Origin of the sequence: Solibacillus merdavium, from assembly GCF_014836935.1 — a bacterium.
In the GTDB taxonomy this organism is placed as follows: Bacteria; Bacillota; Bacilli; order Bacillales_A; family Planococcaceae; genus Solibacillus; species Solibacillus ferritrahens.
Genome location: NZ_JACSPW010000014.1, coordinates 1 through 57671, shown reverse-complemented (window position 1 = coordinate 57671; position 57671 = coordinate 1). Strand labels below are relative to the sequence as shown.

Sequence of the window (57671 nt, the reverse complement as noted above, 5' to 3'; positions counted from 1 at the left end):
GGTTCAGGAATGGGCTTAACGGCAGAAAAGCTGGCTGAACAGTACACAATTTCTCGCGAGGAGCAAGATGCATACGCCCTTCTTTCAAATGAACGTGCCGCAAAAGCACGTAAGGACGGCACTTTTGCAAAAGAGATCGTGCCGGTTGCTGTAGCTACGAGAAAAGGCGAAATTTTAATAGATCAGGATGAACATATTAAAGAAGGCGGAACACGGGAGAGCTTGGCAAAGTTACGTCCTGCTTTTAAAAAGGATGGGTCAGTAACAGCAGCGAATGCATCGGGCATTAATGATGGGGCAGCTTCTGTCGTTGTCGCAAGTGAAGATTTTGTAAATGGACAAGGACTAAAGCCGTTAGCCCGCATTGTATCATGGGGAATAGCGGGTGTTGATCCGTCGATTATGGGAATCGGTCCGGCTCCGGCAATTCGTCAAGCATTGGAGCGTGCGAATCTAACAATCGAAGACATGGATTTAGTTGAAATTAATGAAGCATTTGCAGCCCAATATATCGCAGTAGAAAAGGAACTTGGACTGAACCGTGAGAAAACGAATGTAAATGGTGGTGCAATCGCACTCGGTCACCCAGTAGGTGCAAGTGGTACAAGAATCATCTTATCCGCTGCATATGAACTGCAACGACGAAATGGGAAGTATGCGGTTGCCAGCCTTTGTATCGGTGGCGGACAAGGAATTGCTTTAATTATCGAAAGAGTATAGAAACTTGGCATGCTAGGAGAAAGTTTCCGGCATGCTTTTTTGTTGTATGTTTTTATTAGAACAATAATGCGGGATATTAGAAAAAGTCGGGCCGGTATTAGAAAAGTGAAAGGGGATTTTAGAACAAAGCGAACCTTTATTAGCACAACGAAAGGACATATTAGAAAATCGCAATTTTATTAGAACAAATAAAAATATATTAGACGATTTCAGATTATATTAGAAATCCTTGCAACTTTTTCACCCCAAGTTTCTAAAGATGAGACACAAAGGGTAGCATACCGAAATAGATTCTTTCATTTGAACTTTATTACGAAAAATTCAAACCGATTTTAATTTGACACAAACCTTACTTTTTTTGCTGTAAACAACCAAATCACATTCCGCCAAATTTTACGCATTAATTGCGGAATATGTTACACTAAAGCCAACGAATAAAAGGTGGTAAAACAATATGTCAGCAATCAGTTTATTAAACGAAACACTTCAAAATAAATGGTCGTTTGAAACGACAATGAAAATTCAGGACGAAATGATTCCAGCGATGGTTGAAGGGAAAGATATCGTAGCAGAATCCCCAACAGGCTCAGGAAAAACATTAGCCTACACATTACCTATTTTAAATAAAGTTGACGGAAAAAAGAAACAAACCCAAGCGTTGATCGTAGCACCATCACAAGAGCTTGCAATGCAAATTGTTGAAGTTATCCGTGATTGGACAGTTGGAACAGATATTACTGTCCAACAGTTGATCGGTGGGGCAAACTCAGCTCGTCAAATTGAAAAATTAAAGAAAAAGCCAACGATTGTTGTCGGGACACCAGGTCGCTTAAATGAATTGGCTCGCCAAGGTAAATTAAAGCTTAGAGAAATAGAAACAATTGTTTTAGATGAATGCGATCAGCTATTAAGTCGTGAATACCGCGTTGTCGTAAAATCATTTATAGAAAATGCGGCATTCGGTCGTCAAGTCGTTGTAGTATCTGCAACGATTACAGAAGAAATAAAGCTTGTAGCAGAACGCTTAATGTTCGAGCCAGTCAGCATAGAAATTAAGCCTGAAGATATGGTGAAGTTCGGTAAAGTAGTTCACTCCTTTGTAAAAGTAGAGGAACGAGACAAAACAGAGATGCTTCGCCGTCTTGCTAATATTGAAGGATTACGCGGGTTGGCATTCGTCAATAATATTGACCAAGTATTAATGAAACAAAACAAGTTGGAATATCGCGATGCACCAATTGTAGCACTTCATTCAGATATGAAAAAAGACGAACGTAAAAAAGCGTTGGATGCTTTCAGAAAAGGGGAAGCACGCATTTTAATCGCAACAGATATTGCGGCACGAGGTTTAGATATTTCAGGATTAACACATGTTATTCATGTCGACGTTCCACGTATAATTGAGCAGTATACACATCGTTCGGGCCGTACAGGTCGTGCAGGAGCAGATGGAGAAGTATTAACATTATTATCTTATAAAGATGAAAAGACTTTCAAAAAATGGTTGCGTGATCTTTCATTAAAAGGTGTTCAAAAAGTATGGACTCAAGGGCAGCTTGTGGAGGGAAATGCAAAAACAGTTTCATCAAAAGCGGCTCCCGAAGTAAAGAAAGCAACAGAGAAAAAGTCTTATCAGCCAAAGACAAATAAAAAAGGTATGACTTTCAGTAAGAAAAAGGAGAAATAATTCATGACATTCCAAGAGAAGTTAGAGCAATATGCAGATTTAGCTGTTCGTATCGGAGTAAATGTTCAAAGAGGACAATACTTATTAATTAATACATCAACAGATACATTGGATTTCACACGAATTGTTGTGAAAAAAGCATATGAGGCAGGCGCAAGTCGTGTCCATGTAAATTTAACAGATGCAAGCTTTGAACGTGCCTATTTTGAAAATGTTACTGTTGAAGAGACAGCTAATTTTCCTAAATGGGTCGTTGCACAACGCGAGGAATTAATCGAACGTAAAGGCGCACTTCTTTGGATTGATGCAGAAAATCCCGATTTACTGGCGGGTATAGAATCGGAGAAAATCGGTGCTCAGCAGAAGGCAGCAGGTACAGCGCTTGTCAACTATCGTAAAGCAGTTATGAATGATGATATCGCATGGTCAATTATTGCAGTCCCTTCTCCAAAATGGGCGGCTAAAGTCTTCCCTGATTTAGCTGAGCAAGAACAAGTACCGGCATTATGGGATGCCATTTTTAAAACTGTGCGTATTGGTGATGGTAATGCGGTTGAAAACTGGAAAAATCATATTGAAACTTTACATGCACGTGCAGCACAGCTAAATGCTAAGAAATATGCTAAATTACACTACTTGGCACCAGGTACAGATTTAACAATTGAATTACCCGAAAAGCATTTATGGAAAAGTGGTAGTAGTGAATCTCCGGACGGTACAACATTTATTGCGAATATGCCGACAGAAGAAGTATTTACACTACCTGCAAAATATGGGGTAAATGGATACGTATCAAATACAAAACCGCTTGTTTATAAAGGAAATATTATTGATGAATTTAAGCTTACTTTTGAAAAAGGAAAAATTGTGAGTGCTGAGGCAAAAGTGGGTCAGAAATTACTGCAGCAGCTTATCGCTTCAGATGAAGGTTCTACTTATTTAGGGGAAGTGGCATTAGTACCACATGAATCACCAATTTCAGCATCAAATATTTTATATTACAACACATTATTTGATGAGAATGCATCTAATCATTTAGCGATTGGTGAAGCATATCCAACTTGTTATGAAGGTGGCAAGGAGCTAGAAAAAGGCCAGCTAGAATCGTTAGGTATTAATACATCGATTACACATGAAGATTTTATGATCGGAAGCGCTGAAATGGATATAGACGGTATTTTAGCGGATGGCTCAAAAGAACCGATTTTCAGAAAAGGAAACTGGGCATTCTAAATATAGAAGTGGGGTGAGTAAATGCGGAAAATAATACTTAGCATTATTTTTTGTGTCGTCTTATTTCCAACTGCAACATTGGCCGATGAACGGGATGTGTATATAGCGCTTGGAGATTCATTAGCAGCAGGACAAACGCCATACAGTGAAATCGATGCGGGCTATACGGATTTTATTGCTTTACAGCTCATGCGCAACGGAAAACTTGCTCATTTTTCAAAAGAGCTTACTTTTCCGGGTTATCGTGTTGAAAATGTCATTGAAACAGTTCAATCTGATAAAGCAGAACAGTTACTAAATGAGGCGACATTGATTACTATTTCTGCGGGGGCCAATAATTTACTCCCTCTTATAGCGCATAATCCGGAGCAAGGTACTATTGCCTTTTCCCAGCTAAGTGCGGACTTTGCATTAAATGAAGTGCGGATTCAAATGAAAGAACTCCTTTCGTTAACAAAAGAAAAAGCACCTAACGCTGAAATTTATGTGCTTGGTTATTATTTTCCTTATGTGAGCCTTCATGAGGAGCAAAAACAAGGTGCAGAAAAGGCAGTAAAGTTATTAAATGGAATTTTAAAGCAGGAGACAGAGCAAGCCGGATATGTATTTGTTGATGTTTTTGAAGCTTTTAATTCAGGGCAAGCGGATTATTTACCTAGCATTCAAGATATTCATCCGAATCAGCTTGGCTACCGTATAATGGCTAATGAAATGCTAAAGAAATATAGCGGAAATGATTTTCTTTCGTTACCTATAGACGCAATGCCTGCACCAAATCCGAAAACATTTGAAGAAATGTTGCAGATGCAGCAAAATGAATTAGCTGTTGAGGAATCGCAATTTATGGCCCTGCATTATCCTGATAAACCAACACCTATATATGTATAAATAAAAAGCATTCCGACAAGAAATTCTTGAAGGAATGCTTTTTTACTGTTCAATTACTCGCTGATTTTAACGTCACGTAATTGGTAAATGCTGTCAGTTCCTACGTTGAAGCCAGAAACTTTATCAGATACACCTGTTAATGTATATGGGTGTAATACGAATGCCATTGGCGACTCGTCAGAAATTAATTGTAATGCTTCTTTGTAGATTGCTTCACGAGCACTTGGATCTGCTTCACGACGACCTTTATCTAATAACTCATCCACTTTTTCGCTTGAGTAGAATGAACGGTTACCTGGGTCACCATGTTGTGAAGAGTGGAATAATGCATATAGACCGTAGTCTGCATCAGCAGTAGCATTAGACCAACCTAAGATGAACATATCGTGCTCACCAGCAGCTGTTTTCTCTAAGTACGCGCCCCACTCTAAAACTTCGATCTTAACATCGATGTTTAATTGTTTTAAGCCTTCTTGTAATACGATCGCAACATTTTGACGAGCTGGGTTATCATTCGTCCAAATTGTTGTTGAGAAGCCATCTGCATAACCAGCTTCAGCTAGTAAAGCTTTCGCTTCGTCTAAGTTGTAAGCCATTGATGTTACATCTTCAGTGTATCCGAAAATACCAGGAGATAATGGGGAAATCGCTGGAATACCGTATCCTTCATAAATACCATCGATTAAAGTAACACGGTCGATTGCTTTTGAAATCGCCTGACGTACTTTTTCGTTATCAAATGGTGCTTTTTGTGTATTGAAACCTACATAAGTTAAAGAAGACGATGGAGTTTCTAAAACTGAAACGCCGTCAGAACCATTTACGTTTGCTACTTGGCTAGGCTCAACGGCACCGATAATGTGAGCGTAACCTGATTGTAATTCAGCAACACGAGTAGCGCCTTCTGGTACTACTTTAAATGTTACCGTATCAACGTGTGCAGGAGTTCCTGCATAGTCAGCGAACTTTTCTAATTTTACTTCAGTACCTGGAGTCCAAGAAACGAATTTGAATGGACCAGTACCTACTGGATTTGTACCGATTACTGAACCAGCAGCTACAGAAGAATCAGCTTCCATTGCAGCATAGTCATCAGCAATTGCTTTTGGTGAAATGATACCACCACCATTGTGCGTTAAGTGTGCAAGTAATGGTGAGAATGGGTATTCAGTTACGAATTGAACTGTTGAATCATCAATTACTTTTACTTCTGTAACCATTTCAAATAAGAAAGCACGTGGTGACGCAACTTTTTCATCTAAAACTCGGTCGAAAGAAGCTTTTACAGCTTCAGCATTGAAAGCTTCGCCGTCATGGAAAGTAACACCTTGCTTAAGCTTGAATTCCCATGTTAAGTCATCAACTTGAGTCCAAGATTCTGCTAAACCAGGAACTAATTCTCCGTTAGCATCACGATTTACTAATGTTTCATAAATGTTAGATTGTACATTTGACGAAGAAACATCGTTTGATCCGTGTGGGTCTAGTGATTGAGCATCAGATAATTCAGCGATAATTAAATCACCGCCACCTTCTGAAGCTGCATCATCGTTCGTACTAGAGTCTGTATTTGTTTCAGTTCCAGTGTCCTCGCCTTTTGATGTATCTTCTGAATCATCTCCACCAGCACATGCAGCTAACACAAGGGCAAGTGTAAATGTAAGAAGTAGCATCCATAGCGACTTTTTAGAAAATGACATGATGGAAGTCCCCCCATTTAATATTATTTTAGAATATTACAAAAATGTAATTTCTTTAAATAGAATAGCACATATGAGTACAAAGCATCAATATCCAAAAAAGATAAAAAATAGTTAAAGGAGAAAATCGGGACATGATAAAGTATTTCATGATAATGTTAAACAATTCAGTAAATTGATGTAGGTCTTATGGCTGTAAGCGTTAGTCATAATTTGGATTAAAAAAGTATACTATGTTGATATAATCAAATTGTTAAAAAATATAAAAATAATAAAATATTCAGAATTTTACTAAAACATTATTATCTTGAAATGTATACTTTTTACTCTATATACTATTATTTATACTAATAATTTAGAATTTATAGAAGGAACTAAAAATTTGAAAGGGTGATTTATATTGAGTACGGTACAAACAGAGAAAAATCCTTCTACAATGAAAAAAAGTAATCCACGTTCGGAAGCTTTTAAAACGTTTATGAAGCGTTTACTTAAAAATAAGGCAGCTGTTGTTGGTGGAATAGTAATTCTTTTTATCATTTTAGTAGGGATATTTGGACCATTTTTAGTTAAGACCGATCCAAATGCACAAAATATTTTAAACAAACTTCAGCCACCTTCAAAAGAACATTGGTTTGGTACAGATAACTTCGGCCGTGATATATTCTCGCGTATTGTTAATGGAACAAAGTTAACGTTAACAGTTGGGTTTTTATCGGTATTTATTGGAGGAATAATTGGGGTAGTATTAGGGATTGTATCAGGATATTATGGCGGTGCCATTGATACGATAACTATGCGTCTTATGGATATTCTGTTGGCGTTCCCTGGTATTTTACTAGCTTTAGCAATCGTATCTGTATTAGGTGGTAGCTTAGTAAATGTTATTATTGCGGTAGGTATATTCTCCGTACCAGCGTTTGCACGTATTGTACGTGGTTCGACGCTACAAGTGAAAAAGCTCGAATATATTGATGCAGTAAGGGCACTTGGGGCATCGGATATAAGAATTATTTTTAAACATATTTTACCGAATATTATGTCACCAATTATCGTTCAAGCAACTATGCGTATTGCAACGGCAATTTTAACAGCTTCGGGCTTGGCATTCCTAGGTTTAGGTGCGCAGCCGCCGGACCCGGAATGGGGAGCAATGTTAAGTGATGGCCGTACGTATATGCATAATGCAGGTCATATGGTATTAATTCCTGGAATGATGATTGTTGTCGTAGTATTGGCATTTAATATTTTCGGTGATGGATTACGTGATGCACTTGATCCAAAGATGAAACAATAGGAGGTGGAACAGTAAATGACTAAATATATTATCCGTCGTTTATTACAAACGATTCCCGTATTGTTAGGGGTTTCTATTTTAGTGTTTTCATTGATGTTCCTAATTCCTGGTGATCCTGCGCAAGTAATGGCAGGGGAAGGTGCATCTGAACAAACGGTAGAAAATTTACGTGAAAAATTAGGGTTAAATGACCCTGCATATGTACAGTATGGTCGATTTTTAGGCAATGCGCTGCAAGGCGATTTAGGTAATTCAGTTCGTAGTGGTCGTCCTGTAATGGATGAAATACAGGCACGATTTTGGATTACGGTAGAAGTAGCTGTTTATGCAACAATTTTAGCGGTATTTATCGGTTTAATTGCAGGTATTATTTCTGCAGTACGTCATTATACATTAACTGACGTTTCAATTATGATTATTGCGTTATTTGGATTATCAATGCCGAATTTCTGGTTAGGGTTACTATTAATTCAATGGTTTGCATTAGGTAATCTACCATTTGGCTGGGATTTACCGGAAATTCTAAAAATGCGGCCATCTGGATGGGGTGACTCGTGGCGACAAATTATTCTACCGGTTATCACACTCGGTACAGGTGGTGCCGCAATCATTGCGCGTATGACTCGCTCATCGATGCTTGAAGTTATCGGACAAGACTATATCCGTACCGCTCGTGCAAAAGGGGTATCGGAACGTATCGTTATTTATCGTCATGCTCTTAAAAATGCACTTATTCCAGTAGTAACAGTTATTGGATTAGAGTTTGGTGGTTTCCTAGGGGGAGCAGTATTAACAGAAACAATTTTCGCTATTAATGGTATGGGCCGTTTAACAATAGATGCAATTAGGCAAAGGGACTTCCCAGTCGTTCAAGGGACTGTACTTGTAATTTCACTATTATTCGTAATTGTAAACCTACTTGTTGATATTTCTTACAAATTCTTGAATAAACGAATTGACTTAAACTAATAAACGAAAAGAGGTGTGGCAAATGAATGAAATGGAAAGTATTTTAGTCGTAAATAATCTACAAACATCATTCGGTACGGAAGCTGGAGAAGTTCGTGCAGTTGACGGTGTAAGCTTTACTGTTCCAAAAGGAAAGACTATTGGAATTGTAGGTGAATCTGGTTCGGGGAAAAGTATTACATCTCTTTCGATTTTACGTTTACTAGCATCAAACGGTAAAACTAAGGGCGGTGAAGTACTTTTCAAAGGAAAAGACTTGTTGAAGCTGTCTGAAAAAGCAATGCGTGAAATTCGCGGTAATCAGATCTCAATGATTTTCCAGGAGCCTATGACATCGTTAAATCCGGTTTATACAGTGGGACAGCAAATTAGTGAAACAATCAAAATCCATAAAAAGCTAGGTAATAAAGAAGCGATGTCTCAGTCAGTGGAAATGTTAAAACTGGTTGGTATACCATCACCTGAAAAGCGCGTAAAACAATATCCACACGAACTATCGGGCGGGATGCGCCAGCGTGTAATGATTGCGATGGCATTAGCATGCGATCCTGAAATTCTAATTGCGGATGAGCCAACAACAGCGCTCGATGTGACAATTCAAGCGCAAATTTTAGAGCTAATTAAAGATTTACAAAATCGCTTAGGAATGTCTGTAATAATGATTACCCATGATTTAGGGGTAGTGGCTGAGACATGCGATTATGTAGCGGTAATGTACGCTGGGCAAGTAGTGGAATATTCAGATGTTCGCACACTATTTAAAAATCCTAAGCATCCATATACATTAGGCTTACTAAATTCATTACCACGTCATGATGTGGACCAGGAAAAACTAATTCCGATAAAAGGAATGGTGCCGAGCCCACATGAAATGCCGGTCGGTTGTCGTTTTGCTCCTCGTTGTCCAGTGGCGACAGAGCTTTGCCATAAAAAACAGCCGGATTTATTAAGTACCGGGGGAGACAATTCAGAGCAAATCCGTTGCTGGATGTATTCAGAAGAGTGGGATGGAGAATCGGAGGTGACGCTATATGGCGAAAAAAGAACTGTTAAAGGTTGAGGGATTAAAGCAATACTTCCCAATTAAAGGTGGTTTTTTAGGCCGTACCGTCAACCACGTAAAGGCAGTAGATGATATTTCATTTACGATTTATGAAGGGGAAACTGTAAGTATTGTAGGGGAATCTGGGTGTGGTAAATCTACAACAGGTCGAGCAATTTTACGTTTGGAAGAGCCAACAGATGGATCTGTTGTCTTCCAAGGGACAGATATTACAAAAATCCCTAAAGGTGAAATGCGTAAATTCCGTAAAGATTTACAAATCATTTTCCAAGATCCATACGCTTCAATTAATCCACGTCAAACTGTTGCAAGTGTACTAAGTGAAGCGATGCATATTCAGAATGTTTTACCACCGGACCAACGCCGTGCACGGATTGAACAACTTCTTGAAACGGTTGGATTGCGTCCATATCAAGCAGACCGCTATCCCCACGAATTCTCAGGTGGGCAACGTCAGCGTATCGGTATTGCCCGTGCATTATCCGTTGACCCAAAGCTTATTATTTGTGATGAAGCGGTATCTGCACTTGACGTTTCAATTCAAGCGCAAGTACTAAACTTATTAGAAGAGTTACAAGATGAATATGGATTAACATACTTATTCATCTCTCATGACTTAGGGGTAGTACGTCATATTTCTGACCGTATTATCGTAATGTATTTAGGGAAAATTGTTGAGATTGCAGATAAAAATAGTTTGTTTGAAAATCCTCAACATCCATATACGAAAGCACTTTTATCGGCAATCCCTGTACCAGATCCGGATGCAGTGAAGAGTCGAATCGTATTGAAAGGTGATGTACCGTCACCAATTGATCCGCCACAAGGTTGCCGCTTCCATACGCGCTGTCCATTTGCGACAGATAAATGCCGTACGGAAGAGCCAGTTTTACGTACTTCAGACATCATGAAGGATACACATGAAGCTGCGTGTCACTATATGGAAGAAATTTCAGCTGGAAAAATGACTCCAAACTATTAATAATAAAAACCACACTGTACGAATATTCGTTCGTATAGTGTGGTTTTTTCGATTTTAGTCATGTACACTTATAGTAATAAAATGGGGGGCGGTATTCATGAAAATATTTCATACAGCAGATTGGCATTTAGGGAAGCTCGTACAAGGTGTGTCGATGACTGAAGATCAGCAATATGTACTCGAACAGTTCATCGAGGAAATAAGATTAGAAAAGCCGGATGTAGTCATTATAGCGGGGGATTTATATGACCGTTCAGTACCACCTACTGATGCTATTCAGCTTTTGAATAAAACTTTTAAACAAATATTAATCGATGAAAAAACACCGATTGTCGCAATTGCTGGAAATCATGATAGCGCTACACGTTTAAACTTTGGCAGTGATTTAATGAAGGCAAGTGGCTTGCACATCGTTGGTCATCTAGAAAGTTACTTTAAACCGGTTATTATGAATGATGAATACGGGGAAGTACATTTTTATTTAGTTCCGTTTGCAGAGCCTTCCATTGTAAGAAATGTTTTTGGAGATGAATCGATTACGACCCATGAAGGGGCAATGGCACGCATTATTGAAGAAATTGAGCTAACACTTGATCCGGAAAAGCGCAATATTATTGTAGGACATGCCTTTATTACAAAAGACGGGATGCCAGAACAAAATACAAGTGATTCTGAACGGAAATTGACAATAGGCGGTACAGAGTGCATCAACTCGGCATTGTTTGAACCATTTTGCTATACGGCACTGGGGCATCTTCACCAGGCGCATTTTGTGGCAAATGAAAAAATACAGTATGCAGGCTCACCACTTAAATATTCCGAATCAGAAGTTAATCATAAAAAGGGCTTTTTAATAGTTGATTTAAAAGAAGATGGATCAGTAGCTGTTGAAAAAAAGTTACTGACGCCGATCCGAGATATGCGAATTGTTTCAGGACTGCTTGATGATATTTTACAGCATGAAAAAAACGATGACTACGTATTCGTAAAGTTGCAGGATGAAAATTATGTTAAAGGTGCCGCTGAGCTCGTACGTACTGTATATCAGAATGCTTTACACATCGAAAGAACCGTTGTATATGAAAGGCTAGAGCAGCAAGCGAATACAATGAATCGCGTACAAATGGATGATACGGAATTGTTTGAGCTGTTTTATACAGAAATGACAGGTAAGCCTTTAAGTGAGGAAACGAAAGCAATTTATACTGACATTCTTCAGCAGCTTATCGACAATGAACGTGAATTTCAGGAGGTGCTGTAACGATGAAGCCTATAAAATTATCGATGACAGCTTTTGGACCATATCAAACAAAAGAAGTAATCGATTTCACTAAACTTCATGAGCATGGAATATTTGTTGTTTCAGGGGCTACTGGTGCGGGCAAAACAACCATTTTTGATGCGATATCATTTGCTCTTTATGATTCAGGCAGTGGGGAAGACCGTGAGAAGTCACTGTTTTTACGCAGTGATTTTGCTGACGAAACAATTGATACAGAAGTGGAGCTTGAATTTGAAGTGCGCGGTCGTCTATATCGTATTTGGCGGAAATTCGGACAGGACGGATCGAGTGCAAAACGTGAATTTTATGAGATTACAGGTGGTATTGAAGTACCAGCTGTAGAAAAATTTCAGGTAAAGCTTATTCAGGCAAAAGTCGAAGAGTTGATTGGCCTAACCTATTCTCAATTCAATCAGATTGTTATGCTTCCACAAGGAGAATTCCAAAAACTTTTGACATCCGAATCAAAGCATAAAGAAGAAATCTTCCGTAAAATCTTTAAAACTGAACGATTTACAAAAATGGTCGAGCTTTTGCGGGAAAAAAAGAAGTCTGCAGAAAAGCTATATGATCAATCTATAATGCAGCAAGACCATACGATCCATGAAATTATCTCGCGCCTACCAAATAGAGATTCAGAGCTATTTTCGGAGATAAACCAAGATGTAATTAATCTATATCAAGTAAAGCAAGCTTTATTAAACGAACAGCAATATTATGAAGAACATTGCAAAACATTAAAGGGGCAATATGAGAAATCCAAATTACAATTACAGCAATTAAATGAAACATTCAGTGAGCAAAAGCTGCTAAATGAACGAATTGAAAAATATTTATTAAGAAAAACTCGGCTTGCAGAACTCCTTCAACAAGAACAAACAATGCAATCCGAGAAACAGCGTCTCGAACTTGCCAAAAAAGCGAATCAAATTGAACCTTTGGAGCGCGAGCATGAGAAAGTGAAGCTTCAATTTGAAAGAGCGGAAATCGCATTACAACATGCAAAAAAGGATTTTGAAAAAGCAAAGTCGCAACTTCAAAATGCAATGAAATTTTATGACGAACAAAAACAGCATGAACCATTACTCGATGAGTATTCAAAATCTATTTCACAGTTAGAGCAGCTTTTACCGATTTATCAATCGATAGATGAACAGCGAAAGTCCGTTTTGAAAATAGAGGAAAATCAAAATAATGCAAAACAACTATTTGAAAAACTTCAAAAAGAGGATATTACATTAAAGGAACAGCAACAGAAGCAGCGGATAATTATAAATGAACTGGAAGAAAAAGTAGCTACGTACCAGGAGACATTTGAAGCTCATGCAATGTTGACCAAGAAAATTGAGCTAGCAAGGGAGATTTTAAAGCTCCAATCTAGCGAGGTAGCATTAACAAAAACACTGGCAGAAAAGCAGCAAATTGCAAATCTTGCTCAGGAAAGATTACAGAAGCTGGAACAACAGATTCGCAGTAATCATGCAGCATTTCTCGCTACTTCCCTTCATCACGGGGAGGCGTGTCCTGTATGCGGAAGCACAGAACATCCAGCCATCCATAGCAGTGAAGCATTGGAAGTTGACGATAATGAATTGACCGCACTACGCCGTGAAAGTGACAGTGCTATGCAGAACTTTTACCAAGTAAGCTCGAAATTAGAAGTAGAGCAAGCGGCATTGAACGAGAAGCAGCAGGTACTTCAGCAACTTGGCATTGAACCTTCATCGCTTCACGAATACGAACAGCAACTATCTGTATTGACGAACCAATTATCGATGCAAAAACAGCAACAAGCACAACTATTAATGGAAAAGAAAAATTTGGAACAGATTTTGCAAAGTAAAGAAATGCTCCAAGGGCGAATTGAAAAAGGGCAGCAGTATGTATCGGAAATTGATAAACAATATGCACAAGAAAAGGGTAAGCTTGAGCAAAGTGAAAAGTCTTTACTACCGCAGTTTTCAACCGTCCAACAAGTTACGGAAGCGTTGACAAGCCTGCAGCAGAAATATCGTCATTTAAAAGAAGCGATACAAAAGGCATTGGAAGCATTGCAAAATATTCAATTGGAAGAAAAGACATGTGAAGTGAATTATGAGCATGCTACAAAGAATTTAACTGAGAAACAACAGGAAAGTAAAATAGCGCAATCTGCATTTGAGTCTGCACTCTTACAAGAAGGCTTCCATATAGAAGCATATAAACAAGCGCTACTATCTCAGCAGGTTCAACAACAAATACAGGAAACATTAGAGAGCTATAAGCAAAATGTCCATACTTTAACAGTGCAAATTGCAGAAGAACAACAAATGTTAGAGGGAAAAGAATTGGCGGATTTGAAGGCTATTGAGCAACAGATTTCGCTGCTTAATGAGCAAATAGAAGCCCAATATTCAGAAGTGAAATTAGTCCATTCTTACGCATTACAGTGTGGGGAAACTTTAGAAAAGCTTGAAAAATCAGCTCGACAAATAGAAGATTATAAAGAAAAATTAATGCAAGTCGAACATGTATATGATTTAATTCGTGGACAGAATGAAGCGAAAATTTCTTTTGAACGATTTGCGCAAATAGGCTATTTAGAAAAAGTAACACAAGCTGCAAATGAAAGACTACGTGTTTTATCAAATGGTCAGTATTTTTTAAAGTCAACGGGTCGTAAAGAAGGAAATGCACAAAGCGGGTTAAGTATTGATGTATATGATAGCAACACTGGGCAAACACGCGATGTTAAAACATTATCCGGAGGTGAAAAATTCAATGCTTCGCTTTCACTAGCTTTAGGAATGGCGGATGTTATTCAAAGTGTTCAGGGCAGTGTGCATATTGATACTATGTTCATCGATGAAGGCTTCGGTACGTTGGATGAAGAAGCATTACGACGCGCTATCGATATTTTAATTGACCTACAGCAAACGGGTCGCTTAATCGGTGTCATTTCACATGTCGCGGAACTTAAAGCAGCGATGCCGGCCATTTTACAAGTACAAAAGCTAAAAGAAGGCTATAGTAAAACAGAAATTATTATTAAATAAATGATTGTACAAAAAAACACATTTCACACGAAAGACTGAGTGAAATGTGTTTTTGTGTTAACGCTTTGTAGCTCGTCGTGTAGTTGTTGCACGTTGCGGAGTAGATTTTTTATCCATCATTTTTTTTATGATGGGATAAAGTATTGGACCGAATTTAATTGCTGTTTTAACAAGTTTGTTTAGTTTCATACGTATACACTCCTTAACGAATATCATTTCGTATAAGAAATATACCCAATTAAGGAGCTTTCATAAACATTAACGTAAAACTTTAATAGCTTTCACTAAATTCCAAATTCCCGTAATTGAAAAGATAATCAGTAAAGCAACAAGGGCAATAAAATGCGAACTTACAAAGAAATCCTGTATCGCCAAAGTTTCATGAGTCAAAAATAGCGAAATAAAAAAGTAAATAATATACAAAACACCAAAAGCAATCGGAATAAGTTGGGTAATAAAAGCCTTTTTCGAGTGCTCCCTTACAAAATCATCTTTTGAAACAACATATATAATGAACGGCAAGATAGAGGGTGCAAAGTAAAAGCTTAAATAGCTTAATGCACTTAATCCTTTTGATTGATCCATTTCATTCACTCCTTTGTATGTATACGAACGGTCTAGAATTTAGTTACAAAAAAATCGTCTGTTGAAAGTTGGAAAAATATTCGATACAATTAATTTGTTCAAACAATATTTATTTAGATGTACCACAAGGGGAGCCGAGTAAGTCGGCTGAGATTGTGCACGTAATTGCACTGACTCTTTGAACCTGTAAGTTAGCACTTGCGTAGGGATGTGGATAGAAACCGACTGTTCAAACGATAGTCAGGCTTTTGTCCTGATTATCGTTTTTTTTATTTTTGCAGATGGATTTCTATTCCTTCTTCACTTCTGTTACATCGGAAAAAGGAAAGGAGCATTGTTATGGACAAAAAGAGATTACTTATGATGGTGGAAATAGCGATTTTCGCTGCCGTCGGACTGGTGCTGGATCAAATATCATTTAAAATGTGGGCGCAAGGTGGATCGATTAGCTTTGTAATGGTTCCTATTATTTTAATGGCAATTCGTTGGGGGTTAACAGCAGGTCTTGCAACTGGCCTACTAATCGGAATAATGCAGATGATGTTTGGAGCTTATATTGTCCACTGGCTTCAGGCAATTCTTGATTATGGTCTTGCTTTTACTGTAGTAGGTTTAGCGGCAATTATAAGAAAGCCTTTATTACAAGCAACGCAATCACTAAATAAAACAAAAATGGCGCTTTACATTGTAATAGGTACGTTATTAGGTGGATCTTTACGATTAGTTTGCCACTTACTTGCCGGAGTTGTCTTCTTTAAGGAATTTGCAGGCGACGATAACGTATGGATGTATTCAATTATTTACAACGGTTCCTACATGCTGCCAGCAACAATTATTACAGCTATTATTGCCATCTTATTATTCACGTCTGCACCACGTTTATTGCAAAAAGTACAATAAGTTTAATTATTAATATAGAACTAGGTTTGAAGTGCGGATTGTCATCTTCAAATCTAGTTTGTTTTTTATTATAAATGTACTCTAATCTATACTTCATTTTTGCACATAATTCCTGGATTTAAACACATCATTTAAAAAAACAATGAACACTTACAACCGATTTTAAGTATGTTATAGTTAAGGGTAGACATTGTTTAGAGGAAGGAAGTTACACATGATTGTTACAACACAAGAAGAAATCAAAGCTTTTAAAAAAATAGGACGTATTTGTGCTGAAATTCGTGAAGCGATGAAAGCGGCGACAGTACCGGGCGTGACAACAAAAGAATTGGATGAAATTGCAGGGCGAATGTTTGCCGAGGCTGGCGCAATTTCAGGTCCAAAAGGTGAATATGACTTCCCTGGCTATACTTGTATTTCAGTGAATCATGAAGTGGCACACGGTATTCCAGGTAGTAAAGTGATTCAAGAAGGCGATATTGTCAACATTGACGTATCAGGTTCATTGGATGGGTATTTTGCAGATACTGGTATTTCCTTCGTTGTCGGGGAAGGCTACGAGGATAAAGAAAAGCTTTGTTCTGTAGCAAAATCAGCATTTGAACGTGCAATGACAAAAGTTAAAGCAGGTTCAAAATTAAATCAAATTGGTAAAGCAGTTGAACGTGAAGCGCGTGATCATGGCCTAACGGTTATTATGAACTTAACGGGGCATGGTTTAGGAAAATCATTGCATGAAGAGCCAAACCACGTATTAAACTATTATGATGCCTGGGATACAACAATTATGAAGGAAGGGATGGTTTTAGCAGTAGAACCATTCATTTCAGCAAAGGCAGAGCATATTGTCGAATCTGGGGATGGTTGGACATTTGTCACTCCGGATAAATCATTAGTCGCTCAAATTGAACATTCAATTATTGTAACAAAAGACAAACCAATTATTTTAACAACATTAGAAGACTAATTAGAAAACGTGGAAGCATATAATGCGGCCACGTTTTTTACTTTTGTTCTAGCGGGTGTTTAAATCAACATAAAATAATCAAACGATTCAAATAAATCACAACAACAATTACCATTTTCATACACTTTCAAGTAAAATATATGTAAGGATTCGTAATAGAGGAGGCCGTTGAATGAAGAAACTAAATGATTTGGATCTAACATTAAAATTGGATAAGAAGCTATACAAAAAGCAATTGAAAGAGCTGCAGTATGAAGTGCTTAATATTCAGCAATTTTTATACAACAATAAAATCGGTCTCATCTTCGTATTTGAAGGAATGGATGCAGCAGGAAAAGGGGGGGCCATTAAGCGATTAACAGAACACATTGATCCCCGTGGATTAATCGTTTCGCCAATTTCCGCACCACAGCCACACGAAATGCGTTATCATTATATGCATCGATTTTGGAGGAAGTTACCCCAGCATGGACAGATTGCCATCTTTGACCGTTCCTGGTATGGTCGTGTATTAGTGGAACGCATCGAAGGCTTTGCAAAAGAACATGAATGGCAGCGGGCGTATAACGAAATTAATGGTTTTGAAAAGCAATTAACAGATGAAGATTATATTATAGTTAAATTCTGGATTCATATAGATGCAGATGAGCAATTGAAGCGTTTCATGGAAAGAGCGGAAGATCCGTATAAATCATGGAAACTAACAGATGAAGATTGGCGAAATCGTGAAAAGTTTAATTTATATATAGAAGCGGCAGATGAGATGTTTGCTAAAACAAATACAGAAAATGCCCCTTGGTGTTTAATTCCTGGCAACGATAAATTTTATGCACGAGTACAAGTGCTAAAAGAAGCTGTTGCTCAAATTGAGAATCAAATAACAAAACGGGGTCTTCAACTTACTAATGTTTTTGAAAATCATAATGAACAAGCAGCAGAAAGTACACTGCCTGAATTTATAGAAATACAGCCAAAGCAAAAAAAGAAAAAGTCATAAACGGATAAATAAGTTTGGCTGTGAAATGTAGGTGAGTTAAATGAAAAGCTTATTCAAGCTATTTCAAAAGAAGGAGGGTCCAATGGTTCAACTTATTGGGCAACAATGTTCATTGCGTACTTTTACCCTGTCTGATGCAAGAGCATTGACAAAGCTATTAGTAGATAATAAGTTTTACTGGTCAACATATGAACCGTTACATCGGGATGAATTTTATACAGAAGAGACACAGTACAAGAAAATATTGGAGAGCATGCATCTTTTGCAAACAAATAGAGAATTTTCCTTTGGTATCTTCCATAATGAAACAGGTCAGCTGATTGGTCATATTTCGCTCTATTCTATAAAACGATTACCATACTCTAGCGGCTTTATAGGTTATTCCATGGATGAAAAATTTATAGGAAAAGGCATTGTAACCGAAGCAGTTCGTTTAGTAATGGAGTTCGCATTTACAACTTTAAATATTCATCGCATTGAAGCATATGTGGCTCCTCAAAATTTGGGCTCTATACGTGTTTTAGAGAAGTCAGGATTTGCGAGAGAAGGTTTACTCCGAGAATTATTATTTATAAATGGTAAATGGGTTGATCATTATATGTACGCAATATTACAGCGAGAATATAAAAATAGATAAGTTCCACATTTTTAAGGCTATAAAAAAAGCTATAGTGCTCACCTAAAAAATACTTTGGGTGAGCGCTATAGCTTATTATTTTACTTTGTCAGATCCATCAGATACTAAATCTAATTTACCAGTTTCAGGATCAATGATTAGACCGTGTACAGGAACACCAGCCGGCATTAATGGATGGTTTCTTACTAAGTCAACGCTTTTTAAAACACTCGTTTTAATATCGCCGAAACCTCGTAACCATTCTTTTAAATCAATACGTGCATAGTTAATAACATCTATCGTTTCCTGTTTTACACCACGCTCAAGCATATGACCAATCATAACATTTGAGTCAACTGCACTCATACCGCAATCATAATGACCAATAACATAAACTTCATCAGCCTTTAATTCATACACAGCTACCAAGATGCTGCGCATGATGCCCCCGAATGGGTGATTTACGATTGCGCCAGCGCTTTTAACAACTTTTACATCCCCATTACGTAAGTTCATTGCTTTTGGTAATAATTCCACTAATCGCGTATCCATGCAAGATAAAACAACAATTTTTTTATCAGGGAATTTCGTTGTCGCGTATTCTTCATATTGCTTTTCAGCTACAAATTTTTCATTAAATTCTAAAATATTTTGTAATGCAGACATTTATTTTTCATACCCCTTTCATATCTATATCCATTTTAAAATATTATTTAGATAATTCAAACAAATGTACGCGATTAAAGATAAAAATTTAATAAATAAAGAGAACTAAAGCAGTAATTCGGTAATAAAAAACAACCGCTCAAATAGAACGGTTGTGAAAAATATTAATGATGGTGGTGACCATCTAGTGATTTTTCGTTTGGCGCAAATGCATTGGCCTTTGAATCTACTATAACAGAGTCATGAGATTGTAATCCGATTCGTAAGTACATGATAAACATTACTAAGAGAATAAGAATAACTGCCGAGAAACCTAAAACTAGCGTATAGTAGTCAGACAAAAACGGATGACGGTGATCAAACATCATAAAAACTCCTCTCTATTTTATAATAAGAATCATTAACCAATTATAACCTAATAAATTGGAACATTGTAGGGTAATTTATGCATTTATTACAGAATGATTTGTAAATATGGCGACATCTTGAAGATTTAGAATGCCCAGTTTCCATCACGGAAAATAGCTTCTGCCTGGCCATCTTTCGTAATCCCATCAATATTCATCTGTGCAGAACCAATCATGAAGTCAACATGAGTAATACTGTCATTTAACCCGTGCTTTCTTAACTCCTCTTGTGACATCGTTTTCCCACCTTCCAAGCAAAACGCATATGCACTGCCAATGGCTAAGTGGTTTGATGCATTTTCATCGAATAATGTATTGTAAAATAAAATATTCGATTCAGAGATAGGTGAATGGAAAGGTACAAGAGCCACTTCCCCTAGATAATGAGAACCCTCATCTGTCGCTACAAGGTTTTTCAATACTTCCTCGCCTTGTTCAGCCTCAACATCAACAATGCGCCCATTTTCAAAAGTAATTTTAAAATTATCTATAATATTGCCGCCATAGCTAAGTGGCTTTGTACTAGATACATACCCGTTAACGCCATTTTTATGCGGGACTGTAAATACTTCTTCTGTCGGCATATTGGCCATAAATTCGTCGCCTTTTTCATTGACGCTGCCTGCCCCGCACCATAAATGACCTTTCGGAAGATCTATTGTTAAATCTGTTCCTGGCGCTGTATAGTGCAATTTAGCGTAGTTTTTATTGTTTAGATAATCTACTTTTTCATGTAAATTATCATTGTGCTGTGCCCAAGCTTGAACAGGGTTTTCTAAATCAGCACGTGTCGCTTTAAAGATTGCTTCCCATAATGCTTCCACTTGTTCCTGTTCAGGTAAATCCGAAAATACCTTTTGAGCCCACTGCTTAGAAGGAGCTGCAATAACAGTCCAGCTGATTTTATCGGACTGTACATATTGGCGGTATTTATTTAAAGCAGTTCCAGCTGCTTTTTGGAAAGTTGCAATGCGTTTTGAATCGATACCAGTTAATAGATCAGGACTTTGCGATACGATGCTCATAAACGCCGCACCTTGTTCTGCAAGCCATTCACGTTCTTGTACTTTCCACGGAGGGAAGAAGTCAAATGAATCATCCGGTGCTAACTCGTAACGAGTACGCGTAATTTGGTCATCTGTATAATCTACAAATACTTGCTTTGCTCCTGTCTCATAGGCGATCTTAGTCACAACTTGTACAAATGGCGCTGATTCAATGGAAGCCGCGATATACAAATATTGATTTGGTTGTATATTTACACCGATTTTTACTGCCAATTCCGCATACTTTGTTAACTTACTTTCGAACATTGAATTCATTTGAAACACTCCTCCAGTAATTGTCGTAAAATGTAGTATTTTTCGATACATCATTATTAAATTGTGATAAAAATAATAATTCTATCGAAAAATATAAAAATTGTTCTATTACTAGTGTAAAGGAAGTTAATAAAAAGATAAATATACCGAAATAAGAAAAGACATAGTAATTTGGAGGTACTACATATGGATATATCATCGGTTGTTGGGATTATACTTGCCTTTTTCGCTCTTTTACTAGGGATGTTTTTGAAAGGCGTAACACCTGACGCATTATTGAATCCTGCCGCTATTTTAATTATTATCTTTGGTACGATTGCAGCGGTAACAATTGCGTTCCCAATGAAGGAATTAAAAAGAATTCCAAAACTCTTTAAAATTTTATTTACAGAAACAAAATTAGCAAGTGATATTGATTTAATCAAAATGTTTTCACAGTGGGCAGATTTAGCCCGTCGTGAAGGGTTATTGGCGCTCGAAAGCAAAGCGTCCGAAATTGAAGATCCTTTCCTAAAAAATGGCTTAACATTGGCAATAGATGGTCAAAATGCAGACTATATTCGCGATGTGCTATCAGAGGAAGTAGAAGCAATGGAAGACCGCCATGCAAGTGGTGCCGGAATTTTTACTCAAGCAGGTACATATGCGCCAACTCTTGGTGTATTAGGGGCAGTAGTAGGGCTTATAGCAGCGCTAAAAGATATGACTGATATCGATAAATTAGGGGTAGCGATTTCCGCAGCCTTTGTTGCTACATTATTAGGTATCTTCACGGGGTATGTGTTATGGCATCCATTTGCCAATAAGTTAAAACGTAAATCTTCTGTAGAAGTTAAGCAAAAGCAGATGATGATTGAAGGGATTTTATCTGTACTTGAAGGTGAAGCCCCACGAGTAATCGAGCAAAAGCTTGCTTCATATTTAACGATGGAAGAACGTAAGCAAATTACGGAAAGCGGGGCGGGTGGCCTTGGCAAGGAAGCGTAAGAAACATAAAAAGCATGAGGAACATGTGGACGAATCATGGCTAGTACCTTATGCGGATATTTTAACTTTATTATTAGCATTATTTATCGTCCTATTTGCATCAAGTTCAGTAGACGAAACAAAACTGCAGCAAATGTCTGCTGTATTCAATGAAATTTTTACTAGTGGTACAGGTGTCATGGACAACCCATCAGTAGTTCAAACACCAAATGGGTCGACGTCCAATATTCAATCTGGTGTTTCCAAATATATGGAGGACCAAGAACGCCTACTAGAAACACAAAACCGTGTGGATGAGTTCATTGCAATTAATGAATTGGAAAATCAGTTCGAAACGAAATTGACAGAAGAAGGATTGTTAATTACGATTCGTGATAGTATTTTATTCGATATGGGGCGTGCCGAAGTAAAGGTCGAGTATGCGACCATTGCTGATGAAATTGCACAACTGTTAATGTTTGACCCACCTCGTAATATCATTATTACTGGTCATACAGATAATGTTCCAATCAATAATTCAGAATTTGATTCGAACTGGGATTTATCTGTTATGCGTGCCGTGAACTTTATGAAGGAAGTTGTTACAGGTAATGCAGAGCTTGATCCAAAATACTTCAGTGTAAAAGGGTTCGGTGAATTCCAGCCAATAGCCTCCAATGATACTGAAGAAGGAAAAGCAAAAAATCGACGTGTAGAGGTTCTTGTACAACCACGTATAACCGAAAATGGAGATTTAATTGTGGAGTAATAAAATGCTGTTTAGAGAGAAATCTTTCTAAACGGCATTTTTTATTTTTGACATCTTTTAAACAAAAGTTTATAATAATAAACAAATGTTCGTTCGGAGGTGATGTAGTTGAATGAAAAAGAAAAGCTAATCTTCCAATTGATTAAGAAAAATCCCTATCTGTCTCAACAGGAAATGGCAGAGCAATTAGGGATGTCGAGGCCAGCACTTGCAAATATCATCTCGTCATTGATTAAACGCGGAGAAATTCTAGGGCGAGCATATGTCTTACCAGAAAAGAATCATATTATCGCAATTGGCGGTGCTAATGTTGACCGTAAGTTTATAATTGAGCAACATGTCCAATTAGGTACATCGAATCCTGCTTCGGTCACTGAAACAGTTGGTGGAGTGGCTCGTAACATAGCAGAAAATATAGGTCGCTTAGGCAATCGTGTTTCATTGATTACCGTAATGGGTGATGATCATGATGCCATATATATTGAACAAAATTGCAATGCTACGATGAGTCTTGATTTAGTAGAAAAGTTAAAAGATTATAAAACGGGATCATACACAGCAGTATTGGCGCATACTGGGGAACTGGTAATTTCAATGGCGAATATGGAGATATATGAACAATTATCACCAAGCATCCTGAAGAAGTACGAAGCCATTATGCAAAATGCGAGTTGTTTAATAATTGATTTAAACTGCCCGTTAGCAACAGTGGAATATGTAAGGGAGTTTGCCCATGAGCGCAAAATTCCATTCGCTATTATTCCTGTTTCATCACCTAAAATGAAGAACATGCCACAGGATTTACACGGAGTGCATTACTTTATATGCAATCGTGATGAAGCAGAAATGTATTTGAACACGAAGCTGGATACGTACGGTAAGTATGAAATGGCAGTAAAGACAATGATGCAAAAAGGCGCAGAATATGTTGTCCTTACATTAGGGGAACATGGAGTAATGGCTGGTCACGCTGATAAAGTGACACATTATAAAGCCGCTCCAACAAAAAAAATTGTGGATGTTACAGGTGCAGGTGATGCTTTTGTGAGTGCATTTTTACATGGGGTACTAAACAATGAGGACTTTAAAGAAGCAATCCAACTTGGTTTAACAAATGCATCAAAAACATTACAATCGGACAAAACAGTCCGTGAAGATTTAACAAAGGAAAAATTACTTGAATGGAGGAATTTATAATGGAACAATATTTATCATATTCACAAGAGGTGTTAGAAGCAAAAGAGAAAGGTCTACCAATAGTCGCCCTTGAATCGACAATCATTTCACATGGGATGCCTTATCCACAAAACGTACAAACAGCTCGTGAAGTAGAACAAATTATTCGTGATGGTGGTGCAGTACCAGCAACAATTGCATTAATCGACGGGAAAATCAAAATCGGTTTATCCGATGAAGAGCTAGAAATGTTTGGAAATGCACAAGGGGTAGCTAAAACGAGTCGCCGTGATATCGGCTATTTACTAGCTACTAAAAAAATCGGGGCAACTACAGTAGCTGCAACAATGATTTGCGCAGAGTTAGCAGGTATTGAATTATTCGTAACAGGTGGTATTGGCGGGGTTCACCGTGGTGCGGAAACAACAATGGATATTTCTGCAGACTTGGAAGAATTAGCGATAACAAATGTTGCTGTTGTATGTGCAGGCGCAAAGTCGATTTTAGATATCGGCTTAACATTAGAATATTTAGAAACAAAAGGTGTACCGGTAATCGGATACGGTACTGACAAATTACCGGCATTTTATGCACGCGAAAGTGAATTTGATGTAAACATTCGTGTTGATTCTGCAGAAGAAACTGCGGCTATTTTACGCGCGAAATGGGATTTAGGGTTACGTGGTGGGGCATTAATCGCCAACCCAATTCCAGCTGAGGATGCTATGGAATCAAGTGTAATTGATGCCATTATCGACAATGCATTAAGAGAAGCAAAAGAACAAGGTATTGCAGGTAAAAATGTAACACCATTCCTGCTAGGTAAAGTAAAGGAACTGACAGAAGGCAAGTCGCTTGATGCCAATATTGCCTTAGTTAAACACAATGCACGTGTAGGCGCAAAAATTGCTGTCGAACTTAATAAATAATCGGTATTTCCTGGGGAATAATGTATGAAATAAAAGGAAGCTCGTCGAAAAATATCGATGAGCTTCCTTTTTATACTCTACTTTCACTTACGAAGTGATCCTAACTCTGCAACAATTGCATTCATTTCACTAGGGCTGAATGAGTCACGTTTCATTACCATTTCATATAAATATTGTAGATCTTCGTATTTATTTTCATCGAATGCCTCTGATTGCATAGCGTCAACGTTTACCATACGTAGTTTTTCTTTGATTTGTTCTATCATATAATTGACATTTTGTTGTGATGGGTTGGATAAGTCCATATTTTTTGCCCTACCTTTCAATGTTTACAAAAATATCATTTCATGCAAGGCACTTCTTGTCAACCCGTAAAAGTTTTGGGATTACTTTTAAAAATAACAAACATTCGCTAAAATGAATATAGAAAAGTTTTATAGGAAATTTTTATGGGAATATGAAAGCATAAACAGGAGGAGAGTATAAAATGAAAAGTAAACTATTACCGTTTATAGCAATTGGAGCAGTAACTGGTGCAGCAATAAGTATGTTAGATAAGCAAACAAGAGAGCATACTGTAAAGACAGCGAAAAATGCAAAAGATACGGTCGTTTATTACGCTGAAAACCGTGACGAACTATTAGCGTTAGTTGAGTCGAAAGTCGAGCAGGCTCAAACAGTTTACGGAACAGTAAATGATAGTATTCAGTCTATTTTGCAGAACGGCAATGATATTAAAGAATTGCCAACTACGATTCAAAGTATGGTTTCAGAAACGATTGATGCATTTTCAAAAAAGGATGAACAAGTTAGCTAATTAAATTCGCCTCATTGTAACAGACTTTTCCTTGGGGTAATTTAAAAGCACGGGACATCCGTTAGGGCATTATCCTGATTAAAAGGTATTCAGTACTCTTTCTATCTGGATAATTCAAAAGGTGGTGGCTATATGGGAGAGAAAGAAGAATTTAAAGAAAAGATTTCACTTATTAAATCATATGTTTCACCAGATCCTAGTCATATTAATATTTTAACGACAAAAGGTTTTTTTCAGGATTTAATATACCGCATTCAAAAAGTTGATATGTCGGGGATGGGTGCGCTACTTGCTTATTTCTTTTTACTGTCATTTTTCCCGATGCTTATTTTTATGGTAACACTCTTACCTTATTTAAATTTAGAGCAAGGGCAAGTATTCGACTTCTTAAGTGACATTATGCCTGAGGAAGTTTATGGTCTTATAGAAGGTACACTTTCGGAAGTACTATCCAATCAAAATGGCGGATTACTTTCAATTGGTATTATCGGTACTATTTGGTCAGCGTCGCGTGCTGTTGACGCACTAATGAAAACTTTAAACCGTGCCTATGATGTAGAAGCTAGAGCAGGTTTTATAAATCGTATTTGGTCTCTTGTATTTACTATTTCACTCGTTATTATTATTTTAGTAGCGCTTGTCTTACCGGTTTTTGGACAGCAAATCGGGAATGTAGTGTTCGGCTATTTTGGTATCGAAGAATCATTAGCGGGTCTTTGGAATACAATGCGCTGGATTATGCCGCCTACTCTTATTTTCCTTTTATTAACAGTTATGTACTGGATTGTTCCTAATACTGATCCTCGATTAACAATTGTTAGTGTTGTACCAGGTTCAATATTGGCAACACTAGGTTGGCTTGCATTAACTTATGGCTTTTCATTTTATATTAATAATTTCGGCAATTTTAGTGCTACTTACGGCAGTATTGGCGGAGTCATTATACTAATGCTTTGGCTGTACTTTACTGGAATGATTTTAATTTTGGGTGGAATATTAAATGCCACATTCCAAAAAAGACAGATTGCCAAGAACAATAAAAAGAATGCAAAGACACCTGTTTTCTAAGTGATTGTGTCACATAAAAAGCACGACGCCATAAATATTTAGGCGTCGTGCTTTATTTATGGTTATTGTCAGTTGGTTATTTTTGGTAGCATGCCACTAAACATTTTTGCTCAACATACGCAGGCCATTTAAAATAACTAGAATCGTACTTCCTTCATGACCAATAACCCCAAGAGGGAGGCTAATGGCCTGGAAAAAGTTTGAGATGATGAGAATTGCGATGACTGTTAACGAAAAAATAATATTTTGTTTGACGATTCTTTGCATTTTTCGAGAAAGCTTAACCGCATAGGCGATTTTTGAAAGGTCATTTTTCATTAATACAACATCGGCTGTTTCGAGTGCCACGTCCGTACCGCCACCCATTGCAATCCCGACAGAAGCAGTTGCTAGCGCTGGGGCATCGTTAATCCCATCACCCACCATACCAACATTGCCGTACGATTGCTTATACTGCTTAATATGTTCGACCTTTGTTTCAGGTAAACATTCTGCAACATAGTTAGTCACACCAGCTTCATTTGCAATAGTTTTTGCTGTCGCTTCATTGTCACCAGTAAGCATCATGACATCAATGCCAAGTTCCTTCAGTGCCGCAACTGCTTTTTTCGCTTCATCTCGTACTATATCTTTTAGGGCGACCAATGCTGCAATCCCGTTTTGGTCTTTTAAAAATACAACTGTCTTTCCTTCATTCCCTAATTGCTGCAATGCTCCATCCGAAAAAGAAACGGCCAAATCTTTACCGACAAAATCAGGCTTTCCAATTGTATAATGTTGTTCTTTATACTGTGCCTTTATCCCATACCCGGGTATATCTTCAATCGTTATATTTTGTGGGATAATGACATTTTGTTGTTTAGCAAATGAAGTAATCGCTTGTGCTAGAGGGTGGTTTGATTGTCCTTCAATGCCCGCGATTAATGCCAATGTATCATCTTTATTTAAATCCTCACGAACGATAAAATCTGTTACTGCAGGTGTCCCTTGTGTAAGTGTTCCAGTTTTATCGACAGCTAAGACACGTAATGTATTCAAATGTTCTAAATGTAGGCCACCTTTTACTAGAATACCGTTTCTGGCACCATTTGAGATGGAAGATAGGGTAGCGGGCATAATGGATGCTACAAGGGCACAAGGAGATGCCACTACCAACAGCACCATTGCGCGGTAAAATGTTGTTGTCCAATCCCAGCCTAATAAATAGTGAGGTAAAAACATCATGATTGCGACTGCAATTAAAACCCCTTTTACATATAGACCTTCAAAACGTTCGATAAATTGCTGTGATGGAGACTTTTCACTTTGCGCAGATTGTACAAGAGTAATAATTTTTTGAAATAAAGTTTCTCCGCTTTGCTTCGTTACACTAATAGTTAAAACTCCATTTAAATTCACTGTCCCTGCAAACACTTCATCGTCAATATTTTTCGTAATCGGCATTGATTCACCTGTAATAGCTGCTTCATCGACAGTTGAAATCCCTTTGAAAATTTTTCCGTCGGCAGGAATACGCTCTCCAGGCTTCACTAAAATATGGTCATTTACTTTTAAATCTTTTACAGATACTTTAATAGGTTCAAATCCGCCTCGTACAAGCCAGGCTTCTTCAGGCTGTAATTCCATTAAAGAAGAAATTTCACGATGGCTTTTGTTCATAGCGTATGTTTCAAGTGCGCCACTTAAGGCAAATATAAAGATTAATATGGCACCTTCCATCCAGTATCCAATAATGGCTGAACCGATGGCTGCCAAAATCATTAACATTTCTACATTTAAAGATTTGTTTTCAATTGTATCTTCAATGCCTTCTTTTGCTTTTGCATAACCGCCAATTACAAAAGCTGTTAAATATGCAATGACAGCTGCGGTTGTTTGATCGGTGGATTCCATCCTCCATGCCAGCAAAATAATAAAGCCTGAAACTAAGGCAGCTATCAATTCTTTATGTTCTATAATTTTCTCATTTAATGATAACTTTTCTCGATTAGAGTTTTTCATATTTACCTCCTTGATAATGAATATCATTGTTAAATCAACTGATAATGAATTTCAATTATATTATAATTATTTCTTATTTAGAATAATTATAATATAATCATCTTATTTTGTAAATAACATACAATAAATAAGAATAATAAATACCAACTTGACTTATAAGGATTATAGAGTAATATAATTAAGTACATTTTATTAAATAGGAGGAGTTTAAGTTGAATTTATTCGTTTTACTTAATATTGCCTTGTTGATCATTGTTATTACATTTTTATATTTCCTTAAAACAAAGCATGTTAAATTTTCTAATCGCGTATTTATCGCACTAGGATTAGGAATTTTACTCGGAATAGGGCTACAATTCGCATACGGGGTGGAATCCGATGCAATTACAGAAACTATGCCGTGGTATAACATCGTAGGGAATGGTTATGTACGATTATTACAAATGATTGCAATGCCTTTAGTTTTTATTTCAATATTAGCAGCATTTACTAAAGTAACATTTGGAAAGAATTTAGGGAAAACAGCAGCGGTTATTCTATCTGTACTAATAGGTACTACAGCAATAGCAGCTGGTTTAGGTATTGCATCTACAGTTGCATTTGATTTAGATGCCACACAAATTATGCAAGGGGAAGCAGAAATTGCACGTGGGGAGTCGTTAGTAGAACGTTCGGCTGAGGTTACTACTTTACCTGAACAAATATTAACAATGTTCCCGGCAAATCCATTTGCAGATCTAACAGGATCCCGCGCAACATCAACAATTGGAGTTGTTATTTTTGCAGCGTTTTTAGGCTTTAGTTATTTAACGCTTCGTCGTAAAGAAGAAGAAACAGCAGCGAACGTGAAAAAAGGTGTCGAAGCTATATATGGTTTAATAATGGGAGTAGTACGCATTATCTTACGTTTAACTCCATACGGTGTAGCTGCAATTATGGCACGAACAGTTGCAACGAGTGATTTAGGTGCGATTATGGATTTAGGTAAATTCATTTTAGCTTCATATGTCGCGTTAATTGCTATGTTCTTATTGCATTTAGTTATTGTCGCATTAACAGGATTAAGTCCGTTAACATATGTGAAAAAATCAGCAGAAGTATTACTGTTTGCCTTCACTTCACGTTCAAGTGCAGGTGCATTACCATTAAATATACAAACACAAACGAAACGACTGGGTGTTCCGGATGGAGTTGCGAACTTTGCAGGTTCATTTGGTTTATCGATTGGGCAAAATGGCTGTGCAGGTGTATATCCAGCGATGTTAGCGGTTATGATTGCCCCAACAGTAGGTATAAATCCATTATCCCCAGGCTTTATTGCAACATTAATATTAATTGTAGCAATTAGCTCATTCGGTGTAGCCGGTGTTGGCGGTGGCGCAACATTCGCTGCCATCATTGTACTATCGGCAATGGATTTACCGATAGCTTTGGCAGGTATTTTAATATCGGTAGAGCCATTAATCGATATGGGGCGTACAGCGCTTAATGTTAGTGGCTCCATGGTTTCGGGAGTTGTATCCAGCCGGGTAACAAATGAGTTAGATACAGATGTTTATAACGAGCCGGCAGATAAAGCACAATTAGTTCAGTAAAATAAAAAGAAAAAGTCGTACAGAATCATTTAGATTCTGTACGACTTTTATATGAATCAAATAAGTGATTGCGCTGAAAATATGAGGCGGAAAAAAGTAACCATAACATTATAAGAAGAAATACATATATAAAACCGTATGTGACATGAGGAAAAATAATGTAGGCATATGTTGTATAAAGAACAGCGACCAGTAAACTGTGCTTGTATTGATAAGTTGTACTAAAATGTATTTGAGCTACTATAAATAATAAATTAACAAATATTTTAATAAAAAACATTCAAGCACTCCTTATACCATTTATTAGAAAATAATATAACACAAATTACGCTGCCAATAAACAGAATATTTTAAAAGTTAGGAAACGCAAAAAGCAACTCACCCCCAAATGGAAGTGAGTTGCTAAAATTATATAAGATTAAAATACACGTTCTGCATGAAGCGCTAACTTATCTAATGAAGATTTTTCTACATCTGCATGCAATGAGTTCCCGTGAGAGTCCATTGTTACTACAGCTGTGAACCCTTCTACAGATAAGTGCCACATTGCTTCTGGAATACCGAATTCCATTAAGTCTACACCATCAACTGACTTAATGCAGTCTGCATAGTACTGTGCAGCACCGCCGATAGCATTTAAGTAAACACCACCATGCTCGTTAAGTGCTTTTAGTGTTTTTGGTCCCATACCGCCTTTACCCATAACAGCACGGATACCGAATTTTTTCATGATATCGCCTTGGTATGGCTCCTCACGAATTGAAGTTGTTGGACCAGCAGCTTTTACGACCCAGTTGCCTGCTTCGTCTTTCGCCATTACTGGACCACAGTGGTAAATGATTTGACCGTCTAAGTCTACTGGTGCTTCGACACCTTCACCAATTAAGTGATGGTGAATTGCGTCACGACCTGTGTACATACGACCAGAGATCTTCACTACGTCCCCAACTTTAAGTGAACGAATTTTTTCTTCTGTAATTGGTGCAACAAGTTCAACTACTTTATTGTCCGAGTTGTCTTGTTTTACTTCGTCACGGAAAGTAATTTTTTCGCCATCTTGGTAGTGCCAGTTTGTAATTTCGCCAGTAGCTGGATCGATATCGATTGCCATACGACGGTAAGCCCAACAGTTGTAAGCTACAGATACGAAGAATGATGCTGGTAAACGGTCCATTACACCGATTTTACAACCCAGTAATGTAGCTTCACCGCCGAAGCCCATTGTACCAACGCCAAATGTATTTGATTTTTCTACGATGTACTTTTCTAATTTTGCTAAGTCTTCAATTGGATTCACATCATCTACATGACGGAATAACTGCTCTTTCGCTAAATCATATCCAGAAGAGCGGTCGCCACCGATACCGACACCGATGAAACCAGCTGAACAGCCTTGCCCTTGTGCTTGCCATACAGAGTGTAAAATACATTTACGGATACCGTCTAAGTCACGACCAGCGCGCCCTAAACCTTCTAATTCTGTTGGTAATGAATATTGGATGTTTTTGTTTTCACAGCCGCCACCTTTTAAGATCAGCTTCACTGTAATATAGTCATTTTCCCATTGTTCAAATTTAACAACTGGGAGACCTGCTCCAATGTTTGTACCAGAGTTTTTTCCAGTTAATGAATCAACTGAGTTTGGACGTAATTTTGCATCACCAGTAGCAGCGGCGATTGCAGTTTGGATCGCTTTTTTAATTTCGATTTGGTTTACACCAACGGGAGTATATACTTTAAATGTTGGTAGACCAGTATCTTGACAAATTGGAGACACATTGTCTTCAGCCATTACAATATTTGTAGTAATCGTGTCTAATGACATTGCTGCACGAGTACCGGCATTTTCTGCTTCTTTGGCAGCTTTAATAGCGCGGCGAACGTCTTTTGGTAAGTTAGTAGATGTTTCAGTTACTAAAGAATAAAGACTTTTTTCTAAAGTTTCTAAGTATGCCATCTTATTTTTCCCCCCAGAAAAATATGTTTATTTTTGTCGTTAAATGAATCGTCGACATAGGTCAGAACATAATATTTCACGATATAGTGAATATCATACTCTTATTAATAATCCATATTACATTATAACTCTTTTAAAATAGAAAAAAAAGAGCGCTTACATGAATGAATGTCAAAACACATGAAATTTTGGCGGATAATAGCGGATGTAGTCAAAAGAATGAAAAAAAGGGAGTATCGAAACTATTGCGAAGAAAGGCTGTGTTAAAAGTCAATTTCACTTTTAACACAGCCTTATAGGATTTTATTGTTCTTCGCGTGTTTGGAATTGTTCCATTTTATCTTCTAAATCATCCATCATTTGAATTAAGCGATCGATGTCTTCTAGTTCAGTCGTTTCAGGGTCAATAGCATCCAACACTTCAAGGAAGATTTCTAAACGTTCCTTTAAATACGTTACTTGCTGCTCTTTATTCGTAATTGGCTTCATAGTTCGTGATGCTCCTTTTGTGTTTGCATACGAACATTATACTACGTTCTACCGTAAAAGTTAATTGACAACTTACGCTCTATATTATTTATATATCTTAACTATTAAATTAGCTTTAAAAAATAGGAAATTATATAGTACTTGTTAATTATTTTAATGTTCTATGTATTTTGAATATTTACAATATTAAAGTGTTATGATAAAGTAAACTCATACCTAAAAGAAGAGGAGATGATCGGAAAAGAATTGTATAGACAAACTCAAAAAAAGGAGGACGTTTAAACATTTTCGGCATTTAGTCGAGACGACTGTTTACGCAAGAATAAAATGGAATTAAGTGATATTTAAAACCCTAGTTAACTTTTAGAGATAAAGTTGGCTAGGGTTTTATGTTTTTTTCTAAAATTGATTTTCGCTATGTTGATTTTTCCTCATTTTTCAAGCTATGATACGATAGGATGTATGAATTAAGGGAGAACAATAAAATGAGTTATAATCAGCGAAGATTTATTATTTTAGTAATTATCGTATCAATTTCAGGCTTTTCGCAAGGTATGCTGTTGCCGCTTATTTCGGTCATATTTGAAGGGGATGGCGTGTCGTCTACACTTAACGGCTTGAATGCAACAGGATTATACATAGGAACATTATTGATTTCCCCATTTATTGAGCAGCCGTTACGCAAATATGGTTACAAACCGATTATTGTATTTGGAGGGGCACTCGTTTTTATATCGTTATTGTTATTTCCATTTTGGAAAAGTGTTATCTTTTGGTTTGTTCTGCGATTATTAATCGGTATCGGTGACCATGCATTACATTTTGCAACCCAAACATGGATTACAACATCGACCGCTACCCATAAACTTGGCAAAGCAATGTCTATTTATGGACTATCTTTTGGGATAGGGTTTGCAGTTGGTCCTTTATTTGTACCGCTTATTAGAATATCCGAAAGTGTGCCGTTTATTGTGTCATCGGCATTATGCCTTGTTGCATGGTCTTTAGTTTTTCTGATTAAAAACGAGAAGCCGGAAACGTTAGTAGGCGATGCAAATCAAAATAGTTTTTCGCGTTATAAGAAGGCAGTAAAATATGGATGGATAGCATTTTTGCCACCATTTGTGTATGGGTTTTTGGAGTCATCACTTAATGCTTTATTCCCGGTTTATGCGTTACGAAAAGACTTTGATTTAGCTTATGTTTCTATTATTTTAGCGAGTTTTTCAATTGGAGCCATTTTGATGCAATTCCCACTAGGTGCATTGGGCGATAAAATTGGACGCCGTAAAGTCATCGTTTCAGGATTAATGGTAGGTAGCAGCTTTTTCTTTATCGGCAACTTATTGGAGAATTCCGAAGTATTCGTTGCAGCTACCTTTTTATTAGCCGGAATGAGTGTTGGTTCAATGTTCTCGTTAGGCATAACTTATATGACAGATTTGACTCCTAAAGAATTATTGCCAACTGGAAATTTACTGTGTGGTATCTTCTTTAGTCTGGGAAGTTTATCGGGGCCTTTATTAGGGGGATTATATTTGGAGATTTTCCCGGACAGTGGATTTTTATTTGTCATTGCTGTAATGCTGTTGATTGTAGCAATTGTAGTGTTTTTTGGTAAACCGAAAAAACTTTCTTTATAGAAAAAAGCAGACGTCCTTAATTGGCACGTCTGCTTTTTACTGAAAAGAATATAATCGTTGTTAAAATCATTGCTAAAATTATGTAGATAAATACATTTAAATAATTTACACCACCGAATGTAACAGCAGCCTGCAGTGAGCTCGCTGAAGTTGCGGAATTTTCATCATTACTAGGGAAGATAAAACCTCCAAGAGACGAAATACCCCAATAGGAAAGAATGAATGTAATTAGTACAAATATAATATTTTTCATTAAAATACCTCCTAGCAAATTCTATTTTACATGAAAAGTGTGAGAATTTGGGGGTAGATATGAAAAACACCTTCACCAAAATTATTTTGATGAAGGTGATAGCTTATTTCTTTAATGTTAATTTTACAACACACTCAACCTGTGCTGTTTGAGGGAACATATCAACTGGCTGAATGTACTCCACTTTATATGCTTTTGATAAATCTTTTAAATCACGTGCCAGCGTAGACGGATTACACGATGTATATACGAAACGCTTAGGTTTGATTTTTAGTACTGTTCTAATAAAGCCTGGCTCCAATCCTGTACGTGGAGGGTCTACACAAATTACATCTGGACGATAATCTTCTTTTGACCAACGGAATAGCCATTTATCGGCAGAGCCTGGGAAGAAACGTACATGTTGTAAATTATCGTTTGTACGGGCATTGTATTTTGCATCGGCAATTGCTTCATCGACATTGTCCATTCCGCGTACTTCACGAGCGCCTTCCGCAAGCCACATTCCAATTGTCCCAACACCACAGTAAGCATCAACTACATTTTCTTTTCCAGTAAGTGCAGCAGCTTTTTTTATTTCATTATATAAATGAACTGTTTGCTCTGGGTTTAGCTGGAAAAATGCGCGAGTTGATAAATCAAATGCGAATTCACCTAATTTTTCATGGATGGCATCTTTACCATCTAATACATATGTGTCACTACCGAAAATAAGAGATGTTTTCTCGCGGTTTACGTTTTGTGTAATTGATACAATTGACGGATCAATTTTTTTGATGCGTTCAATTAATTCCTCTTTATGCGGCAGCTCATGACGAGTTGTCACAAGACAGACTTGTGTTTCACCAGAGCGCATCCCTGTACGCACTACAATAGTACGTACTAAACCATTTAATGATTTTCCATCATAAATAGGAATGTTTAGCTTTTGTAAAATTTTTCGTGTAGCTACTGTAATTTTTGATGTTACAGGATATTGCACTAGGCAATCATTAATATTCAGAAGTTGATTCGTTCCTTCTGAAAAGAGTCCAGCATAGACACGCTTACCTTCTTTACGCACTTGGAATTGAGATTTATTACGGTAATGCCAAGGGTTATCCATACCAATAGTTGGTCGGATTTCGGCTGATTCTACAATTTCCTTTGCATATTTTTCAAATGCCTGTACAACGATATCGCGCTTGTTTACTAGCTGAGCATCATACGTCATATGCTGTAATTGACAGCCGCCACATTCCGAATAGACAGGGCAGGGTGCTTCTTGACGGAATTCACTCGCTTTACGAATATTCAATATTTCAGCTTCTGAAAATTTAGGAGATACTTTTGTTAGCCTAACTGTTACTTCTTCTCCAGGAATTGCTCCTTTTACAAATACAACATTTCGTTTATAAAACCCTACACCTTCACCATTAATACCAAGGCGCTTTATTGTTAACGGGAACTTTTGCCCGACTTCCATTTTTAATTCACTCAAGTTTTACACGTCCTTTAAATAGAGTGACTCGCACCAAAAAATAGTGCGAGTCACTTCTTTCTTTTCATCATTCCAGTATAACGGATATTGTAATGGAAAGAAAGGTACGCAACTTTCCTAATATGGAGATATTTTTTCGTGTTCAAGTACTAAGTCATCAAGAGAGCCGAAAGTGTAACCTTGAGCTTTTGCATCTTTTATAAACTGCGGTATCGCTTCGGCATTATCTTGTGCAACAGTATGCATCAATATAATTGCACCAGGATGAAGCTGTCCCATTAGTGCATCATAAGCATATTGGGCACCGCGTCGCTCATCTTTTAACCAGTCTTTAAAAGCGATGGACCAAAACATATGGCGATAACCCGCTTCATTGCCGACTTTTAATACTTCTTCATTAAAAATACCTTCAGGTGGACGGGCGTAATACGTACGTTGTACACCAGTTAGTTCATTTAACTTATCGTCGAATTTTTTCCATTCGCTCTTCATTTCATCAGCAGACAGCCGGGCCATGTTCGGATGACCGTAAGAGTGGTTACCGATTATATGTCCATCTTTAATCATTGTTTTCACTAAATCGGTCGCACTTGTCAAATAGTGACCAGTCAAAAAGAATGTAGCGGGCGCATTTTCTTCCCTTAACGTATTTAAAATGGTTTCGGTATAACCATTTTCGTAGCCATTATCGAATGTTAAATAAACAATTTTCTTCTCTGGGCTACCTTTATAAATTGCACCGTACTTGTGCATTAATGTTTCTAAAGGCTCTCCAATTTCCACTGGCTCTCCATTTTTGCTCGGTTTAAAGCCCCAGTGGAATTCCTCGGCCTCGGCTACTGAAATAAATGATAATGAGACTAATGCAACGAGTAAAACGAAGCTAATGCCTAAAATATGTCGTTTCATTAAAAAAGCAACCTCCTTTTTACAAGTTAGGTTGCGTGAAACGGCACAATTTATTCATTTATATAAATTACGAATGGCATCTTCTACAGAAGCGAACTGAAATTCAAAATTTGCTGTTAATAACTTTTCAGGAATTACGTGCTGGCCTTCGAGAACGAGAATACTTTTTTCACCGAGAGCAAGCTTTAAAGCTGTACTTGGAACAGGGAGCCAATGCGGACGATTTAGCGCTTTGCCAATCGATTTTCCGAATTCCCTCATTCTTTTAACATTAGGCGTTGTAAAATTAATCGGTCCGGATAAACTTTCGTCTGAGATTAGCAAAAGCATAGCTCGCACCACATCATCTATATGAATCCAGCTTAGCCATTGGTTACCTGATCCGATTGTTCCACCGAAACCTAATTTATAAGGAAGTACCATCATTGGCAATGCGCCTTCACCGTTTTGTAAAATTACACCAAAGCGAGTTAAGCAAGTGCGAATACCGAGTTGCTCGGCTGGAAGTGCCTTTTCTTCCCAATGTGTAACGACTTGTCCTAAAAAATCGTTCGCTCTTTCATCAGACTGCTCTGTGTAGACAGCAGTTTCCGAAACAGGATAAATACCGACTGCACTCGCATTGATTAAAACTTGTGGTTTATACTGTAAGTTTCGCAATAAACGGATTACTTCATCTGTTGCTTCCATACGGCTATTATAAATTTTTTCTTTTTGCTCTTCTGTCCATCGACCATCGTTTAAAGATACCCCGGCTAAATTGATAAAAACATCAATATTTTTAACATAAAGCTCAGGGGTTGCGTCGTCATTTAACCATTGTACATATTGAATGCCATTTTTCATCTGTTGCATGCCACGTGTCAATATTATTATTTCATGTCCGTTTTCAATTAGCTGTTCACTCAATTTACGACCAACCATTCCTGTACCGCCTGCAATAGCAACTCTCACTAATAACACCTTCCTTTAATTAGTCTAGTTAGTTCAGTATACCGTTTCATGAAAGAGAAAGTAAAAACATGTATACTAGAATGAACAAGGTTATTGTGAGGTGTGCACAGTGCAAGTAATAACAAAAATCGGACGGCAAAAAAACAATCAGCAACGTTATAATATATATTTAAACGAAAAATATTCATTTGCAGTCGACGAAGGTACACTTATAAAGTTTGGTCTGCAAAAAGGCAAAGTACTTGAGCAGATTGAAATAGATGAAATACAATATGAAGATGAGATTGCAAAGGCTTTTAATAAAGCACTGAATTTTTTAAGCTTTCAAATGCGAAGTGAACATGAAGTGAAAACAAAGCTGTTACAATTAGGCTATGGGGAAGCTGTCATTCAGGAAGCTATTCATAAGCTAACGGGATTAGGATTTTTAAATGATGAAAGCTACTCGAAGGCTTTACTTGAAACGAGAAAACGGACTGCTAAAAAAGGTCCCGCAGCTATACGCCAAGATTTCATAAAAAAAGGCATCGACAAAGAATTGCAGCAGCAAGTATTGGGAACATTTAGTCATGATGAACAGTTGAAGATTGCAATGGAACTAGCTGAAAAAGCAATTCGTTCAAATGAAAATAAAACGCCGACTCAAGTGAAGCAAAAAATCCAGGATGTACTCCTTCGTAAAGGTTATTCCTATTCCATTGTGACTGAAATAGTTGAGCAAGTTAAAATTGAACGACATGATGATGACTGGGGACTTTTAATAGAAAGTCAGGGCGACAAACTATGGCGCAAATATGGAACCAAGCTAACGGGATTTGAACTGCATCAAAAAGTTAAGCAGGCCCTGTATCAAAAGGGCTTTCCAATAGATAAAATAAAAGAATATATTGAACAAAAGGAGCAACACCAAAATGAATGAATTAACTTATAGTAGTATGTCAGAACAGGAATTACGCCAAGAGGTTGCCAATTTACGTGAAAGAGCACGAAAAGCAGAGCAATTAGGGATAATTAATGAATACGCGGTTTATGAACGTAAAGCATTAATGGCTGAAGCATATTTAGTCGATCTTTCAACAATTATTCCTGGTGAGCTGTATCGTTTAAATGGTTCACCAGGTGAATTTTTCCAAGTGGATTATTTAAAAGGACGTTTCGCATGGGGGCACAGATTAGGTTCGGAGCGTTTTGAAGAGGCATTACCCGTATCAATGTTACGTCCAGTAAAGGAAGGGAAGTAAGATGGAAGAGTTATATCAAAAACTTACTGAGCAACTTTTGGAAAAAAACCCAAATTTACCGACAGGACGTGCACGCACATGGGTTGAGCTACTATGTAGCGATTTTGAATCAACTTCGGCAAAGGCCGGTGCAAGTTATCGTGGAATGGAATATACGGGGAAATTGGTCAGTCAGTTAATTGAAAGTTATGGTGATAAGCTTCACCTCTTCGCAGCAAAAAATCCGAAATATGCACATTTATTGAATGATAGTGAAGATACAGTAAACTAAAAAACCACCAGTTTATGCTGGTGGTTTTCCCTGTTTAGCAACTGCCGTAGTGCATCTATAATCTATTCATTTCCAGCGCCTATTTGTAAACGCTTTTGTAACTTTTCTTCAGTAAATATCCAGCCGGTATAAGAATTTACGATGTTGAGCTCTTCATCCAAATGTGCAACAGCAACGAAAGGATATCGGTCATTACTGCGATAGCGCAAATCGATTAATCGAAGCTCTGTTATTCCATTTTCTAGTTCGGAAATTTCCCATCTATAAAGTGGAGAAAAAGATAAAAACGCATCAAGATTCGGATCTTTTATCGCTTTTGCAACGAACTCCGTTTTTGGAATAGGCTCAATTTTGAACTTGTCATAGATGTTGACAGTTCTTCGATAAGCACGCCCTACGTAAAAATGTGTTTTCGATTTTGCAGCTATTTTCCAATGGAAGAAACGCATAGTCGGTGCGACAATGACAAATTCCTCATCTTGTAATTCATGATGAACCGCAGATTTAATTGCCTTTTGAATGGCAAAGCGCAAAATATAGTAAACGAAAATAATTAGGTACATGATAGTAAATGTTAAAACAGGATCTGTACCGAATAACCATAGTAAAATACCTATACAATGAAAACCAAAAATAAATGGATCGAATGTATTAATAACACCGAGTGCTACCCATTTTTTTGAAAATGGCCGTAAAGCTTGAGTACCGTACGCATTAAAAATGTCGACAAAAACATGTAAAAATACTGCAATCTGTGTCCATAACCATACATTAAACAAATGGGCATCAGGTAGAATAATGGCGAGTGCACCTGTTATTAATAAAGGCCATAACAAAACAGCAGGAATCGAGTGTGTAATTCCCCGATGATGCCGTATATAGATTGCGTTATTGCGAAATTTTAAAACCGTATCAATATCCGGTGCCTGCTGACCAATAATCGTTCCGGCCATAACAGCGGTAAATGTTAATGAATGGCTTGCGACGGTGGGATCAACAAGTGCTAGGCCACCTATAGCAATACCCATAACGAAATGTGTGCCAGAATCCAAAGTTATCATCCCCTCGATCATAAAACCGTTCGAGAACGGAAATATATAGCTTCTTTCAATGCGTAAACATATATGATTAAAAGAAAGTAAGCTTCGCATAAGCGTTTGCTACAATTTATTTAATAATATACCCTTTTTTAAGGAAATAAAATCGAATTTTTGGAGGACATTTTGAACTATCCATATATAAAACAATTTCGCCAAGCATTAGTTACATGGTATTTAGAGGAACAAAGAGATTTACCTTGGCGTCAGACGAAAGAACCCTATCAAATTTGGGTTTCTGAAGTGATGCTTCAACAAACAAGGGTGGACACTGTTATCCCGTATTACAACCGATTTATAGAAAAATATCCAACAGCGGAAAGTTTAGCATATACACCGGAAGAAGAGCTTCTTAAAATGTGGGAAGGTCTTGGCTATTATTCACGTGTGCGCAATTTACAGGCAGGCGTTAGAGAAGTTGTAGAAGTATACGGCGGTAAAGTACCAGACAATCGAGTAGACATTTCAAAGTTAAAAGGTGTTGGACCTTATACAGCAGGCGCCATTTTAAGTATCGCTTATGGTAAGCCGGAGCATGCTGTTGATGGGAATGTTATGCGAGTATTGAGTCGCGTGTTAAATGTTGATGCAGATATTGCATTGCCAAAAACAAAGAAGATTTTTGAAGAGGCCGTAACAAAGTTAATTGATGTACAAAATCCATCCGCATTTAACCAAGGATTAATGGAATTAGGGGCGTTAATCTGTACGCCGACTTCACCAAAATGCCTATTATGTCCTGTACGCGATTATTGCACTGCCTTTCATGAAGGTAACCCCGCGAGCTTACCGGTAAAATCCAAAAAGCTAAAGACGAAAGACATTCACTATGACGTCTACGTAATTCGCGATAAAGATGGACGTTATCTGATGGAAAAAAGGTTGGAAGCAGGGCTGCTTGCAAATATGTGGCAATTTATAATGGTTGAACGTGATGAAGTTGAAAATAGTTTAACCAAAGTTGAAAAACAATATAACGTGATCCTTAATAGGGAATTAGTCGAGCCAATAATTAGTTTTAAACATGTGTTTTCTCATTTGAAATGGCATATTAGCAGTTATTTAATCGATGCAATTGAAACTAGTGAATCGAAACAGTTAAATATAGCCTTTTTAACGAAAGAACAAATCGAAAGTATACCAATGCCTGTGCCGATGTTAAAAATTTGGGGAAAGTTAAAATGAAAAAAATTGTGCATAATTCATTCTCCTTCCGACCACAATAATGGTCATGGAGGTGACAAATAATGAAGCGAAATGAACAAAACCGTAATAACCAGCAAAACCGTAATAACCAACAAAACCAACAAAACCAATTCCAAAACAACCAAAACAATCGTGAGGAATTTGGTGAAGATCTAAACTTTAATAATTTTAACCAAAACCAAAATCAAAACCAGAACCAAAAGCAAAACAACCAAAACAACCAAAACCAACAAAACAATAACGAAGAATTTGGTCAAGAGTTGAATTTTAATGAAGTTCAACGCCAAAACCAAAAGCAAAACCGTGAGCAAGAACAACGCAACCAACAATTTAATAAGCGTAATAACAACAACTTCTAATTTGAAGTAGAAGAGGGTGTTCTGAAAGTACAAACTTTCAGAGCATCCTCTTTGTTTTTATGGTTAACCCCTAGTATTTCCTACTACTTTTCACACAAAATTGAAAATAATTGCATTCTAACTACAAGTTTTGCTAAAGCATTGTTATAATACAATAAAGACAGCTAAGACGAAAAGGTGGGCTTTATAATGGCATTACCGGTTGAAGGAGAAACAATCCAAATACATAGTTATAAGCACAATGGTAATATCCACCGTGTCTGGCAAGAAACGATGGTATTAAAGGCAACAAAAAATATCATTATCGGTGCGAATGAAAAAACACTTGTTACCGAATCGGATGGTCGTACTTGGTTAACACGTGAGCCGTCGATTTGTTACTTCCACGCTGAACATTGGTTTAATATTATTTGCATGCTGCGTGAAGATGGAGTGTATTATTATTGCAACATTAGTTCACCATTTGTGTTTGATAATAACTGCTTAAAGTATATTGACTATGATTTGGATGTAAAAGTGTTTCCGGATATGAGTCATGCATTATTAGATGAAGATGAATATGAACAACACAAATTGGAAATGAATTATCCTGAAGTCATTGATAAAATTTTAAAGCGCAATGTCAAAACATTAGTGAGCTGGATTGAACAGCGTCGTGGTCCATTTGCTCCTGACTTTATCGAGTCTTGGACAAACCGCTATATGCTATTAAGTGAAATTCAGGCAAATAAAGAGTAAATGAAGCACAAGTGACTTTTTTGGTTGCTTGTGTTTTCCTTTTGGGTAAAGTTAACCTATAAATACTTAATGAAAAATTATGATATGATAGTTGCTGTTGCAAAATTTCTGAGGGGAAGTGTTTTTTGCATTGGATAGTATTAAACGTTATATGCGGTTCGTAAAGCCGTATAAAGTGCTCTTATTTTTAACGATCGTCATCGGTATACTTAAATTTGCAATACCATTGTTTTTACCATGGCTGCTGCAAATAATTATAGATGATATATTACTAAAAGATGGTCTGTCTACAGAAGAGAAAACAAAGCAATTATTTACATGGATCGGTATTGCACTTGTAGTATTTTTTATAATTCGACCACCAATTGAATATTACCGTCAATACTTTGCGCAAAATTTAAGTAATAATATATTATTTGATATACGTAAAGAATTGTATGGGCACTTACAAAAATTAAGTTTAAAGTATTACGCAAATACCCGCGCTGGAGAAGTGATTTCGCGGGTAATTAATGATGTTGAACAAACTAAAAACTTTGTCATGACAGGATTAATGAATTTATGGCTGGATTTAGCAACAATTTTAATCGTCATTGCCATCATGTTTACGATGGATGTAAAACTGACAATTGTTTCGTTAATAGCGCTTCCGTTTTATGCTTTTAGTGTTAAATTTTTCTTTGGGAAATTGAGAAGGTTGACTAAGGATAGGTCACAGGCATTAGCAGGTGTTCAAAGTTATTTGCATGAGCGCGTCGCAGGGATGAGCATTATAAAAAGTTTTACATTAGAAAAGCATGAGCAAAAAATATTTGATGAAACAAATGGTGAGTTTTTAGATAAAGCATTAGCCCACTCACGTTGGAATGCGAAGTCTTTTGCTGTCGTCAATACGATTACAGATATGGCGCCGTTAATTGTTATCGGATATGCGGGTTATCAATATTTACAAGGTGCACTTTCCATTGGTATACTCGTTGCATTTTATGCATATATTGAGCGCCTTTATGGCCCGCTCCGTCGTTTAGTAAGCTCATCAACAACATTGACACAATCTATTGCCTCAATGGATCGAATGTTTGAGTTAATGGACGAGAAGTATGATGTCCAGAATAAACCGAATGCAATGGTGCTGCCACCAGCAAAGGGCAAACTTAAATTTGAAAATGTTACATTCCAATATGAAAAAGAAGGAAAAACAATTTTAAATAATGTCGATTTCACGATTGAGCCGGGACAAACAGTTGCCTTTGTCGGAATGAGTGGCGGGGGTAAATCAACGATAGTCAGTTTAATCCCACGATTCTATGATGTAACAGAGGGTGCAGTAAAGATTGATGATCAAAATGTTAAAGATGTAAGTATAGAATCTTTACGTTCACAAATCGGGATAGTATTGCAAGATAATATTTTGTTTAGTGACTCGGTGAAACAAAATATTTTAATGGGGAATCCAAATGCAACAGATGAAGAAATAGTTGCAGCTGCTAAAGCGGCAAATGCTCATGATTTCATTATGAATTTACCTGAGGGCTATGACACTAAAGTCGGGGAGCGGGGAGTCAAACTTTCTGGAGGTCAAAAACAACGCGTAGCAATTGCACGAGTATTTTTGAAAAACCCGCCAATTTTAGTATTGGATGAAGCAACTTCAGCGCTTGATTTGGAAAGTGAAGCACTTATACAGGATTCACTCGACCGATTAGCGCATGATCGTACGACAATTATTATTGCGCATCGACTGTCTACCATTACCCATGCACATAACATATTTGTTATTGAACATGGGGAAGTAGTAGAAGCAGGTACCCACCAACTACTAATGGAGCAAGAGGGAGCATATTATAACTTATTCCAAGTACAAAAATTAGATTAATTATAAGTAGCTATGCTGAAAAAATAATTCAGCATAGCTTTTTTAATAGTTAAATATTCATAATATTCCATAAATTATATTACGATAATGTTGTAAATTGCCAATTGATATAATATCATATTTTAAAATACTTATAATCTTCAGAAAATAGAGGTGGTTGGGTGAGTCGAAAAGCTGTGTTGGAAGTGAGAGAGTTAGAAACTACATTTTTTTCAGACAGTGGTAAGGTTGCTGCTGTTGATCGAATAAGCTTTTCAATTCATGAGGGAGAAATTCTTGCCATCGTAGGAGAGTCTGGCTGTGGGAAAAGTGTAACATCTCTTTCTATAATGGGCCTTGTACCGAGTCCTCCAGGGAAAATAACTAATGGCAGTATTTTATTGAATGGAAAGGATATCTCGAAATTCTCTGATAAGCAAATGAGGAAAATCCGTGGCAATGAAATCGCAATGATTTTCCAGGAGCCGATGACTTCGCTTAATCCATTATTTACAATTGGAAATCAGTTAATTGAAGCAGTACGCATCCATCATCCGAAATGGTCGAAAAAGGAATCTACTGCGCGTGCAATAGAAATTATGAAACTAGTAGGATTACCAAGAGCTGAACAATTGATTAATGATTACCCGCATCAGTTATCCGGCGGGATGAGGCAGCGCGTTATGATTGCAATGGCTCTTGTATGTAATCCCAAAGTGCTCATTGCGGACGAACCCACAACTGCACTGGATGTAACGATACAAGCCCAAATTTTAAAATTAATGCGTGATTTAAATGAACGACTGAATACTGCGGTTTTATTAATTACACATGATTTAGGAGTCGTTGCTGAAACGTGTGAGCGCGTCATTGTAATGTATGCTGGGCAGATTGTGGAGGAAGCACCGGTTAATGAAATATTTAAAAACCCCCAGCATCCATACACGAAAGGTCTCATTCAATCTGTACCCGATATGCGCTATAAAAAGGACACGCTTTATTCTATTCCCGGTAATGTACCAAAGCCCGGATCTATTTTAGAAGGGTGCCGTTTTGCAGCACGTTGTGAATATGCATTTGAAAGGTGCTTAACTAGTAATCCCCCATTATACGATGCATCAGGGGCACATAGAGCACGATGTTTCTTATTGGATATGGAAGAAGGGGGGATTTCACATGTCGAAAGTGCTGCTGAAAGTTGATCATTTAAAGAAGTATTTTCCGATTCGTCAAGGGATGTTTGCCCGACATGTTGGAGATGTAAAGGCAGTCGACGATGTGTCATTCGAGCTTTATGAAGGGGAAACACTTGGTATTGTAGGGGAATCAGGATGTGGTAAATCTACTACTGGCCGCGCAATTATGCGATTACATGAACCGACCGAAGGAAAAGTGTTATTTGACGGCATTGAGCTTACGGATTTAAACAACGAGCAAATGCGAAAAGTTCGAAGAGATATACAAATGGTATTTCAAGACCCGTACGCATCGTTAAATCCGAGGCATACGGTAGAAAAAATTTTGGAAGAACCTTTAATTGTCCATGGCATCGGCAATGCAAAGGAAAGAAAAAACAAGGTTCGAGAATACTTGGAAATAGTAGGACTGAGCTCATACCATGCGAAGCGTTATCCTCATCAGTTTAGTGGAGGGCAACGGCAGCGTATTGGAATCGCAAGAGCGCTTATGACCAATCCGAAGCTAATTATTGCTGATGAGCCAGTATCGGCATTAGATGTATCTATTCAAGCGCAAGTATTGAATTTAATGCAAAGACTACAGGATGATTTAAAGCTCACTTATATATTTATTGCACATGATTTAGGTGTTGTTCGACATATTAGCGACAGAGTAGGTGTGATGTATTTAGGAAGGCTCGTCGAAATTGCGGAAAGCGAACTTTTATATCATGAGCCATTGCATCCGTATACACAAGCGCTATTATCGGCTGTACCAGTACCGGATCCAGTGTTTGAAAGAGAGCAACTATTGCTAAAGGGTGATATTCCGAGCCCATCTAATCCACCAACAGGGTGCACTTTTCATACGCGATGTCCACATGCTATGGAAAAATGTAAGCAAGTTATTCCTATGCTCCAGCAAGTCAAATCGGGTCATTCTGTTGCGTGTCATTTATATGAAGCGCCGCAATGATAATAGATTAAAAGAAAAGAATTTAGGGGGTTTTTGTATTGAAGAAAGGTAAAGTGTATTCACTAAGTCTAGTTATGCTTCTAATGATGGCGCTATTTTTGGCTGCTTGTGGTGCTGATGATGGAGATACATCGACAGCGGATCCAAGTACAGACTCAAGTGCAACAAATACAGAAAGTGATACGACAGACAATTCAAGTTCTTCAACACCTCAAGTTTTAGTATTTGGTCGTGGGGCAGACTCAGTTTCACTTGATCCAGGGACAGTAACGGATGGTGAATCGTTTAAAGTTACCCAAAACCTTTTTGAAACATTATTGAATTTCGGAGAGCAGGATACAACAATCAATCCCGGTTTAGCAAAAGAATGGGAAGTTAGTGAAGATGGCCTAACATACACGTTCCAGCTTCAGGAAGGCGTTACATTCCATGACGGAACAGATTTTAATGCTGAAGCGGTCATTAAGAATGTTAATCGTTGGAAGGGTGGAAAAGAAGAGGATTTCTACTACTTCAACTCAATGTTTAAAGCAGAAGGCGAAGATATTATTAAAGATGTGACAGCAGAAGGAGATCATACTGTTGTATTCACTCTTTCCCGTCCACAGGCACCATTCCTTAAAAACTTGGCAATGAGCCCGTTCGGTATTGCTTCACCAACTGCATTTGAAGCAGCGGGTGATAGCTTTGGTGACCAACCAGTAGGAACAGGTCCATTTAAATTTGTAGATTGGAAACGTAATGATTCAATTACAATTGAGAAGTTTGCAGAGTACTGGCAAGAAGGTTTACCGAAATTAGACAAAGTAATTTTCCGTTCTATTCCTGACAACTCTGCTCGTTTAAATGAATTAATGGCAGGTAGTATTGATTTAGCGGATGGTATTAATCCTTCTGATGGGAAGACAGTGGAAGGTAACTCTGAATTACAGCTTATTGAACGTCCTTCAATGAATATTGGCTATTTAGGCTTAACGAATACTCGTGCACCATTTGATAATAAATTAGTACGACAAGCGGTTAACTATGCAATTGATAAACAAGCAATTGTAGATGCATTCTTTGAAGGTCGTGCGGAAGTGGCGGCAAACCCAATGCCATCATCAATTAGTGGCTATAACGATGCAATTTCTCCGTATCCGTATGATCCAGAAAAAGCGAAGGCATTATTAGCAGAAGCTGGCTATGATGGAAAAGAAATTGAACTATGGGCTATGCCTGTACCACGTCCGTATATGCCAGACGGTGCTAAAGTAGCGGAAGTTATTCAGAAGAATTTAGAAGATGTTGGAATTCCATCAAAAATTGTAACATTTGAATGGGCGACATATTTAGAAAAAGCAAAAAATGGAGAAGCAGATGCGTTCATGCTTGGATGGACTGGCGATAACGGAGATGCAGATAACTTCATTTACACATTATTAGACAAAGACAATATCGGTTCAAATAACTATGCGTACTATTCTAATGATGAAGTACATGAGTTATTAATTAAAGCACAATCAGAAACTGATGAAAATGTACGTAATGATCTATACAAAAAAGCGCAAGAAATTATCCATGAAGATGCGCCATGGGTTCCACTTGCTCACTCTACACCATTACTTGCAGCTAAAGCAGGGGTACAAGATTTCAAACCGCATCCAACAGGTTCTGATAAATTAACGAACGTTTCAATGAAATAAAAGAAAAATTAAGTAAAAGGGGGAGGTAATACGCCTCTCCTTTTTTCTACTAGCAAAAACATACATTCATAAAAGGGGTGAAGAGCATGCTTCACTACATTGGCAAACGTCTACTGCATTTAATACCAGTATTGCTGGGAATGACCTTTTTAGTATTTTTAATTATTCGTGCCATTCCAGGGGATCCAGCCCAAGTAATTTTAGGCCAACAAGCTACCGCGGATGCTATAGCAGCACTTCGCCTGAAGCTAGGGCTCGATAATCCATGGTATGTTCAATATTTTGATTATTTAAAAGGAATATTTACAGGTAATTTAGGTGACTCATTAAGAACAAGACAACCGATTGCCTCTGAAATTTGGCCGTATTTGGCTGCTACATTTGAACTTGCACTTTTCGCAATGATTATTGCTGTTATTATCGGAGTAAATGCTGGAATTATTTCCGCATGGTTTCAAAATTCCTGGTTCGATTACATGGCGATGATTATTGCTTTAATAGGAGTATCCATGCCAATATTCTGGTTAGGATTAATGGAACAATGGGCTTTTAGTATTCAACTTGGATGGTTGCCAACTTCGGGTCGTGAGGAGGTACGAGATCCAGTCACTGCAATTACGCATTTTTATTTAATTGATACATTATTGCATGGTAGATTTGATCAGTTTGTTGATGTAATCAAGCATTTAATCTTGCCGGGCATTGCACTAGCTACAATACCTACAGCAATTATAGCCCGTATGACAAGAGCGTCAATGCTGGAAGTAATGCGTTCGGATTTCGTTCGTACAGCTCGAGCAAAGGGGCAAAAAATGTTTGTTGTTGTTTATAAACACGCATTAAAAAATGCCTTAATTCCTGTGTTAACAGTAGTAGGGTTGCAAACGGGGATGCTTTTGGGTGGTGCCATATTAACTGAAACTATTTTTAGTTGGCCTGGTATTGGACGCTATATATATGAAGCGATAGGGTTCCGAGATTATCCTGTCATTCAGTCTGGCATTTTAATTGTTGCCTTTTTATTCGTTATGATTAATTTGATCGTTGATATTTTATATACAGTAATCGATTCACGCATTAAATACAACTAGGGGGGAGGCGCATAGCATGTCTGAAATCATACGAAATCAAGTTCGACAAATTGAAGTTGAAGAAAAAGTAAAAGGGCCATGGCAAGAAGCATGGACGAGTTTCAAAAAAAGTAAATCAGCCTTAGTGGGCAGTGCAATTGTAATATTTTTTGTCCTTATTGCGGTCTTTGGTCCCTTTATCGCACCCCAAGGAATTAATGAGCAAAATTTAAGTATGCGCTTGCAGCCTCCATCCGCTGAATTTTGGTTTGGGACAGATGATTTAGGTCGTGACATTTTTTCGCGAATTTTACATGGTGCTCGAATCTCTTTAACAGTTGGTTTGACTGCAGTATTAATTTCCGCAGTAGCTGGTAGCTTTTTAGGTATTATTGCGGGTTATTATGGTCGCTGGATTGATACCATTATTTCGCGGATATTTGATATCCTGCTCGCATTCCCAAGTATTTTATTGGCGATTGCGATTGTATCAATTTTAGGACCTTCATTGCAAAATGCTTTAATTGCAATTGCGGTTATAAATATACCGAACTTTGGTCGACTCATTCGTTCACGGGTGCTTAGTATTAAGGAAGAGGAATATATTCATGCTGCAAAAGCAATTGGGATGAGGAATACGAGGATATTATGGAAACATATCTTACCTAATTCTATGACACCTGTAATTGTCCAAGGAACATTGGCGATTGCAACGGCGATTATTGAAGCTGCAGCACTTGGCTTTTTAGGGCTTGGAGCGGAGGCGCCTCAGCCGGAGTGGGGGAAAATGTTGGCGGATGCGCGGATGTTTTTATTAAATGCACCGTGGGCATTGATATTCCCGGGGCTGGCAATTATGTTGACGGTAATAGGATTTAACTTAATGGGAGATGGGCTAAGGGATGCACTCGACCCAAAAATGAAAAATTAAAAAGAGAAGGTGTGCAAAAAGCACATCTTCTCTTTTTAGGTTGTTCAGAGAGTAGAAATTTAAAAGAGCTTACTAAAGGAAGGTCATAAAATCATATTTCTAGTAAAAGTCTGATTCTAAATTAAGATTCTTTTCTTCGCTATGGTAGCTGCGATAGGAAACAATTAATGTATCCAGATGCTCTAAGTTTTCCTCGTAATCTAAAATTCGGGATAAAATATAAAGTAAATGGTAGCTTGAAAACTGTTCGTCTTCAGAAGCCTCTTCCTGGGCAAGTGCGATTTGTTTGATGAATTGTTCCATAAGCTCACTACCTTGTAAATATTCCTCATGCCGTGTCCACTTTGAATGTTCGGGTCTTAGTTTACCTGTATATTTCAATAATAGTTGTTCGTGATAGGTTAATAAAAAGTCCAACCGCTCCTGAATAATATTTTGAAATTTAGTCGGCAACTTACCCAGTTCGTTTTCATGCTTATGCAATCGGACAAGTAATTCATAGCTTTTTTTCGAAGTTAATAGCATTTGACGATAAATGACAAGCTTGCGTGCTTTTACATACTTTTGGTTTTTGGAGTAACCGCGTTCTTCTTTAAAAAAGTCATACATTGTGTCCAATTCATTTAGACGGGATTCCAATTTATTGACGGCCATTTTAGTAGATGTATGTTCACTTGCTTGGCGTACAGCTAAACGAGTCCAGCGAATGATATCGTCTTGTATGGAGTTGATTTTTTTAAAGAGCTTTACTTCATACTTAGGGGGCAAAAACACTAAATTTACAACAAATGCAGCAAAAACACCGAGCATAATTGTCCCAAAGCGAATTAAGCCAAACATTATAAAGTCATCGCCAGGTACTTCCATAATAGCGATAACCGTTACAAGTGCAAGGGAAATGGATTTTTCGAGCTTAAGTTTCATCATAAGACCGAGTACGATAATGGCAGCAATACCGACTGCAACAATATGATGCCCGAATAGTAAACCGAATAGTACAGCAACAGTAGCCCCAATAAAATTTCCTTGTATTTGTTCTAAAATAGTAAGATAAGATCGGTAAATAGAAGGCTGAATAGCAAAAACAGCAGCGATTGCAGCAAATACAGGTGAGGGAACATTTAATATTTGAGCTAAAAATAGGGCAAAGACGATTGCAACGCCAGTTTTTAATACACGTGCACCTAGTTTCATTTGCATTTCCTCCTTTCTCACGGAGTTATGATATAGAAGCCACTATAAACAATGAAGTTATAGTGGCTTTCATGTTTGTCTTGTATTATAGAATATCGCATTAAGGGAAACTTTCAAGTAATGTTTTGTGCGTCGGATCCTCTAATAACTTGGAGGGCGCCTTTTCGCTTTTGTTCCTATAATTGAGAGAATGCGTAATCTACAGCTCTCAATGTTTCTTCTATATCTGCTACGGTATGCTCTGTTGTTAAGAACCATGCTTCATATTTTGAAGGGGCTAGGTTAATGCCTTGAGACAACATTAATTTAAAGAAGCGACCGAACATTTCTCCATCTGTATTTTCTGCTTGCTCATAGTTTTCCACTTTTACATCTGTGAAGTAAATGGCGAATGCACCTTTAAGGCGGTTTAAAGTAATCGTTACATTATGCTTTTTCGCTGCAGCTAAAATACCTTCTTCCAGCAATGCACCTAAGCGATCCATCTCTTCATAAATCCCAGGTTGCTGTAGCACTTCAAGACAAGCAATTCCTGCTTGCATACTTGCAGGGTTACCGGCCATTGTTCCTGCCTGATATGCGGGACCAAGTGGTGCAACTGTTTCCATTACATCTTTACGACCACCATATGCACCGATTGGCAGACCGCCCCCAATTACTTTCCCCATTGCAACTAAATCTGGTGTTAAGCCAAGCATTGTATGTGCGGCACCGTAGTGGAAACGGAATGCAGTGATGACTTCATCGTGGATTGTTAGTGCACCATACTCTTTTGCTAAGGCATGTACATGTTCTAAAAACCCTTTATGAGGTTCTACGATTCCAAAGTTCCCAACGATTGGCTCGATTAAAATCCCTGCCACATCATTACCCCATTTTTCCATAGCTAATGTAAATTCCTCTTTGTTGTTAAAAGGTACTGTGATAACTTCCGTTGCAACAGCATGAGGAACACCGGCAGAGTCAGGTGAACCTAATGTTGCCGGACCTGAACCTGCAGCAACAAGTACTTGGTCGAAGTGGCCGTGATAGCATCCAGCGAATTTAATAATTTTCGTACGACCGGTGAAGGCACGAGCGACACGTACACATGTCATAACTGCTTCTGTACCAGAGTTATTAAACCGTACTTTATCTAATGTAGGAATTGCTTCTTTTAACATTTTTGCAAACTTAATTTCATGCTCTGTCGGTGTACCGAATAAAACACCAGTTTCAGCGGCATGTGCAATTGCCTTTGCAATATGAGGGTGTCCATGACCTGTAACAATTGGACCGTAAGCTGCTAAATAGTCGATGTAACGATTACCGTCCACATCCCAAAAGTATGCTCCTTTACCGCGGACCATGACAACAGGTGCGCCGCCGCCTACTGCTTTATATGATCGGGATGGACTATTTACCCCGCCAACGATATGTTCGAGTGCTTCTGCATGAAGTTGTTCTGACTTTGTATGATTCATAATTAATTCCTCCAAAATAGGTTACATGAAATGATTTCCTATCTATTGTAGTATGTTATGAAAGGGAACGCCAAAGAAATTGAAGCAACGGGCATTGTTTTGTATCATAAAAGAAAAATTTGGAGGGAAAGTTATGACATTAGAAAATTTACAAGCACCAGCATTTACTCTACAAAACGAGGAGGGGGAAATGGTCGCACTAGATAATTATAAAGGGAAGAACGTAATTCTTTATTATTACCCTAAAGATTTAACACCTGGATGTACAACGCAAGCTTGTGACTTCCGCGATAAGTATGAAGATTTTTCGGATTTAAATGCAGTTATTTTAGGTGTGAGCTTAGATGATTCAGCGAAACATACAAAATTTATTGAAAAGCATGGGTTACCATTTTCGTTATTAGTGGATGAGGACCATAAAGTGGCGGAGAAATATGGTGTCTGGACATTGAAGAAAAATTTCGGGAAAGAATATATGGGCATCGAGCGTACGACATTTTTAATTAATGAAAATGGAATAGTTGAAAAAGAATGGCGAAAAGTACGTGTGAAAAATCATATTGAAGATGTGTTAAACTATTTAAAAAATCGCACAAATTAATGAGTGCACAAAGGGGAATTATAATGGGAACGATTTATTTTACATTTGAACCACGTGAAGATTTAAAGCAGCCGCTTTTTTCGGAGTTTCCACAAGTAGATTTTTTATTTGATACAAAACTGGATGTTGAGAAACTTGCACAGGCAGAAATATTAGTGACATACGGGGAAGATTTAAAAGAACAACATTTGCAGTATGCAGACAAATTACAGTGGATCTTCGTTGCTTCAGCGGGAATAGAAAAAATGCCTGCAGAAGCAATCGCAAAACGTAATATTATCGTATCAAATGTACGCGGGATACATAAAAAGCCGATGACTGAATCGATTCTGGCGCATATTTTAGCTTTAAAACGTGTATTGCCATTTATTTATGAGCAGCAACAAAAGAAGGAATGGAATAAAAAGGCCCGACCTACTGAGTTAAACGGAAGCACAGCACTTATTATCGGACCAGGTGCAATTGGGGGAGAAATCGGACGTATATTACAGGCGTTTGATGTTCATACAATTGGCTGCAACCGTTCAGGTAATGAAGCGCCGTATATGGATGAAACATATAAGCTAGATGACTTGAAGCAACATCTACCAAAGGCTGACATTGTGATTTCAATACTCCCATCCACGAAGGAAACGAAGCATCTGCTAACTCGTGAGCATTTTGAGAAAATGAAAAACTCTGCAATCTTTATGAATTTTGGGCGCGGAGATGTAGTGGACACAGATACTCTCATTAAAGTACTGCAAGATAAGTTAATTGAGCATGCGGTATTGGATGTATATGAATTGGAGCCTTTACCATCAGATAGTCTTTTATGGGATTTAGATAATGTAACTCTTTCTCCCCATTTTTCAAGTCATTCATCTCGTTATGTAGAACGCAGTTTAGATATTTTTAAACCGAGTTTGAAGAAATGGCTAAATGGTGAGCGGGACCTAGAAAATAAGATGGATATTCTTAGAGGCTACTAACTGAGAAAATTTATTAGTAAAGTTAAGGTTTGATTGGATGAATTTTCAATTAGCAACTGTATTTAATGACTTTTACTTCTATTAGAACAAGCAATTGTTGACAACGTGAGGATAAATTCGATACACTATTTATAATGATTATAAATTAATAATATGTATGAAAAGGGGTGTATGACGATGTCTGAAATGCATTTAAAGGATGCGCTGGACACGTTAAAGACTACTGGTGTACGAATTACTCCTCAGCGTCATGCGATTTTGGAATATTTAATTCAAAGTATGATTCACCCAACAGCGGATGATATATACAAAGCACTTTGCGGCAAGTTCCCTAATATGAGTGTCGCAACAGTATATAATAATTTACGAGTATTTCGTGAAGTGGGCTTAGTTAAAGAGCTTACTTATGGAGACGCAGCAAGTCGTTTTGATTTTGTAACGGGCGATCACTATCATATGATTTGTGAATGTTGCGGCAAAATTGTAGATTTTCATTATCCTGGATTAAATGAAGTGGAGCAGTTCGCTTCTCAAGTTACAGGCTTTGAAGTTAATTCGCACCGTTTGGAAGTATACGGTACTTGCCCAGAGTGTGTTGCAGTCGGTGGAAAAAAAGTTCAATAAAAGTTTAACCTAGTAACGATTGTTGCTAGGTTTTTTGTATGAAAAAAACTGCATGAACCCGAAATGAGTTCTAATGCAGCTTGTCTATACTTTATTTTTTGTTGTATTCCTGATTAAATTCTTTTCCTTCTAATGAAGGATCTAATGTAAGTGGTTCATTGCAATACATGCAAATATCTACACGACCTAATACTTTGGTCCATTTTCCGCATTCCGGACAAACGACTTGTACTGCTTTAGTTGATAAAAGCCCAATCCACCCATAAACAGCGGTACTACCGATAATGCACAGAAGTCCAATAGTCATGAAGATTAATACAAGAATTTGATTGTCTTTAAAAAAGATCGCACCATACATAATAACAAAGCCGATGAAAATAAGGGATAACGCAAATGATCGGATTTTGTTAATTTTACTATTATACTTTTTCATTACGATTGCCTCCTAATCTAAAATATACTATAACATAAATTGGATTTAGATTAGTAGATTTGAAAGAATTTGGTGATTACCGATTATATAATTTTAAAGGTATTTCCAAACTTATTGTCGAAACATTTCTATTATTATAGTTATAATAAATAACGTATTTCTTTTTGGTTAAATGTTTAATGAGATAATACTAGTTAATTTGACTTATAGCGATTACAATAGCTTAGAAACAAATATAATAGTAGCAAAATTTTATAGGGGGATAACAATGGAACATATTTTAAGACCAATTTATCAGGAACGCGCAAGTCAGCCAGAGACGTTAGGAGTTATTTTAATTAATAAGCGTGAAGGCGCTGCGAATATGACCGATACATTTGACTCGGTTCTTTTAATTATTGTAAAAGATAGTGACACACCTATTTATTCAAAACACTATATGTATGGTGATGCGAAAATGGTGATGCATATTTTAACGGAAGAGCGTTTGCGTAAATGGATCTTTATTGGTTCAAATAAGCGTTTAGTTGATTGGCTATTCCACGGTAAAATTATGTTCGATCGAAATGAATTTCTATTTAAGTTGCGTTCTGAACTACAAGAGTTCCCATTTGTCGGACGTAAGTTAAAAACAGGAATACAGTTCGCTAAGTTAATCCGCCGTTATCAAGAAGGAAAAGAGTTGTTTGAGGATGGTCACTATTTAGATGCTTATAATCATGTAGTTGCTTCATTACATCATTTAGGCAGATTATCAATTATTGATAGTGGCCATTATCCAGAAGTCACTGTATGGGCTCATGTAAAACGAAATGATCCGGCAATTTATAAATTATACGAAGAATTGATTATGAGTAATGAAAGTTTAGAAAAGCGTCTAGAGCTATTATTTTTGGCGGGGGAGTTTTTAATTAATTCAAGAACTACTGATGGGGCGCAGCACATTTTAGAAACAATGCTTGCTCAACCATATTGGACAATACAGGAATTACATAATCACCCTGAATTGAGTTACTACTCAATAGATTTAGAAGTTTTTGTTGAATATTTAATCGAGAAAGAGTTAGTTCAAGTAGAACCCGTAGTTGCTAAAAACGAAGCGATATTCCATCGCAACTATTATGTGGACCGCCACTTTATTGAAAGTGAGTACGGTTTATAGTATATTAATCAGGGCGTTAAATAACGCTCTGAAACTTTTTTTAAAAAAAGTGTTGACGTAAGTATAAATAGTATTGTAATATATTAAATGTCGCTAAGACGTACTCGAAAAACAAAATAACTCTTGAAATGCTCAAACAACTCTTTTTAAAAAGTTGTTGACAGAGAAAAGAAGAAATGTTAAATTAGAGAAGTCGCTAAAACGACATAAAAACAAAATGAACCTTGAAAACTGAACAAGCAACGTTAATGAAACAAGCTTCTTAAATGAAGCAAACAATAGATTATAACTTTT

General features: G+C 37.4%; 56 protein-coding genes and 1 riboswitch (1 of these 57 running past the window's edge). Of the genes, 38 read left to right on the top strand and 18 right to left on the bottom strand.

Going from position 1 to position 57671, the window contains the following annotated elements:
- From H9632_RS14260 to H9632_RS14245, 4 genes are all read left to right on the top strand, one after another.
- Positions 1–720, top strand: partial view of an acetyl-CoA C-acetyltransferase gene (locus H9632_RS14260; protein ID WP_191704736.1) — the 3' portion only. 462 nt of this gene lie to the left of the window's left edge; the window shows 720 of its 1182 coding nt (coding positions 463–1182); its start codon lies off the left edge, out of view; the stop codon is at positions 718–720.
- Positions 721–1174: 454 nt separating this feature from the next.
- Positions 1175–2407: a DEAD/DEAH box helicase gene (locus H9632_RS14255; RefSeq protein ID WP_191704735.1), complete on the top strand. Its 1233-nt coding sequence runs from the start codon at positions 1175–1177 to the stop codon at positions 2405–2407.
- Positions 2408–2410: 3 nt separating this feature from the next.
- Positions 2411–3640 (top strand): aminopeptidase, encoded by a 1230-nt coding sequence (locus H9632_RS14250; protein WP_191704734.1) that lies wholly within the window; start codon positions 2411–2413, stop codon positions 3638–3640.
- A 21-nt stretch (positions 3641–3661) separates the two neighbouring features.
- On the top strand, positions 3662–4528 hold the full coding sequence (locus H9632_RS14245; protein ID WP_191704733.1) for an SGNH/GDSL hydrolase family protein: 867 nt from the start codon (positions 3662–3664) through the stop codon (positions 4526–4528).
- A gap of 53 nt (positions 4529–4581) precedes the next feature.
- On the opposite strand, the gene H9632_RS14240 is transcribed toward H9632_RS14245, so the two are convergent.
- The gene (locus H9632_RS14240; RefSeq protein WP_191704732.1) at positions 4582–6228 is read right to left on the bottom strand and encodes a glutathione ABC transporter substrate-binding protein; all 1647 of its coding nucleotides are present in this window, start codon (positions 6226–6228) and stop codon (positions 4582–4584) included.
- Positions 6229–6664: 436 nt separating this feature from the next.
- Here H9632_RS14240 and nikC point away from each other — a divergent pair, with 436 nt between their 5' ends.
- The 6 genes from nikC (at position 6665) to H9632_RS14210 (ending at position 14856) form a co-directional block, all read left to right on the top strand.
- Positions 6665–7525: a nickel transporter permease gene (nikC, locus tag H9632_RS14235; RefSeq protein WP_191704790.1), complete on the top strand. Its 861-nt coding sequence runs from the start codon at positions 6665–6667 to the stop codon at positions 7523–7525.
- A gap of 15 nt (positions 7526–7540) precedes the next feature.
- Positions 7541–8494, top strand: a complete 954-nt coding sequence (locus H9632_RS14230; RefSeq protein WP_191704731.1) for an ABC transporter permease — start codon at positions 7541–7543, stop codon at positions 8492–8494.
- A 22-nt stretch (positions 8495–8516) separates the two neighbouring features.
- Complete coding sequence (locus tag H9632_RS14225) at positions 8517–9554, top strand: ABC transporter ATP-binding protein (protein ID WP_318247705.1); 1038 nt, start codon at positions 8517–8519, stop codon at positions 9552–9554.
- On the top strand, positions 9526–10539 hold the full coding sequence (locus H9632_RS14220; RefSeq protein WP_191704730.1) for an ABC transporter ATP-binding protein: 1014 nt from the start codon (positions 9526–9528) through the stop codon (positions 10537–10539). Before H9632_RS14225 ends, H9632_RS14220 begins: the two co-directional genes overlap by 29 nt.
- A 97-nt stretch (positions 10540–10636) precedes the next feature.
- A complete protein-coding gene (locus H9632_RS14215; RefSeq protein WP_191704729.1) occupies positions 10637–11800 on the top strand; it encodes an exonuclease SbcCD subunit D in 1164 nt (387 codons plus the stop codon).
- Positions 11801–11802: 2 nt separating this feature from the next.
- Positions 11803–14856 (top strand): AAA family ATPase, encoded by a 3054-nt coding sequence (locus tag H9632_RS14210; RefSeq protein ID WP_191704728.1) that lies wholly within the window; start codon positions 11803–11805, stop codon positions 14854–14856.
- Positions 14857–14913: 57 nt separating this feature from the next.
- On the opposite strand, the gene H9632_RS19030 is transcribed toward H9632_RS14210, so the two are convergent.
- Positions 14914–15045, bottom strand: coding sequence for a hypothetical protein (locus tag H9632_RS19030; protein WP_263618332.1), 132 nt, complete (start codon positions 15043–15045; stop codon positions 14914–14916).
- 69 nt (positions 15046–15114) lie between these two features.
- Entirely contained in the window at positions 15115–15441 is a 327-nt protein-coding gene (locus H9632_RS14205; RefSeq protein WP_191704727.1) for a DUF4870 domain-containing protein, read from the bottom strand.
- 117 nt (positions 15442–15558) lie between these two features.
- A riboswitch (TPP riboswitch) is annotated at positions 15559–15667 on the top strand.
- 113 nt (positions 15668–15780) lie between these two features.
- Here H9632_RS14205 and thiT point away from each other — a divergent pair.
- The 4 genes from thiT to H9632_RS14185 all read left to right on the top strand — a co-directional run bounded on the left by thiT (position 15781) and on the right by H9632_RS14185 (position 18942).
- Positions 15781–16341, top strand: coding sequence for an energy-coupled thiamine transporter ThiT (gene thiT, locus H9632_RS14200; RefSeq protein ID WP_191704726.1), 561 nt, complete (start codon positions 15781–15783; stop codon positions 16339–16341).
- A gap of 214 nt (positions 16342–16555) precedes the next feature.
- Positions 16556–17308 carry a type I methionyl aminopeptidase gene (map, locus tag H9632_RS14195; RefSeq protein WP_191704725.1) on the top strand — a complete coding sequence of 251 codons (753 nt, stop codon included), beginning with the start codon at positions 16556–16558 and terminating at the stop codon, positions 17306–17308.
- Positions 17309–17480: 172 nt separating this feature from the next.
- Positions 17481–18305 (top strand): polyphosphate kinase 2 family protein, encoded by an 825-nt coding sequence (locus H9632_RS14190; protein WP_191704724.1) that lies wholly within the window; start codon positions 17481–17483, stop codon positions 18303–18305.
- Positions 18306–18387: 82 nt separating this feature from the next.
- Complete coding sequence (locus tag H9632_RS14185; protein ID WP_191704723.1) at positions 18388–18942, top strand: GNAT family N-acetyltransferase; 555 nt, start codon at positions 18388–18390, stop codon at positions 18940–18942.
- A gap of 75 nt (positions 18943–19017) precedes the next feature.
- Here H9632_RS14185 and H9632_RS14180 read toward each other — a convergent pair whose 3' ends face one another.
- The 3 genes from H9632_RS14180 to H9632_RS14170 all read right to left on the bottom strand — a co-directional run bounded on the left by H9632_RS14180 (position 19018) and on the right by H9632_RS14170 (position 21316).
- The gene (locus H9632_RS14180; protein WP_191704722.1) at positions 19018–19587 is read right to left on the bottom strand and encodes a beta-class carbonic anhydrase; all 570 of its coding nucleotides are present in this window, start codon (positions 19585–19587) and stop codon (positions 19018–19020) included.
- A gap of 164 nt (positions 19588–19751) precedes the next feature.
- Positions 19752–19955, bottom strand: coding sequence for a hypothetical protein (locus tag H9632_RS14175; protein WP_225223858.1), 204 nt, complete (start codon positions 19953–19955; stop codon positions 19752–19754).
- A gap of 125 nt (positions 19956–20080) precedes the next feature.
- Positions 20081–21316, bottom strand: coding sequence for an aminopeptidase (locus H9632_RS14170; protein WP_191704721.1), 1236 nt, complete (start codon positions 21314–21316; stop codon positions 20081–20083).
- A 186-nt stretch (positions 21317–21502) separates the two neighbouring features.
- Between H9632_RS14170 and motA the strand changes: the two genes are divergently transcribed.
- The 4 genes from motA to H9632_RS14150 all read left to right on the top strand — a co-directional run bounded on the left by motA (position 21503) and on the right by H9632_RS14150 (position 25156).
- A complete protein-coding gene (motA, locus tag H9632_RS14165; protein ID WP_191704720.1) occupies positions 21503–22303 on the top strand; it encodes a flagellar motor stator protein MotA in 801 nt (266 codons plus the stop codon).
- The gene (motB, locus tag H9632_RS14160) at positions 22287–23051 is read left to right on the top strand and encodes a flagellar motor protein MotB (RefSeq protein WP_191704719.1); all 765 of its coding nucleotides are present in this window, start codon (positions 22287–22289) and stop codon (positions 23049–23051) included. The genes motA and motB overlap by 17 nt, the downstream gene beginning before the upstream one ends.
- Before the next feature lie 108 nt (positions 23052–23159).
- Complete coding sequence (locus H9632_RS14155; RefSeq protein WP_191704718.1) at positions 23160–24248, top strand: carbohydrate kinase; 1089 nt, start codon at positions 23160–23162, stop codon at positions 24246–24248.
- Positions 24248–25156 (top strand): pseudouridine-5'-phosphate glycosidase, encoded by a 909-nt coding sequence (locus H9632_RS14150; RefSeq protein WP_191704717.1) that lies wholly within the window; start codon positions 24248–24250, stop codon positions 25154–25156. Before H9632_RS14155 ends, H9632_RS14150 begins: the two co-directional genes overlap by 1 nt.
- A gap of 83 nt (positions 25157–25239) precedes the next feature.
- Here H9632_RS14150 and H9632_RS14145 read toward each other — a convergent pair whose 3' ends face one another.
- Positions 25240–25461 carry a DUF1128 domain-containing protein gene (locus H9632_RS14145; protein WP_191701000.1) on the bottom strand — a complete coding sequence of 74 codons (222 nt, stop codon included), beginning with the start codon at positions 25459–25461 and terminating at the stop codon, positions 25240–25242.
- 182 nt (positions 25462–25643) lie between these two features.
- Here H9632_RS14145 and H9632_RS14140 point away from each other — a divergent pair, with 182 nt between their 5' ends.
- Together H9632_RS14140 and H9632_RS14135 are read left to right on the top strand one after the other, a co-directional pair.
- On the top strand, positions 25644–25973 hold the full coding sequence (locus tag H9632_RS14140; protein WP_191704716.1) for a YtxH domain-containing protein: 330 nt from the start codon (positions 25644–25646) through the stop codon (positions 25971–25973).
- A 132-nt stretch (positions 25974–26105) separates the two neighbouring features.
- The gene (locus H9632_RS14135; RefSeq protein ID WP_191704715.1) at positions 26106–27041 is read left to right on the top strand and encodes a YihY/virulence factor BrkB family protein; all 936 of its coding nucleotides are present in this window, start codon (positions 26106–26108) and stop codon (positions 27039–27041) included.
- 96 nt (positions 27042–27137) lie between these two features.
- Here the strand turns inward: H9632_RS14135 and H9632_RS14130 are convergent, their stop codons facing one another.
- On the bottom strand, positions 27138–29042 hold the full coding sequence (locus H9632_RS14130; RefSeq protein ID WP_191704714.1) for a heavy metal translocating P-type ATPase: 1905 nt from the start codon (positions 29040–29042) through the stop codon (positions 27138–27140).
- Between the two features lie 212 nt (positions 29043–29254).
- Here H9632_RS14130 and H9632_RS14125 point away from each other — a divergent pair, with 212 nt between their 5' ends.
- A complete protein-coding gene (locus H9632_RS14125; RefSeq protein WP_191704713.1) occupies positions 29255–30637 on the top strand; it encodes an L-cystine transporter in 1383 nt (460 codons plus the stop codon).
- 418 nt (positions 30638–31055) lie between these two features.
- On the opposite strand, the gene H9632_RS14120 is transcribed toward H9632_RS14125, so the two are convergent.
- Positions 31056–32594: a fumarate hydratase gene (locus tag H9632_RS14120; protein ID WP_191704712.1), complete on the bottom strand. Its 1539-nt coding sequence runs from the start codon at positions 32592–32594 to the stop codon at positions 31056–31058.
- Between the two features lie 303 nt (positions 32595–32897).
- Entirely contained in the window at positions 32898–33083 is a 186-nt protein-coding gene (locus H9632_RS14115) for an SE1561 family protein (RefSeq protein WP_191704711.1), read from the bottom strand.
- Between the two features lie 485 nt (positions 33084–33568).
- Between H9632_RS14115 and H9632_RS14110 the strand changes: the two genes are divergently transcribed.
- Positions 33569–34726 carry an MFS transporter gene (locus H9632_RS14110; RefSeq protein ID WP_191704710.1) on the top strand — a complete coding sequence of 386 codons (1158 nt, stop codon included), beginning with the start codon at positions 33569–33571 and terminating at the stop codon, positions 34724–34726.
- 16 nt (positions 34727–34742) lie between these two features.
- Here H9632_RS14110 and H9632_RS14105 read toward each other — a convergent pair whose 3' ends face one another.
- The 4 genes from H9632_RS14105 to H9632_RS14090 all read right to left on the bottom strand — a co-directional run bounded on the left by H9632_RS14105 (position 34743) and on the right by H9632_RS14090 (position 38322).
- Positions 34743–34979 carry a carboxypeptidase gene (locus H9632_RS14105; protein ID WP_191704709.1) on the bottom strand — a complete coding sequence of 79 codons (237 nt, stop codon included), beginning with the start codon at positions 34977–34979 and terminating at the stop codon, positions 34743–34745.
- Positions 34980–35082: 103 nt separating this feature from the next.
- Positions 35083–36444: a 23S rRNA (uracil(1939)-C(5))-methyltransferase RlmD gene (gene rlmD / locus H9632_RS14100; RefSeq protein WP_191704787.1), complete on the bottom strand. Its 1362-nt coding sequence runs from the start codon at positions 36442–36444 to the stop codon at positions 35083–35085.
- Positions 36445–36576: 132 nt separating this feature from the next.
- Positions 36577–37368, bottom strand: a complete 792-nt coding sequence (locus H9632_RS14095) for a polysaccharide deacetylase family protein (RefSeq protein WP_191704708.1) — start codon at positions 37366–37368, stop codon at positions 36577–36579.
- Positions 37369–37422: 54 nt separating this feature from the next.
- Positions 37423–38322, bottom strand: coding sequence for a TIGR01777 family oxidoreductase (locus tag H9632_RS14090; RefSeq protein ID WP_191704707.1), 900 nt, complete (start codon positions 38320–38322; stop codon positions 37423–37425).
- 109 nt (positions 38323–38431) lie between these two features.
- On the opposite strand from H9632_RS14090, the gene recX reads away from it, so the two are divergent.
- Genes recX through H9632_RS14075 form a run of 3 tightly spaced genes read left to right on the top strand, consistent with a single transcriptional unit; the run spans position 38432 to position 39834 of the window.
- Positions 38432–39241 carry a recombination regulator RecX gene (recX, locus tag H9632_RS14085; RefSeq protein ID WP_191704706.1) on the top strand — a complete coding sequence of 270 codons (810 nt, stop codon included), beginning with the start codon at positions 38432–38434 and terminating at the stop codon, positions 39239–39241.
- On the top strand, positions 39234–39563 hold the full coding sequence (locus tag H9632_RS14080; RefSeq protein ID WP_191704705.1) for a YfhH family protein: 330 nt from the start codon (positions 39234–39236) through the stop codon (positions 39561–39563). The genes recX and H9632_RS14080 overlap by 8 nt, the downstream gene beginning before the upstream one ends.
- A 1-nt stretch (position 39564) precedes the next feature.
- Complete coding sequence (locus H9632_RS14075; protein ID WP_191704704.1) at positions 39565–39834, top strand: YfhJ family protein; 270 nt, start codon at positions 39565–39567, stop codon at positions 39832–39834.
- A gap of 62 nt (positions 39835–39896) precedes the next feature.
- On the opposite strand, the gene H9632_RS14070 is transcribed toward H9632_RS14075, so the two are convergent.
- Positions 39897–40886 (bottom strand): metal-dependent hydrolase, encoded by a 990-nt coding sequence (locus H9632_RS14070; protein WP_191704703.1) that lies wholly within the window; start codon positions 40884–40886, stop codon positions 39897–39899.
- A gap of 171 nt (positions 40887–41057) precedes the next feature.
- On the opposite strand from H9632_RS14070, the gene mutY reads away from it, so the two are divergent.
- From mutY to H9632_RS14025, 9 genes are all read left to right on the top strand, one after another.
- A complete protein-coding gene (gene mutY / locus H9632_RS14065) occupies positions 41058–42116 on the top strand; it encodes an A/G-specific adenine glycosylase (protein WP_191704702.1) in 1059 nt (352 codons plus the stop codon).
- Between the two features lie 62 nt (positions 42117–42178).
- Positions 42179–42496 carry a hypothetical protein gene (locus tag H9632_RS14060; RefSeq protein ID WP_191704701.1) on the top strand — a complete coding sequence of 106 codons (318 nt, stop codon included), beginning with the start codon at positions 42179–42181 and terminating at the stop codon, positions 42494–42496.
- 189 nt (positions 42497–42685) lie between these two features.
- Entirely contained in the window at positions 42686–43234 is a 549-nt protein-coding gene (gene ntdP / locus H9632_RS14055) for a nucleoside tri-diphosphate phosphatase (RefSeq protein ID WP_191704700.1), read from the top strand.
- Between the two features lie 151 nt (positions 43235–43385).
- The gene (locus H9632_RS14050) at positions 43386–45110 is read left to right on the top strand and encodes an ABC transporter ATP-binding protein (protein WP_191704786.1); all 1725 of its coding nucleotides are present in this window, start codon (positions 43386–43388) and stop codon (positions 45108–45110) included.
- Between the two features lie 161 nt (positions 45111–45271).
- A complete protein-coding gene (locus tag H9632_RS14045) occupies positions 45272–46291 on the top strand; it encodes an ABC transporter ATP-binding protein (protein ID WP_191704699.1) in 1020 nt (339 codons plus the stop codon).
- Entirely contained in the window at positions 46266–47243 is a 978-nt protein-coding gene (locus H9632_RS14040; RefSeq protein WP_191704698.1) for an ABC transporter ATP-binding protein, read from the top strand. Before H9632_RS14045 ends, H9632_RS14040 begins: the two co-directional genes overlap by 26 nt.
- 38 nt (positions 47244–47281) lie before the next feature.
- On the top strand, positions 47282–48928 hold the full coding sequence (locus H9632_RS14035) for an ABC transporter substrate-binding protein (protein ID WP_191704697.1): 1647 nt from the start codon (positions 47282–47284) through the stop codon (positions 48926–48928).
- A gap of 86 nt (positions 48929–49014) precedes the next feature.
- Complete coding sequence (locus H9632_RS14030; RefSeq protein ID WP_191704696.1) at positions 49015–50019, top strand: ABC transporter permease; 1005 nt, start codon at positions 49015–49017, stop codon at positions 50017–50019.
- A 16-nt stretch (positions 50020–50035) separates the two neighbouring features.
- Positions 50036–50929, top strand: coding sequence for an ABC transporter permease (locus H9632_RS14025; protein ID WP_191704695.1), 894 nt, complete (start codon positions 50036–50038; stop codon positions 50927–50929).
- A 99-nt stretch (positions 50930–51028) separates the two neighbouring features.
- Here the strand turns inward: H9632_RS14025 and H9632_RS14020 are convergent, their stop codons facing one another.
- Together H9632_RS14020 and H9632_RS14015 are read right to left on the bottom strand one after the other, a co-directional pair.
- Positions 51029–52123, bottom strand: a complete 1095-nt coding sequence (locus H9632_RS14020; RefSeq protein ID WP_191704694.1) for an aromatic acid exporter family protein — start codon at positions 52121–52123, stop codon at positions 51029–51031.
- A 176-nt stretch (positions 52124–52299) separates the two neighbouring features.
- Positions 52300–53586 (bottom strand): glutamate-1-semialdehyde 2,1-aminomutase, encoded by a 1287-nt coding sequence (locus H9632_RS14015; RefSeq protein ID WP_191704693.1) that lies wholly within the window; start codon positions 53584–53586, stop codon positions 52300–52302.
- Between the two features lie 133 nt (positions 53587–53719).
- Between H9632_RS14015 and bcp the strand changes: the two genes are divergently transcribed.
- From bcp to perR, 3 genes are all read left to right on the top strand, one after another.
- Positions 53720–54187, top strand: coding sequence for a thioredoxin-dependent thiol peroxidase (gene bcp, locus H9632_RS14010; protein ID WP_191704692.1), 468 nt, complete (start codon positions 53720–53722; stop codon positions 54185–54187).
- A gap of 23 nt (positions 54188–54210) precedes the next feature.
- A complete protein-coding gene (locus H9632_RS14005) occupies positions 54211–55158 on the top strand; it encodes a D-2-hydroxyacid dehydrogenase (RefSeq protein ID WP_191704691.1) in 948 nt (315 codons plus the stop codon).
- A gap of 177 nt (positions 55159–55335) precedes the next feature.
- Positions 55336–55782 (top strand): peroxide-responsive transcriptional repressor PerR, encoded by a 447-nt coding sequence (perR, locus tag H9632_RS14000; RefSeq protein ID WP_191701028.1) that lies wholly within the window; start codon positions 55336–55338, stop codon positions 55780–55782.
- 91 nt (positions 55783–55873) lie between these two features.
- Here the strand turns inward: perR and H9632_RS13995 are convergent, their stop codons facing one another.
- Positions 55874–56215: a YgzB family protein gene (locus tag H9632_RS13995; RefSeq protein ID WP_191704690.1), complete on the bottom strand. Its 342-nt coding sequence runs from the start codon at positions 56213–56215 to the stop codon at positions 55874–55876.
- A 268-nt stretch (positions 56216–56483) separates the two neighbouring features.
- On the opposite strand from H9632_RS13995, the gene H9632_RS13990 reads away from it, so the two are divergent.
- Positions 56484–57377, top strand: coding sequence for a nucleotidyltransferase-like protein (locus tag H9632_RS13990; RefSeq protein ID WP_191704689.1), 894 nt, complete (start codon positions 56484–56486; stop codon positions 57375–57377).
- The last annotated feature ends 294 nt before the right edge of the window (positions 57378–57671 follow it).

Bases quoted from the DNA above. Each gene is read 5' to 3' on its own strand.
- H9632_RS14255 (WP_191704735.1), top strand. From the start codon at position 1,175: ATGTCAGCAATCAGTTTATTAAACGAAACACTTCAAAATAAATGGTCG.
- H9632_RS14250 (WP_191704734.1), top strand. From the start codon at position 2,411: ATGACATTCCAAGAGAAGTTAGAGCAATATGCAGATTTAGCTGTTCGT.
- H9632_RS14245 (WP_191704733.1), top strand. From the start codon at position 3,662: ATGCGGAAAATAATACTTAGCATTATTTTTTGTGTCGTCTTATTTCCA.
- H9632_RS14240 (WP_191704732.1), bottom strand. From the start codon at position 6,228: ATGTCATTTTCTAAAAAGTCGCTATGGATGCTACTTCTTACATTTACA.
- nikC (WP_191704790.1), top strand. From the start codon at position 6,665: ATGAAAAAAAGTAATCCACGTTCGGAAGCTTTTAAAACGTTTATGAAG.
- H9632_RS14230 (WP_191704731.1), top strand. From the start codon at position 7,541: ATGACTAAATATATTATCCGTCGTTTATTACAAACGATTCCCGTATTG.
- H9632_RS14225 (WP_318247705.1), top strand. From the start codon at position 8,517: ATGAATGAAATGGAAAGTATTTTAGTCGTAAATAATCTACAAACATCA.
- H9632_RS14220 (WP_191704730.1), top strand. From the start codon at position 9,526: ATGGCGAAAAAAGAACTGTTAAAGGTTGAGGGATTAAAGCAATACTTC.
- H9632_RS14215 (WP_191704729.1), top strand. From the start codon at position 10,637: ATGAAAATATTTCATACAGCAGATTGGCATTTAGGGAAGCTCGTACAA.
- H9632_RS14210 (WP_191704728.1), top strand. From the start codon at position 11,803: ATGAAGCCTATAAAATTATCGATGACAGCTTTTGGACCATATCAAACA.
- H9632_RS19030 (WP_263618332.1), bottom strand. From the start codon at position 15,045: ATGAAACTAAACAAACTTGTTAAAACAGCAATTAAATTCGGTCCAATA.
- H9632_RS14205 (WP_191704727.1), bottom strand. From the start codon at position 15,441: ATGGATCAATCAAAAGGATTAAGTGCATTAAGCTATTTAAGCTTTTAC.
- thiT (WP_191704726.1), top strand. From the start codon at position 15,781: ATGGACAAAAAGAGATTACTTATGATGGTGGAAATAGCGATTTTCGCT.
- map (WP_191704725.1), top strand. From the start codon at position 16,556: ATGATTGTTACAACACAAGAAGAAATCAAAGCTTTTAAAAAAATAGGA.
- H9632_RS14190 (WP_191704724.1), top strand. From the start codon at position 17,481: ATGAAGAAACTAAATGATTTGGATCTAACATTAAAATTGGATAAGAAG.
- H9632_RS14185 (WP_191704723.1), top strand. From the start codon at position 18,388: ATGGTTCAACTTATTGGGCAACAATGTTCATTGCGTACTTTTACCCTG.
- H9632_RS14180 (WP_191704722.1), bottom strand. From the start codon at position 19,587: ATGTCTGCATTACAAAATATTTTAGAATTTAATGAAAAATTTGTAGCT.
- H9632_RS14175 (WP_225223858.1), bottom strand. From the start codon at position 19,955: ATGATGTTTGATCACCGTCATCCGTTTTTGTCTGACTACTATACGCTA.
- H9632_RS14170 (WP_191704721.1), bottom strand. From the start codon at position 21,316: ATGAATTCAATGTTCGAAAGTAAGTTAACAAAGTATGCGGAATTGGCA.
- motA (WP_191704720.1), top strand. From the start codon at position 21,503: ATGGATATATCATCGGTTGTTGGGATTATACTTGCCTTTTTCGCTCTT.
- H9632_RS14150 (WP_191704717.1), top strand. From the start codon at position 24,248: ATGGAACAATATTTATCATATTCACAAGAGGTGTTAGAAGCAAAAGAG.
- H9632_RS14145 (WP_191701000.1), bottom strand. From the start codon at position 25,461: ATGGACTTATCCAACCCATCACAACAAAATGTCAATTATATGATAGAA.
- H9632_RS14140 (WP_191704716.1), top strand. From the start codon at position 25,644: ATGAAAAGTAAACTATTACCGTTTATAGCAATTGGAGCAGTAACTGGT.
- H9632_RS14135 (WP_191704715.1), top strand. From the start codon at position 26,106: ATGGGAGAGAAAGAAGAATTTAAAGAAAAGATTTCACTTATTAAATCA.
- H9632_RS14130 (WP_191704714.1), bottom strand. From the start codon at position 29,042: ATGAAAAACTCTAATCGAGAAAAGTTATCATTAAATGAGAAAATTATA.
- H9632_RS14120 (WP_191704712.1), bottom strand. From the start codon at position 32,594: ATGGCATACTTAGAAACTTTAGAAAAAAGTCTTTATTCTTTAGTAACT.
- H9632_RS14115 (WP_191704711.1), bottom strand. From the start codon at position 33,083: ATGAAGCCAATTACGAATAAAGAGCAGCAAGTAACGTATTTAAAGGAA.
- H9632_RS14110 (WP_191704710.1), top strand. From the start codon at position 33,569: ATGAGTTATAATCAGCGAAGATTTATTATTTTAGTAATTATCGTATCA.
- H9632_RS14105 (WP_191704709.1), bottom strand. From the start codon at position 34,979: ATGAAAAATATTATATTTGTACTAATTACATTCATTCTTTCCTATTGG.
- rlmD (WP_191704787.1), bottom strand. From the start codon at position 36,444: ATGGAAGTCGGGCAAAAGTTCCCGTTAACAATAAAGCGCCTTGGTATT.
- H9632_RS14095 (WP_191704708.1), bottom strand. From the start codon at position 37,368: ATGAAACGACATATTTTAGGCATTAGCTTCGTTTTACTCGTTGCATTA.
- H9632_RS14080 (WP_191704705.1), top strand. From the start codon at position 39,234: ATGAATGAATTAACTTATAGTAGTATGTCAGAACAGGAATTACGCCAA.
- H9632_RS14075 (WP_191704704.1), top strand. From the start codon at position 39,565: ATGGAAGAGTTATATCAAAAACTTACTGAGCAACTTTTGGAAAAAAAC.
- H9632_RS14060 (WP_191704701.1), top strand. From the start codon at position 42,179: ATGAAGCGAAATGAACAAAACCGTAATAACCAGCAAAACCGTAATAAC.
- ntdP (WP_191704700.1), top strand. From the start codon at position 42,686: ATGGCATTACCGGTTGAAGGAGAAACAATCCAAATACATAGTTATAAG.
- H9632_RS14050 (WP_191704786.1), top strand. From the start codon at position 43,386: ATGCGGTTCGTAAAGCCGTATAAAGTGCTCTTATTTTTAACGATCGTC.
- H9632_RS14040 (WP_191704698.1), top strand. From the start codon at position 46,266: ATGTCGAAAGTGCTGCTGAAAGTTGATCATTTAAAGAAGTATTTTCCG.
- H9632_RS14030 (WP_191704696.1), top strand. From the start codon at position 49,015: ATGCTTCACTACATTGGCAAACGTCTACTGCATTTAATACCAGTATTG.
- H9632_RS14025 (WP_191704695.1), top strand. From the start codon at position 50,036: ATGTCTGAAATCATACGAAATCAAGTTCGACAAATTGAAGTTGAAGAA.
- H9632_RS14020 (WP_191704694.1), bottom strand. From the start codon at position 52,123: ATGAAACTAGGTGCACGTGTATTAAAAACTGGCGTTGCAATCGTCTTT.
- H9632_RS14015 (WP_191704693.1), bottom strand. From the start codon at position 53,586: ATGAATCATACAAAGTCAGAACAACTTCATGCAGAAGCACTCGAACAT.
- bcp (WP_191704692.1), top strand. From the start codon at position 53,720: ATGACATTAGAAAATTTACAAGCACCAGCATTTACTCTACAAAACGAG.
- H9632_RS14005 (WP_191704691.1), top strand. From the start codon at position 54,211: ATGGGAACGATTTATTTTACATTTGAACCACGTGAAGATTTAAAGCAG.
- perR (WP_191701028.1), top strand. From the start codon at position 55,336: ATGTCTGAAATGCATTTAAAGGATGCGCTGGACACGTTAAAGACTACT.
- H9632_RS13995 (WP_191704690.1), bottom strand. From the start codon at position 56,215: ATGAAAAAGTATAATAGTAAAATTAACAAAATCCGATCATTTGCGTTA.
- H9632_RS13990 (WP_191704689.1), top strand. From the start codon at position 56,484: ATGGAACATATTTTAAGACCAATTTATCAGGAACGCGCAAGTCAGCCA.